At 70.7% G+C, this 57,671-nt stretch carries 43 protein-coding genes (1 of these 43 running past the window's edge); 16 read left to right on the forward strand and 27 right to left on the reverse strand.

Annotated elements, in window-relative coordinates; all coding sequences use genetic code 11:
* Together ABTY62_RS44535 and ABTY62_RS44540 are read left to right on the forward strand one after the other, a co-directional pair.
* The coding region (locus tag ABTY62_RS44535) for a putative adhesin (RefSeq protein WP_352135101.1) at positions 1-3,762 on the forward strand (3,762 nt) is incomplete at its 5' end.
* A gap of 19 nt (positions 3,763-3,781) precedes the next feature.
* Entirely contained in the window at positions 3,782-4,204 is a 423-nt protein-coding gene (locus ABTY62_RS44540; RefSeq protein ID WP_352135102.1) for a DUF7919 family protein, read from the forward strand.
* Positions 4,205-4,268: 64 nt separating this feature from the next.
* On the opposite strand, the gene dacB is transcribed toward ABTY62_RS44540, so the two are convergent.
* From dacB to ABTY62_RS44555, 3 genes are all read right to left on the reverse strand, one after another.
* Entirely contained in the window at positions 4,269-5,870 is a 1,602-nt protein-coding gene (dacB, locus tag ABTY62_RS44545; RefSeq protein ID WP_352135103.1) for a D-alanyl-D-alanine carboxypeptidase/D-alanyl-D-alanine endopeptidase, read from the reverse strand.
* 78 nt (positions 5,871-5,948) lie between these two features.
* Entirely contained in the window at positions 5,949-6,968 is a 1,020-nt protein-coding gene (locus ABTY62_RS44550) for an extracellular catalytic domain type 1 short-chain-length polyhydroxyalkanoate depolymerase (RefSeq protein ID WP_352135104.1), read from the reverse strand.
* Between the two features lie 103 nt (positions 6,969-7,071).
* Positions 7,072-7,902 (reverse strand): helix-turn-helix transcriptional regulator, encoded by an 831-nt coding sequence (locus tag ABTY62_RS44555; protein ID WP_352135105.1) that lies wholly within the window; start codon positions 7,900-7,902, stop codon positions 7,072-7,074.
* A gap of 128 nt (positions 7,903-8,030) precedes the next feature.
* On the opposite strand from ABTY62_RS44555, the gene ABTY62_RS44560 reads away from it, so the two are divergent.
* Entirely contained in the window at positions 8,031-8,948 is a 918-nt protein-coding gene (locus ABTY62_RS44560) for an AraC family transcriptional regulator (RefSeq protein WP_352135106.1), read from the forward strand.
* 9 nt (positions 8,949-8,957) lie between these two features.
* Here ABTY62_RS44560 and ABTY62_RS44565 read toward each other — a convergent pair whose 3' ends face one another.
* The 4 genes from ABTY62_RS44565 to ABTY62_RS44580 form a co-directional block, all read right to left on the reverse strand.
* Complete coding sequence (locus ABTY62_RS44565; protein WP_352135107.1) at positions 8,958-10,181, reverse strand: cytochrome P450; 1,224 nt, start codon at positions 10,179-10,181, stop codon at positions 8,958-8,960.
* A gap of 28 nt (positions 10,182-10,209) precedes the next feature.
* Positions 10,210-10,410 (reverse strand): ferredoxin, encoded by a 201-nt coding sequence (locus ABTY62_RS44570; protein ID WP_352135108.1) that lies wholly within the window; start codon positions 10,408-10,410, stop codon positions 10,210-10,212.
* Positions 10,411-10,471: 61 nt separating this feature from the next.
* A complete protein-coding gene (locus ABTY62_RS44575) occupies positions 10,472-11,686 on the reverse strand; it encodes a cytochrome P450 (RefSeq protein WP_352135109.1) in 1,215 nt (404 codons plus the stop codon).
* Positions 11,687-11,818: 132 nt separating this feature from the next.
* On the reverse strand, positions 11,819-12,715 hold the full coding sequence (locus ABTY62_RS44580; RefSeq protein ID WP_352135110.1) for an MBL fold metallo-hydrolase: 897 nt from the start codon (positions 12,713-12,715) through the stop codon (positions 11,819-11,821).
* 101 nt (positions 12,716-12,816) lie between these two features.
* On the opposite strand from ABTY62_RS44580, the gene ABTY62_RS44585 reads away from it, so the two are divergent.
* Positions 12,817-13,740 carry a LysR family transcriptional regulator gene (locus ABTY62_RS44585; RefSeq protein WP_352135111.1) on the forward strand — a complete coding sequence of 308 codons (924 nt, stop codon included), beginning with the start codon at positions 12,817-12,819 and terminating at the stop codon, positions 13,738-13,740.
* Here ABTY62_RS44585 and ABTY62_RS44590 read toward each other — a convergent pair.
* The 4 genes from ABTY62_RS44590 to ABTY62_RS44605 all read right to left on the reverse strand — a co-directional run bounded on the left by ABTY62_RS44590 (position 13,718) and on the right by ABTY62_RS44605 (position 19,102).
* Positions 13,718-15,355 (reverse strand): flavin monoamine oxidase family protein, encoded by a 1,638-nt coding sequence (locus ABTY62_RS44590; protein WP_352135146.1) that lies wholly within the window; start codon positions 15,353-15,355, stop codon positions 13,718-13,720. The genes ABTY62_RS44585 and ABTY62_RS44590 overlap by 23 nt on opposite strands.
* 87 nt (positions 15,356-15,442) lie before the next feature.
* Positions 15,443-16,273, reverse strand: a complete 831-nt coding sequence (locus tag ABTY62_RS44595; protein ID WP_352135112.1) for a nitrilase-related carbon-nitrogen hydrolase — start codon at positions 16,271-16,273, stop codon at positions 15,443-15,445.
* Entirely contained in the window at positions 16,260-17,567 is a 1,308-nt protein-coding gene (locus tag ABTY62_RS44600) for a M20 family metallo-hydrolase (RefSeq protein WP_352135113.1), read from the reverse strand. The genes ABTY62_RS44595 and ABTY62_RS44600 overlap by 14 nt, the downstream gene beginning before the upstream one ends.
* Before the next feature lie 53 nt (positions 17,568-17,620).
* Positions 17,621-19,102 (reverse strand): amino acid permease, encoded by a 1,482-nt coding sequence (locus tag ABTY62_RS44605; protein WP_352135114.1) that lies wholly within the window; start codon positions 19,100-19,102, stop codon positions 17,621-17,623.
* Positions 19,103-19,353: 251 nt separating this feature from the next.
* Here ABTY62_RS44605 and ABTY62_RS44610 point away from each other — a divergent pair, with 251 nt between their 5' ends.
* Entirely contained in the window at positions 19,354-20,499 is a 1,146-nt protein-coding gene (locus ABTY62_RS44610) for a helix-turn-helix domain-containing protein (RefSeq protein WP_352135115.1), read from the forward strand.
* A 28-nt stretch (positions 20,500-20,527) separates the two neighbouring features.
* On the opposite strand, the gene ABTY62_RS44615 is transcribed toward ABTY62_RS44610, so the two are convergent.
* The 5 genes from ABTY62_RS44615 to ABTY62_RS44635 are packed head-to-tail and all read right to left on the reverse strand — an operon-like array spanning position 20,528 to position 25,460.
* Positions 20,528-21,256: a GntR family transcriptional regulator gene (locus ABTY62_RS44615; protein WP_352135116.1), complete on the reverse strand. Its 729-nt coding sequence runs from the start codon at positions 21,254-21,256 to the stop codon at positions 20,528-20,530.
* A 48-nt stretch (positions 21,257-21,304) separates the two neighbouring features.
* Positions 21,305-22,306, reverse strand: a complete 1,002-nt coding sequence (locus ABTY62_RS44620; RefSeq protein ID WP_352135117.1) for a C-terminal binding protein — start codon at positions 22,304-22,306, stop codon at positions 21,305-21,307.
* An 8-nt stretch (positions 22,307-22,314) separates the two neighbouring features.
* Positions 22,315-23,175, reverse strand: a complete 861-nt coding sequence (locus ABTY62_RS44625) for an isocitrate lyase/PEP mutase family protein (protein ID WP_352135118.1) — start codon at positions 23,173-23,175, stop codon at positions 22,315-22,317.
* A 49-nt stretch (positions 23,176-23,224) separates the two neighbouring features.
* Positions 23,225-24,616, reverse strand: coding sequence for an MFS transporter (locus ABTY62_RS44630; protein ID WP_352135119.1), 1,392 nt, complete (start codon positions 24,614-24,616; stop codon positions 23,225-23,227).
* Positions 24,617-24,650: 34 nt separating this feature from the next.
* Complete coding sequence (locus ABTY62_RS44635) at positions 24,651-25,460, reverse strand: SDR family NAD(P)-dependent oxidoreductase (RefSeq protein ID WP_352135120.1); 810 nt, start codon at positions 25,458-25,460, stop codon at positions 24,651-24,653.
* A 365-nt stretch (positions 25,461-25,825) separates the two neighbouring features.
* On the opposite strand from ABTY62_RS44635, the gene ABTY62_RS44640 reads away from it, so the two are divergent.
* Positions 25,826-26,203 carry a DUF2255 family protein gene (locus ABTY62_RS44640; RefSeq protein ID WP_311730499.1) on the forward strand — a complete coding sequence of 126 codons (378 nt, stop codon included), beginning with the start codon at positions 25,826-25,828 and terminating at the stop codon, positions 26,201-26,203.
* A gap of 21 nt (positions 26,204-26,224) precedes the next feature.
* On the opposite strand, the gene ABTY62_RS44645 is transcribed toward ABTY62_RS44640, so the two are convergent.
* Entirely contained in the window at positions 26,225-27,271 is a 1,047-nt protein-coding gene (locus ABTY62_RS44645; RefSeq protein WP_352135121.1) for a LacI family DNA-binding transcriptional regulator, read from the reverse strand.
* Between the two features lie 502 nt (positions 27,272-27,773).
* On the opposite strand from ABTY62_RS44645, the gene ABTY62_RS44650 reads away from it, so the two are divergent.
* Positions 27,774-30,572 carry a helix-turn-helix transcriptional regulator gene (locus ABTY62_RS44650; RefSeq protein ID WP_352135122.1) on the forward strand — a complete coding sequence of 933 codons (2,799 nt, stop codon included), beginning with the start codon at positions 27,774-27,776 and terminating at the stop codon, positions 30,570-30,572.
* Between the two features lie 37 nt (positions 30,573-30,609).
* Here ABTY62_RS44650 and ABTY62_RS44655 read toward each other — a convergent pair whose 3' ends face one another.
* Genes ABTY62_RS44655 through ABTY62_RS44685 form a run of 7 tightly spaced genes read right to left on the reverse strand, consistent with a single transcriptional unit; the run spans position 30,610 to position 42,855 of the window.
* Positions 30,610-31,443, reverse strand: a complete 834-nt coding sequence (locus tag ABTY62_RS44655; RefSeq protein WP_352135123.1) for a methyltransferase domain-containing protein — start codon at positions 31,441-31,443, stop codon at positions 30,610-30,612.
* Positions 31,436-32,806, reverse strand: a complete 1,371-nt coding sequence (locus tag ABTY62_RS44660; protein ID WP_352135124.1) for a cytochrome P450 — start codon at positions 32,804-32,806, stop codon at positions 31,436-31,438. Before ABTY62_RS44660 ends, ABTY62_RS44655 begins: the two co-directional genes overlap by 8 nt.
* Before the next feature lie 44 nt (positions 32,807-32,850).
* Positions 32,851-35,958 carry an NHLP bacteriocin export ABC transporter permease/ATPase subunit gene (locus ABTY62_RS44665; RefSeq protein ID WP_352135125.1) on the reverse strand — a complete coding sequence of 1,036 codons (3,108 nt, stop codon included), beginning with the start codon at positions 35,956-35,958 and terminating at the stop codon, positions 32,851-32,853.
* Between the two features lie 4 nt (positions 35,959-35,962).
* Positions 35,963-38,263 carry an NHLP family bacteriocin export ABC transporter peptidase/permease/ATPase subunit gene (locus ABTY62_RS44670; protein WP_502997646.1) on the reverse strand — a complete coding sequence of 767 codons (2,301 nt, stop codon included), beginning with the start codon at positions 38,261-38,263 and terminating at the stop codon, positions 35,963-35,965.
* Positions 38,260-39,075: a biotin/lipoyl-containing protein gene (locus ABTY62_RS44675; RefSeq protein WP_352135127.1), complete on the reverse strand. Its 816-nt coding sequence runs from the start codon at positions 39,073-39,075 to the stop codon at positions 38,260-38,262. The genes ABTY62_RS44670 and ABTY62_RS44675 overlap by 4 nt, the downstream gene beginning before the upstream one ends.
* Entirely contained in the window at positions 39,059-40,525 is a 1,467-nt protein-coding gene (locus ABTY62_RS44680) for a SagB family peptide dehydrogenase (RefSeq protein WP_352135128.1), read from the reverse strand. Before ABTY62_RS44680 ends, ABTY62_RS44675 begins: the two co-directional genes overlap by 17 nt.
* Positions 40,526-40,581: 56 nt before the next feature.
* Positions 40,582-42,855, reverse strand: a complete 2,274-nt coding sequence (locus tag ABTY62_RS44685; RefSeq protein WP_352135129.1) for a TOMM precursor leader peptide-binding protein — start codon at positions 42,853-42,855, stop codon at positions 40,582-40,584.
* Between the two features lie 438 nt (positions 42,856-43,293).
* Between ABTY62_RS44685 and ABTY62_RS44690 the strand changes: the two genes are divergently transcribed.
* The 7 genes from ABTY62_RS44690 to ABTY62_RS44720 all read left to right on the forward strand — a co-directional run bounded on the left by ABTY62_RS44690 (position 43,294) and on the right by ABTY62_RS44720 (position 50,092).
* Complete coding sequence (locus ABTY62_RS44690; protein ID WP_352135130.1) at positions 43,294-43,578, forward strand: hypothetical protein; 285 nt, start codon at positions 43,294-43,296, stop codon at positions 43,576-43,578.
* 68 nt (positions 43,579-43,646) lie between these two features.
* Positions 43,647-44,615: an ABC transporter ATP-binding protein gene (locus ABTY62_RS44695; protein ID WP_352135131.1), complete on the forward strand. Its 969-nt coding sequence runs from the start codon at positions 43,647-43,649 to the stop codon at positions 44,613-44,615.
* Positions 44,612-45,472, forward strand: a complete 861-nt coding sequence (locus tag ABTY62_RS44700; protein WP_352135132.1) for an ABC transporter permease — start codon at positions 44,612-44,614, stop codon at positions 45,470-45,472. The genes ABTY62_RS44695 and ABTY62_RS44700 overlap by 4 nt, the downstream gene beginning before the upstream one ends.
* 55 nt (positions 45,473-45,527) lie before the next feature.
* Positions 45,528-45,887, forward strand: a complete 360-nt coding sequence (locus tag ABTY62_RS44705) for a hypothetical protein (protein ID WP_352135133.1) — start codon at positions 45,528-45,530, stop codon at positions 45,885-45,887.
* 115 nt (positions 45,888-46,002) lie between these two features.
* Positions 46,003-48,099 carry a radical SAM protein gene (locus tag ABTY62_RS44710; RefSeq protein ID WP_352135134.1) on the forward strand — a complete coding sequence of 699 codons (2,097 nt, stop codon included), beginning with the start codon at positions 46,003-46,005 and terminating at the stop codon, positions 48,097-48,099.
* 55 nt (positions 48,100-48,154) lie between these two features.
* On the forward strand, positions 48,155-48,355 hold the full coding sequence (locus ABTY62_RS44715) for a hypothetical protein (protein WP_352135135.1): 201 nt from the start codon (positions 48,155-48,157) through the stop codon (positions 48,353-48,355).
* Between the two features lie 75 nt (positions 48,356-48,430).
* Positions 48,431-50,092 (forward strand): nucleotide-binding protein, encoded by a 1,662-nt coding sequence (locus tag ABTY62_RS44720; RefSeq protein WP_352135136.1) that lies wholly within the window; start codon positions 48,431-48,433, stop codon positions 50,090-50,092.
* 60 nt (positions 50,093-50,152) lie between these two features.
* Here the strand turns inward: ABTY62_RS44720 and ABTY62_RS44725 are convergent, their stop codons facing one another.
* Positions 50,153-51,265: a LacI family DNA-binding transcriptional regulator gene (locus ABTY62_RS44725; protein WP_352135137.1), complete on the reverse strand. Its 1,113-nt coding sequence runs from the start codon at positions 51,263-51,265 to the stop codon at positions 50,153-50,155.
* Positions 51,266-51,362: 97 nt separating this feature from the next.
* Between ABTY62_RS44725 and ABTY62_RS44730 the strand changes: the two genes are divergently transcribed.
* Positions 51,363-53,564, forward strand: a complete 2,202-nt coding sequence (locus ABTY62_RS44730; RefSeq protein WP_352135138.1) for a glycoside hydrolase family 36 protein — start codon at positions 51,363-51,365, stop codon at positions 53,562-53,564.
* Positions 53,565-53,606: 42 nt separating this feature from the next.
* Here the strand turns inward: ABTY62_RS44730 and ABTY62_RS44735 are convergent, their stop codons facing one another.
* Together ABTY62_RS44735 and ABTY62_RS44740 are read right to left on the reverse strand one after the other, a co-directional pair.
* On the reverse strand, positions 53,607-55,595 hold the full coding sequence (locus ABTY62_RS44735; protein WP_352135147.1) for a glycoside hydrolase family 127 protein: 1,989 nt from the start codon (positions 55,593-55,595) through the stop codon (positions 53,607-53,609).
* Between the two features lie 103 nt (positions 55,596-55,698).
* On the reverse strand, positions 55,699-56,712 hold the full coding sequence (locus ABTY62_RS44740) for a hydroxyacid dehydrogenase (RefSeq protein ID WP_352135139.1): 1,014 nt from the start codon (positions 56,710-56,712) through the stop codon (positions 55,699-55,701).
* Between the two features lie 354 nt (positions 56,713-57,066).
* Here ABTY62_RS44740 and ABTY62_RS44745 point away from each other — a divergent pair, with 354 nt between their 5' ends.
* Positions 57,067-57,671: the start of an ABC transporter substrate-binding protein gene (locus tag ABTY62_RS44745; RefSeq protein ID WP_352135140.1), read on the forward strand. Its footprint extends 727 nt past the window's final position; 605 of the gene's 1,332 nt are visible here — the first part of the coding sequence; it begins with the start codon at positions 57,067-57,069; the stop codon falls past the right edge of the window.

Below are 57,671 nucleotides of genomic sequence, written 5' to 3' on the forward strand. Positions count from 1 at the left end.
GCCGCTGGTCTGCTGCGGATGGCCAATGACCCGGGCACGGCTCTCAAGGGCATGTGGGATGCGTTCCAGAAGGACCCGTCGGAGGGTCTTGGCCGTTTGGTGCCGGAGTTGATCGGCACGAAGGGCCTGGGCGGGGCGAAGGCTGCCGTCACCGCTGCGGAGCGGCTGCCCGCCACCGTCGCGAGGACCGAGCGGTCGGGGTTGCAGACGCTGGCCAAGGACGGCCCGGCACCGCACGCCACGCCCGACGTTGCGAAGACCGCCGGGGGGACCGACCCGGTGGACCTGGCGTCGGGGCGGATGTATCTGCCGCAGCGGGATGTGCTGCTGCCGGGGGCGCTGCCGCTGGTGTTCGTACGCCGGGTGGAGTCGGGGTACCGGGCGGGCCGGTGGTTCGGCCCGTCATGGTCGAGCACCGCCGACCAACGACTGGAGATCGGCGCACGGGGCGTGGTCTTCGTCTCCGAAGACGGACTGCTGCTGTCGTACCCTCACCCCGCCCCCGGCCTGCCGACCCTGCCCGAACTAGGCCCCAGGTGGCCGCTTGAGCGCACGGCAGAAGGCGACTACACACTCACCGACCCGGACACCGGCCACACCCGCTACTTCACCGGCCCGCAAGGCGGAGGCGACGGCGAGGCCCCGCTCGCAGAGATCAGCGACCGCAACGGCCACCGCCTGACCTTCGAATACGACACCGACGGCGCCCCGACCAGCATCGTCCACAGCGGCGGCTACCACCTCAACATCACCACCGAAGACGGCCGCATCACCGCCCTCCACCTCGCAGGCGCCGACCAGCAGCTCATCCGCTACGCCTACACCGACGGCAACCTCACCGAAGTCACCAACTCCTCCGGGCTGCCGCTGCGGTTCGAGTACGACGCCGAGCGCCGGATCATCGCGTGGATCGACACCAACGACCGCCGCTACGACTACCTCTACGACAACCGGGACCGCTGCATCGCCGAGGGCGGCACCGAGGGCCACATAGCGCTGCGCATCGACTACGGGCCCACGGATGAACGGACCGGTCATCGGGTCACCACGGTCACCACCGCAGAGGGCCACGCGACTCGTTATCTGGTGAACGACCGCTGCCAGGTCATCGCCGTGACCGACCCCCTCGGCCACACCACCCGCACCCATCGCGACCGCCACGGCCGCATCCTGACCCACACCGACGCCCTCGGCCGGACCACCAGCTACCGCTACGACGCGGCCAACCGGCCGGTCTCGGTCACCGCCCCCGACGATTCCGAACGGACCGCCTCGTACAACGGCCTCGGCCTTCCGGTGGAATCCACCGAAGCCGACGGGACCACCTGGCGGTACGCGTATGACGACCGGGGCAACCCCACCGCCGCTACCGACCCGTTGGGCAACGCCACCCAGTACACCTACGACGACCACGGCCACCTGGCGACGGTCACCAACGCACTCGGCGACACCACCCACATCCGCTGCGACCCGGCCGGACTCCCCGTCGAGATCACCGACCCCCTGGGCGCGGCCACCACCTACCACCGCGACGCCTTCGGCCGCCCCACCACCATCACCGACCCCCTCGGCGCACCCACCCGCCTGGAATGGACCACCGAGGGCAAACTGTCCCGCCGCACCGCCCCCGACGGCACCCAGCAGACCTGGACCTACGACGGCGAAGGCAACCTCACCACCCACATGGACGCGGGCGGCGGCCTGACCCGTTACGAGTACACCCACTTCGACCTGCTGGCCGCCCAGACCACCCCCGACGGCGTCCGCCACGAGTTCACACACGACACCCAGCTGCGCCTCACCCAGGTCACCAACCCCCAGGGCCTGACCTGGACCTACACCTACGACCCGGTCGGCCACCCGCTCAGCGAGACGGACTTCGACGGCCGCACCCTCACCTACGAGTACGACCCGGCCGGTCAACTCATCTCCCGCACCAACCCGCTGGGCCAGACCGTCTCCTTCGGCCGCGACGCCCGCGGCCGGATCGTACGCAAGGACGCCGACGGCCAGGTCACCACCTTCACCTACGACCCCGCCGGGCGGCTGACGGAGGCCGTAGGCCCGGACGCGGCGCTGACCTACCGCCGGGACCGGATGGGCCGGGTGACGGCCGAGGTGGTCGACGACCGGGTGACGACCCATGCCTACGACGCCCTGGGCCGCCCCGTGCGCCGCACCACCCCCTCCGGCGCGAAATCCACGTTCGCCTACGACGCGGCGGGCCGCCGCACCGAGCTAACCACCTGCGGCCACACCCTGGACTTCACGTATGACGCGCTAGGCCGGGAAACCACCCGCCAACTTGGGCCCACCGCCACCCTCGCGCAGATCTGGGACCCGGCCGGACGGCTGGCCGAACAGACCCTGACCGACCCAGAGGGCTCAACCCTCCAGCACCGCGCCTACACCTACCGCCCCGACGGCCACCTCACCGCCATCGACGACCAACTCCGCGGCCCCCGCACCTTCGACCTCGACGACGCCGGCCGGGTCACCACCGTCCGCGCCGAAGGCTGGACGGAGACCTACGCCTACGACGAGGCGGGCAACCAGACCCACGCCACCTGGCCGGACAAGCACCCCGGGGCCGACACCACCGGCCCTCGCTCGTACACCGGCACCCGCATCACCCGCGCCGGACGCGTCCGCTACGAACACGACACCGCCGGCCGCCTCACCCTCCGCCAGAAGACCCGCCTGTCGAAGAAACGCGACACCTGGCACTACACCTGGGACGCGGAGAACCACCTCACCACCATCACCACCCCCGACGGCACGATCTGGCGCTACCTCTACGACCCCCTCGGCCGCCGCACCGCCAAACAACGCCTCGCCGACGACGGCGAAACCGTCGTGGAACGAGTGGACTTCACCTGGAGTGGCCGCACCCTCGTCGAGCAGACCACCATCGCACCTGACCTCCCTGATCCGGTGACCCTGACCTGGCACCACGACGGTGTACGGCCGGTGGCACAGACCGAGCGCATCGCCGAGGCCACCAGCCAGCGCGAGATCGACCGCCGCTTCTTCGCCATCGTCACCGACCTCGTGGGCACCCCCACCGAACTCATCGACGAGACCGGTGACATCGCCTGGCGCACCCGTACCACCCTCTGGGGCACCACCACGTGGGGCCGCGGCAGCACCACGTACACGCCGCTGCGCTTCCCCGGGCAGTACTACGACCCCGAAAGCGGCCTCCACTACAACCACCATCGCTACTACGACCCCACCACCGCCCGCTACACCACCCCCGACCCCCACGGCCTCACCCCCGCCCCCAACCCCGCCGCCTACGTCCCCAACCCTCATCTCTTCATCGACCCGCTGGGGCTCTCGCCGTACAACTCCAGTTCCGGGTGGAATGACGTGAGTTCAGCTGACGACGTGGGTGATATCCCACAGGACTTCAATGTCTTCGGCCGCCCCGACAACGAAACAGTGTTCGCCGGTCATGGCGGCATCCGAGAGGGCGACACCAGCATGGTGAAGGTCCCCGAAGGTACAGAGGTCGCCGTATACACCGAGCACGGTGGATATGTCACAGGCCCCAAGGCGTACGACATTGAAGCAGCAAATCCCAAGCCAACGACCACCTTCAAGCCGGGCCAGTACATCGAGGACTATTCGCTTTTCCCGCCGGACAGCATTTCTCCCTCCGGCAGTGCCATAGTGGTCGCCGAGGAGACCCGTCTCAGTGAGCTGCTGAAGCCCCACATGGGCCGGGTACACTGGGCCGCTTGTCGCTCGGTCCTCTGAGCTCCAGGAGTGCACTGCGATGACCCACTACGCGGACTTTTCCCCCTACGCCTACACAACAGGATCGGTCCCCGACGGAACCCCGGCGGTCAATATCGGGTGGCTGGAGCCGGACGAGGAATTCCCCCGGGGCGCGGTTCCGGAGGAATTCGTGCGAACCCTCGCGCTGCTGTGCCGCGACGACCGCCACATGGTGATGCGCGGATGGCACCGCTGTCGCCTCCCGCACCCAGGTGGAGAGATCCCATATCCGGCGGCCATCCACGTAGGCCAGGACCGCGTTTCCCTCGGCAGCGCCGAGGTCCGGGTGGTGGGCCGCGACGGCGGGTGGCTGGTCGCGCCCAATCTCGTCCACCACTACATCACCGCGCACTCCTACCTCCCGCCGGAGGAGTTCATCGAGGCGGTCATGGCACGGAGGACCGCCCTACCGCGGGCGTGACGCGCCGGGGCGGACAACGGCCCGCCCCGGCGCCCAATCCTCCCGCCCCGGCTCCCGGCGCGGTTCAGCAGCGCCGGGGCTTGGTCCAGGAGCACTCCAGGTCGGCGGCCCCGCCTCGCTCTGTCACAGCGGGTGGCCGGACGGCGGTGGTGGCCCGATCCGCCCCGGACTTGGCGAGCGTCACCACGATCGCGTCCTCCACGCTCTTCACGGACGACGCGAGGTAGTTGTTGAGGACCACGCTGTAGGCCAGCTCCCGGCCGTCCGCGTCGGTGACGTATCCGGAGAGCGCGGAGGCGCCGGTCAACGAGCCGGTCTTGCCGCGCGCGTTGCCCGCCGCCGGGGTGCCGCACATCCGCGAGCGCAGGGTGCCGCCCACGAACCGGTCCGGGGCGCAGGCCACGGGCAGCGAGGCGTACCAGTCGGCGTACCAGGGCTCGTCGCGGACCGACAGCAGCAGTTCGACGAGGCGGCCGGCCGCGACGTTGTCCATCCGGGACAGCCCGGAGCCGTCGACCTGGCGCACCGCGCCGACATCCACGCCCTGCTTCTTCAACCAGTCGGAGATGGCGGCGAGGCCCGCGCTCCAGGTGCCGCGGCCCGCCGTCTCGTAGCCGATGGTCTTGGTGAGCACCTCGGCGTGGATGTTGTTGGACAGCTTCATGAACGGGATCAGCAGTCGCTTGAGCGGCATCGACTGGTGTGAGGCGAGCTGCCGCGCGTCGGCCGGGGTGGCCCGGCCGAGGCGGGTGGCCCCGGCGACCTTGACGCCGTGGTCGGCGAGCGCGTCGGCGAACACCGAGGCGGCGTAGCCGGTGGGCTCCCAGACGCTGACCCACTCCTTGGCCGGGCCGCTTCCCGCGCGGATGGCGCCGCTGACGGTGATGGTGTTGGAGCCGTGCTGCCGTTCCACGGAGAGGGTGGAACCACTTCCGGTGGCGGCGGTAGTGGCGCGGTTGTCGATCCGGAGGTAACCGGTCTTCGGGTTGAGCGCGACCTTCGGGCGGTCTCCCGGCGTCGCGCCGGGGGTGGTCTCGACGATGACGCTGCCCGCGTCGTAGTCGGTGTCGGGGGCGAGGTTCAGCGGGGAGATCTGGGCCGCGTAGTAGGAGGACTCGTCGTCGGCGGCCCAGGAGCGGCCGACACGCTGGGTGTCGAACCGGGTGTCGTCGGCGATCAGCCGCCCGGTGACCCGCTTGATGCCCGACTCGGCGAGCCGCGCGGCGAGTTGCTGGTAGTCCGCGGCGAGCATCGTCGGGTCGCCGGTGCCGCGCAGGTACAGGTCGCCCTTCAGTACCTTCCCCCGGCGGCTGCCGTCCGTCAGCACCTCGGTCCGGTACGTGTAGTCGGGGCCGAGCAGCCCCATGGCGGCGGCCGAGGTGAGGAGCTTGGTGTTGGAGGCGGGCATCAGCCGGTCGTCCGGCCGGTGCCGGTAGACGGTGGCGCCGGAGTCGGCGTCGGCGACCACCACCCCCGCCGCGCCGCCCTTCAGCAGGGGGTCGGCGAGGATGGTGTCGAGGGCGGTCCCGAGGTCGGCTCCCGGGTCGGCGCGGGAGGTGTCCGCGCCGGCCGGTGAGCTCCAGGTGAGGGTGGCGACGAGGCCGATGACGAGGGGCCAGATCCAGCCTCTCGTACGGCGGTTCAGGTGATCCGCGGCTCTGCTCATGCCACCGGAGCATCCCCTACGGCGGCGCGTCGCGACAGGGCGCGCGCACGGGACGCCGCCGCCGGGCGCGCCCGCGGTTCAGCCGAGTCCCCAGGCTCGTCCCATCCGGTAGGCGGCGCAGAGGTCGACGTCCAGGACGTACGCGGCGGCCGTGCCGCACTGGGCGGCGCCGGTGCCGGGGTCGACCGGCTGGCCGTGGCCCATGCCGGTGATGCTGTACGTCTCGGCCACCGTTGCCCCGGAGGCATCGGTGTACACCTGGTGCGGATAGCCGCCGACCGTGTCCTCGGCGTCGGGGGTCCGGTCGGCGCCCTGGACGTTCGTCCACTGCGCCACCAGGTCGGTCATGTTGACGGGCTTCACGGTGTAGTCGGCGGTGCCCTGGAACACGGTCAGCCGGGGCCACGGCCCGGTGTATCCGGCGGGCGCCGCCGCGCGCACCCGGTCGCCCCACTGCCCGGCGGTCTGGCTCGCGCCCACGTACATGCAGAGGTACGGCGATCCGGCGGCCTGCGCGCAGCCGTACGGCAGCCCGGCGACGACCCCGCCCGCGGCGAACCGGTCCGGGTAGCCGGCCATCATCGCCGAGGTCATTCCGCCCCCGGCGGACAGCCCGGTGACGTACACCCGCGCGCGGTCGGCGCCGGTGTCGGCGAGCTGCCGGTCGACCATCTGCCTGATCGACTCGGCTTCTCCCTGGCCGCGGGTGATGTCCCCGGTCTGGAACCAGTTGAAGCAGGAGCTGATGTTGTTGGCGGTGGTCTGTCCGGGCAGCACGACGGAGAAGCCCCAGCGGTCGGCCAGTTCGGTCCAGCCGCTCTGCGTTCCGTAGCCGGGCGCGGTCTGCGTGCAGCCGTGCAGCGCGACGACCACGGGGCGCCCGGCGGGCAGCCCGTCCGGCACATAGCGGTACATCCTCAGCGCGCCCGGGTTGGACCCGAAGCCGGTGACCTCCTGGACGGCGGCCTGGACGGGCCGGGCGGTGGCCGCCTGCGCGGCGGGGGCGGGCAGCAGGACTGCGGCGAGGGCGGCCAGAAGGGTCAGTAGCCTCAGTGGCGTTGCGGCCGTCAGGGCCACGGCGACTCTTGTCTCGGTCATGCCAACAGAACGTAGAAGCGGGGCCGCCACCCCGATATGGCGCGGGACCCCACAACGGCAATGGCCCCGCCGGTTCGCGGCCCCAGGGCAGCCGGCTCCGGGCCTACCCGCCCGCGGCCCCGTCCAGGCGCCGCATGGCGGCCTCCAGGGCCGAGCCGGGCTCGACGATGTACGCCACGAGCAGCTGGTCCGGCTCCTCGGGCAGGCGTAACGCGCGGAAGTCCATGGAGAAGGGGCCGATGCTCTCGTGGTACAGGCGGTAGCCGCCGTGGGTCTTGTCCACCACGTCCTGGTCCTCCCATAACCGGCGGAAGTCGGGGCTCTCGTCCGACAGTTCGGTCACGAGCCCGGTCAGTTCCGTGTCATCGGGATGCAGACCGATCTCCAGCCGCAGCCGCGCGATGACGTCGCGGGCCTTCGCCTCCCAGTCGCGGTACAACCCGCGGGAGGCCGGGTCCAGGAACACCAGCCGGGCCATGCTGCGGTCCCGTACCGGCACCGCGCCGAAGTCGCCGAACACCGAGGCGGCCAGCCGGTTCCACGCCAGCACGCGTGTCCTGCGGCCGACGACGTACGCCGGGGCCTGTGTCATGGAGTCCAGCAGCCGCTGGAGACCGGGCGCGGCCCGCTCCTCGCAGCGGTGTCCGTTGCGCCGGGCGGGACGGGCGAGGTTGTGCAGATGGGCGCGTTCCACCTCGTCCAGGCGCAGCGCGCGGGCGATGGCGTCCAGCAGTTCGCCGGAGATCTTCTCGTTGCGCCCCTGCTCCAGCCGTACGTAGTAGTCGACCCCGACGCCGGCGAGCCGCGCCAGCTCCTCGCGTCGCAGCCCGGGCACCCGGCGCCGGTCCCCGTAGGTCGGCAGGCCGACGTCCGAGGGGCGTATCCGCGCGCGACGAGAACGGAGGAATGCCTTCAGTTCTGCCTGTCGGTCCACCTTCTCAGTGTCGGTCAAGGCGCCGTAGCACGGGAAGACGGCGACAACAAGGGGTCCACGGGCGTCCTCCCTCCGGGGCGCCGCCGCGGGTGACGCTCACGTGGACCGCGACAAGAACGGGGGACACGGTGTTCAAGCCCGTATTCCGGAGTCGGCACACCACGGACTTCGCCTCGTACGAGCGTGCACTCAGGCTCGGTGCCCTGCTGGTGAGGACGGTGGAGCTGCCGCCCCACCGGACGTGGCGGCTCCCCGGGAGGGAGGGCCTGCCGCGCCCCGACATGCACCAGCTGCTGGTGCCCCTGCGCGGGACGCGGCTGCGGGCGGCGTGGGACGGCTCTGCGAGCGTGTCGGTGGCGGGTGATCTGTATGTCCACGGCGTGTCGCCACCGCAGTCGGCCGCCTTCGAGGCGGTCGACGGGCGGGGCCGGTGCGAGGCGGTGTCCGTCGCCTTCCCCGGCGCCCTGCCACGGCTGCCCGTGGGCGGGATCGACGGGTTTCCGGGGCGGCGGATCGCGGGCGACAGGGGCGTCGGGCCACTGCTGACGGGGTTTCTCACCCAGGTCGTCGGGCATGCCGAGGAACTCCGGCCGTCCGATGCTCCCCGGCTGGGGAACGTACTGGTGGATCTGTTGTCGGCGTTCTTCGCGCAACTGCTGGAGTCCGAGGCGGCCCCCGAACCGGAGAGCGCCCGCCGATCCCTGACGCTGCGCATCGGCGCCTTCATCCAACAGCATCTGCACGACCCGGGCCTGAGCCCGGTCACCATCGCGGCCGGACACCACATCTCCGTCAGCCACCTGCACCGGCTCTTCCAGGAACATGGCGGCACGACCGTCTCCTCCTGGATCCGCCGGCAACGCCTGGAGGCCGCCCGCCGCGACCTCACCGATCCCCTGCTGCACACCACCCCCATCCATCGCATCGCCGCGCGCCGGGGATTCACCCATGCCGCCGTGTTCAGCCGCGCCTTCCGCGCCGCGTACGGGCTGCCGCCCAAGGACTACCGGCACCAGGCGCTCGCCGCGCCGGCCCCGGCGCCCTAGTCCCGGCGATTACCAGGTGACGGGCAGTTCGTGGACGCCGTAGATGAAGCCGTCGTGTTTGAAGGGGATGCGGTCCACGTCCGTCGCGAGCCGCAGGGTGGGGATGCGCCGGTAGAGCGTGCCGTAGACGACCTGGAGTTCGAGGCGGGCGAGTGGCTGGCCCAGGCAGTGGTGGACTCCGGTGCCGAAGGCCACATGGCGCCGGGCGTCGCGGGCGATGTCCAGCCGGTCGGGGTCCGGGAAGACGGTGGCGTCGCGGTTGCCGAGATCGCTGGCGATGATCACGCCCTCGCCGGCCCGGATGACCTGGCCGCCGATCTCGATGTCGGCCAGCGCCACGCGCCGGCGCCCGTTGTGCGCGATGGTGAGGTAGCGCAGCAGTTCCTCGACCGAGGAGGCGATCAGCTTGGGGTCGTCGGTCTCGCGGAGGCGGGCGAGCTGTTCGGGGTGCTGGAGCAGAGTGAAGGTGCCGAGGCCGATCATGTTGGCGGTGGTCTCGTGGCCACCGAGCAGCAGGAGCACGCCCATCAGGGCGGCGTCCTCGCGGGACAGCTCGCCCGCCTTGACGCGCGCGGCCACGGCGGACAGCAGGTCGTCCCCCGCGGTGTCCATCTTCCTGCCCACCAGGTCGTCCAGATACCGGAAGAGCCTCTGGTGGGCCTCCAGGCGCTCATCGGGGGTGGCCGCCCGGCTGATCAGAGTCTTGCTGTTGGACTGGAAGAACGCGTGGTCCTCGTACGGCACGTCCAGCAGCTTGCAGATCACCAGGGAGGGCACCGGCAGCGCGAAGGCCTCGACCAGATCGACGGGGTTGGGGCCGGCCAGCAGATCGTCGATGAAGCCGTCCACCATGTCCTGGACGAGGGGGCGCATCGCCTCGATCCGCTTGACGGTGAAGGCGCCGCTGACCATCCGGCGCAGCCGGGCGTGTTCGGGGTCGTCCATCGTGACGAAGCTGAGCTTGCCGCCCTTGCTCTCGGTGGCGTGCGGGAAGCCGGGGCTGCTCGGGTCGGCGCTGAGCCGGGGGTCGGTGGACAGCGCCTTCTGTTCGGCGTGGCGCGTCACCAGCCACGGTGTGCTGCCGTTCCACAGCCGCACCCTTGTCAGCGGGCCGTCGTCCTGGAGGGCGCGCAGCCCCTCCGGAGGGTCGAGGGGGCAGCGGGGCGGCCTGGCCATGGGGAACTCGGGGAGGTCGGCCGAGGCGTCTTGGGCCGTGTTCACCGGGGTGGACATGTCTCTCCGTCCTGAGAAGTCATCGTGCTCACTCGGTCCCGCTGAGCGAGATCGCGGCGGCGGGGCACACACTGGCCGCTTCCTTTACGGCGGTGTGCAGTTCGGCCGGGGGCTCCGCGTCGAGGAGGACGACGATGCCGTCCTCGTCGCGCTGGTCGAACACCTCCGGCGCGAGCAGCACACACTGGCCCGCGCCGCAGCACTTCACATCGTCAACAGTGATCTTCATTGCCGTGTCTCCTCGACCTGGCGGTGGCGGTGGTGGGGGGATCGGAGGGCGGCCGGTCGCGTCACCACCGCACCGGGACCTCGCGCAGCCGGCCGACGACCAGCCCCTCGACCCGGCGCAGCTCATCCGCGCCGGACGCCAGGTCGAGGGTGGGCAGGCGGCGCAGCAGTACGTCGAGCACGGCCTGGAGTTCGGTGCGGGCCAGGGGCTGCCCAAGGCAGGAGTGGGCGCCGGCGCCGAAGGCGAGGTGGGGGTTGGGGCTGCGGCCGGGGTCGAGCTCACCGGCGCCCGCGAACGCGCTCTCGTCGCGGTTGGCCGCGGCCATGCTACAGATCACGGTGGTGCCGGAGGGGACCACTCCGCCGGCGATCTCGGCGTCCTCGTGGAGGTATCGGGGGATCCCGAAGCCGCCGTTGGGGTCGTAGCGGAGCACCTCTTCCACGGCCGTGCGGACCAGCGACCGGTCGGCGAGCAGCCGCTCCCAGTGGCGCCGGTCGGCCAGCAGCATGGCCACCATCTTCGCGATCATGCCCGCGGTGGTCTCGTGTCCGGCGACCAGCAGCGCCTGGGCGGTGGCCACGAGGGCGGCGTCGGACATCGGTGTGCCCTCGGCGTCGGTGGCGGCGATCAGCTCGCTGAGCAGGTCGTCACCGGGGTGTGTGCGCTTGCCGTCGACGAGCTGGGTGAGATACGCGGTGAACGCCGCCTGGGCGGCGTCGATCTCGGCCTCGGTGTACTCGGTGAGACTGAGGGTGACATCGGACCAGTGGGCGAACGAGTCGCGCTCGCCCTCCGGGACGCCGAGCATGTCGCAGATCACCCACACCGGCAGCGGGAAGGCCAGGTGTGTGACGAGGTCCGCGGGTTGGCCGTGGGCCAGCATCTCGTCGATGAGCCGGTCGGCCATCGTCTCGATCGCGGGCCGCAGCGCGGCCATGCGCCTGGCCGTGAACCACTTGCCGACCATCCGCCGCCACCGCTGGTGGCCCTCGGCGGCGAGGATGTTCGCCACCGGGCTGTTGAACAGCCCGCCCGACTCGGTGTCGATGATCCGGGCCGCGCCGGGCGCGTTCAGCTCCCGGGTGAACCTCGGGTCGGCCAGCACGCTTCTGACGTCCTCGTACCGTGTGACCAGCGAGGCCCCGTCCCCGCTTGGCAGGGTCACCGGCGCGACCGGGCACCGCTCCCGCAGCTCGGTCCACTCCGGGGGCGGCTCCAGGGCCGCGGGGGCGGGGATGGGGTAGTTCAGGGTCCGTTCGCCGCGCACATCACTCACAACGGCCTCCTGCGTCAAGGGGCTTGGTGGCTCGGTACGTCCAGCCAACCGGAACGCCAACATTCAAGTCAAGCGCATGACTTAAAAACCGGCCGTTCCCGAGACCGCTTCGAGACCGCCCCGAACACGCCGTCAGACGGCGGCGTGTTCGGAGCACAGGCAGCCGACGCCCTTGTCGATCCACTCCCGACCGGCCCACTCCGGGTGCCGCTCGATCATCAGCGCCCTGACCTCCTCGACGATCGTCTCCTCGCTCATGGCCGAGTCCCGGCGTACCCAGGTCTCGTCCCGCAGCAGTTCGAGGTAGCCGCGGACATCCGCCAGCAGCCGCGGGCCGCCGATGTCACCGTGGCCGGGAACCACCACCCGCGGGCCGGCGGCGGCCAGGCGTCGTATCACCTCGATCCAGCGGATGCCGGACACATCGGTGTCGTGCGGCGGGAACCAGGGGAAGATCGCGAACTGCCCGGTCTCCGCCAGGTCGCCGGTGAACATCACCTCCGCGTCGGGGACCGTGACCACCTGGTCGCCCTTGCTGTGCGCCCGGCCCGTGGCGCGCAGCCGGACCACCCGGCCGCCGAGGTCGAGGTCGTACGAGGTGTCGTAGACGAGGTCCGGGACGGCCAGTTCGACACCCTCCAGCTGCCGGGCCACCGGTTCGCCCAGCCCCCGGAACATGCCGAGGTAGCCGGGGCCCTTGGTGGCCAGATCCTCGGCCTGCGCCTTGTTGACCAGGAATGTCGCCGCCCCGGTGAACGTCTGCGCGCCGAAGGCGTGCTCGGGATGGAAATGGGTCGTGGTCAGATACAGCTTGCGGCCGCCCGCGTAGTCGGCCGCGAATCTCAGCACGGTGCCGGCGTTGCCCGGGCCCATCCCGGTCTCGACGACCAGCACGGAGTGCGTACCGCCGATGACGCCGATGTTGGGCACCAGCTGTACGCCACGGTTCGGGATCACCACCAGATCGCGGGCGAGCTCCCGCGCGCCTTCGGTCTGCACCACGGGATCGGGCAGCGTGTATTCGGTCATGACACGGACTCCTTTCAGGTCCGTCCAGTCCAGCGCGGTGCGCCCGGGCGGTCCAAGACCCGTTCCGCACGCCCGATACCGTGCGGGTATCGTGGCCGGTGATGGACCTTCGCTCGCTGCGCTACTTCGTGGCCGTCGCCGAGGAACGCCACTTCGGGCGCGCCGCGATCCGTCTGCACATGACCCAGCCGCCCCTGAGCCGGGCCGTCAAGCAGCTGGAGAGCGAGCTGGGCACGCCCCTGCTGCACCGCTCCGCCACGGGAGTCACCCTCACCTCGGCCGGAAGCGCGCTCTACGACGAGGCGCGCACCCTGCTGGACCGGGCGGAGCAGGCGCGCGCCCGGGTCGCCGCCGCGGCGGGCGCCGCCACCATGACCATCGGCACGCTCGCCGACAGCGCCGAGCAGGCCGGAAACCGCCTGGTCGCGGCCTTCCGCCGGCGTCACCCCGATGTCCAGGTCGGCATCCGCGAAGCCGACTTCACCGACCCGACCACGGGCCTTCGGGCCGGTCTCGTCGATGTCGCGCTCACCCGGGCGCCGTTCGACGACACCGGGATCAGCACCCATGTGCTGCGCTCCGACCCGGTCGGGGTGGTGCTGCGCGCCGGGGACCCGCTCGCCCGCCACGCCACGGTGCGGCTGCGCGATCTCGCCGAGCGCCGGTGGTTCCGGCTGCCCGACGGCACCGACCCCCTCTGGTCCGCCTATTGGACCGCCACCTCCCCCGGTGAGCGCCGGGACGGGCCCGTGGTCCGCACGGCCCAGGAGTGTCTCCAGGCCGTCGCCTGGAACGGCACGGTCGGGGTGATGCCCCTCGGGCACACCCTGCCCGAGGGGCTCATCGCCGTGCCGCTGGCCGACATGGCGCCCAGCCGTCTCGTGGTCGCCTGGAACACCGAGGGCGCCGATCCGCTCGTCCGCTCGTTCGTCCGCATCGCCGTGGCCCTCTACCGCCCGGCGGGGCCGGACCGCCCGGCGGCTCCGGCGGCGGGCGCGGCGCCTACGGCAGACGTATCGGCCTGAGCTCCTCGAAGCGGTCGCCCGGCCCCGGGTTGGCGGCGGTGGTCTTTCCGCCCAGCTGGCTCATCAGGCCCCAGACGGCGTTCAGCCCGGTGGTCACGGCGCCCTCGGCCCAGCCGCCGGTCCAGGAGACGTCGTCCCCGCACAGATAGATCCCGCGGTGCCCGGGGTCGAAGCCGTCCTGCATGAAGTGGCTGTACAGCCGCTCCTGATAGCGGTAGTGGCCGGGCAGGTTGTCGCTGAACGCGCCCATGAAATCGGGGTCGTCCTCCCATGAGACGGTGATGGGGTCACCGATGATGTGCGAGGCGATGTCGACGTCCGGGTAGATCTGCTTCAGCGAGTGCAGCATCAGCCGCACCCGTTCGTCGGCGTCCAGGGTCAGCCACTTCAGGGCGTCGTCGTTCCAGGCGTAGGACAGGCAGATGAGGGCCGGCTTGTCCGGGCCGTCGTCCAGCAGATAGGTCCCCCGGGTAAGCCGGTCGGTCAGCGTCGTGCTCATGATGTGCCGGCCGGTGGCGGGGTCGATGTCCTTCCAGAAGGGCCGGTCGACCACCACGAAGGTCTTCGACGCCTGCATGTAGTGGCTGCGCTCGATCGCGGTCCACAGTTTGTGGCTGAACAGCGACTCGTCGGTGTCGATCCGGGCGGACAGCAGCCAGGACTGACAGCTGGCGATGACGGCCGGATAGGTGGCCGTCCGGCCCCACCGGTCCGTCACCTCGATGCCGCCCGCCGGTTCGGCTGACCGCCAGATCCGCTTGACCGCCCCCCGGTGTCCGCCCGGGTGCAGCGCGGCCAGGCTGGTCCCGGCGGGCCAGTGCGCGAGCCGGTCCGGCGTGTGCCGCCACAGCTGTTGCGGCAGCCGCTGTGCGCCGCCGACGATGCGGTGCTGGTCGTCCTCGGCGCCCACGTACACCACGCGCAGGATCTCGAGGAACGAGTCGGGGAAGTTGGTGTCCCAGCCGCCCGTGCCGAAGCCCACCAGGCCGAAGGCCTCCCGGTATTCGAAGGGCAGCGAGGAGAACGCCTTCGAGGTGGCCAGGTAGTGGGAGAAGGACATGTCGTCGAAGAGCGGGACGAGTTCGTTCCACAGCTTCTTGACGGTGGCGTAGTCCCGGATCTCGATGGCCCGCCGCATGGCGGCGAAGTGCGCGCGCTCCTCCAGACAGGCGTGCCAGGCGTCGGCGACCTCGTGGAAGAAGCGCGGCAGGTCGCCGGGGGACTCCGCGTAGTGTTTCCGTCCGCCGATCTCGATGACCGTGCTGTCCGAGGCAGGGGTGAGCGGATTGGGGAAGGGCCGTGTCTCCAGGCCCAGCAGATCGACGTAGTGGTAGAAGGCCCGGCCCGACCGGGGGAACCGCATGCCGCCGAGGTCGGCGACCGGGTGGTCGGTGCCCGGCTGGCGCACGCCGCGCAGCCGGCCGCCGAGTTCGGACGACTCGTAGACGACGGGCTTCAGCCCGAGCCGCATCAGCTCGTACGCGGCCACCAGGCCGGACAGCCCGGCCCCGACGACGGCCACCTCGGTGCCGTGGTGCTCGGGCGGGATCGAGCCGAGGCCATCCGGGTGGGCCAGGTACTCGTCGTAGGGGAAGGGGAAGTCGGGGATCAGCATGGTGACCCCGCTGGAGGGCGTGTTCACGTGAGGCTTCCTGAAGGCGCTGGTGCCGGCCGCCGAACGGGCGCGGAACGGGTCGGTCGGTCAGTCGGACGAGGTGAGGTAGTCGGTCGCGCGGCGCGCCTCGCCGAGGGTCCGCAGGTCGACATCGCCGACCACGAGCCCGGTGCCGGATTCGCCGGCCGCGACACGCCGGCCGTAGGGGTCGCTGAGGCAGCTCAGCCCGGCGAACCGGGGGCCGGTGTGGTTGGCGTAGGCGATGTAGAGCTGGCTCTCCAGCGCCCGGGTGGGCACGACCATGCCGGGGATGAGCCGGGTGTCGAAGGGGTTCGCCTCCGCGCCGTGCGACGGCCTGAGCGGAACGGCGGTGGGGACGCAGAGCAACTCCGCGCCGGAGCGCGCCACCGCGCGGGTGAACTCGGGGAACTCGATGTCGAAGCAGACCCCGAGTGCGATGTTGACGCCGTGGAGCGGAACCACCGCCGGGGGCCGGCGGCCGGGCGTGAAGACGGCCTTCTCCGCCGCGCCGAAGAGGTGTTGCTTGTGATACCTGGTCAGCTCCGCTCCCCCGCTGTCGAAGAGGGACGCGCTGATGAAGCGCCCGCCGTCCGCGCGATCGACCGTCGAGGCCACCACGGCCAGCCGGTGCGAGCGCGCGATCGCGGCGATCTCGCGCCGGTGTGCCGCGCCGTCATCGTCGGCGACCGCCTCGGGGTCGTATCCGCTGACGAAGAGCTCCGGGGTGACCAGGAGCGCGGCTCCCCGGGCCCGGGCGCGGCGGGCGGCGTCGGCCAGCGCCGCGAGGTTGCGCTCCCGCTCCCCCACCAGGCCGGTGTGCTGCGCCACCGCCACCTTCAGGCGCGCGGCCCGAGGGGCGGTGGCCCCCGTGGCCCCCGTGGTCTCAGCGGGCGCCATCGAGCTCCCCCCGGCACAGCTGCCGGACCACCTCGGTGAGCACATCGACGCCCGCGCACAGGTCGGCGTCGTCGGTGTGCTCGCCCTCGTGGTGGCTGATGCCCTCCCGGCTCGGCACGAAGAGCATCACCGTCGGAACGGCGTCGTTCATGTTGATCGAGTCGTGTCCGGCCAGGGTCTGCACGGGCCGGCTGCTCAGCCCGAGCCCGTCGGCGCAGTCCCGGGCGAGCTCCACCCCCGCGGCGCTGTACGGGCGCACACCCCAGGCGTGGGACTCCCTGACCTCGACGGTGACCGCGGCGTCCTGCTCGATCTGCTTGACGCCCTGCTCCAGCAGCCGCTTGGCCTCCGCCAGAACACTCTCGTCGGCGGAGCGCAGATCCAGGGTCAGATCGACTCTGCGGGGGACGACGACCGGGGAGTTCGGCACCACCGTCAGCTGTCCGACCGAGGTGTGCAGCACACCGCCGGGGAAGCGGTCGGCGAGCTCGCGGGCCAGCACCACCAGCCGCGCGGCGCCGAGCAGCGCGTCATGGCGGTCGGCGATGACGGTGGACCCGGTGTGCGCCTGCTCGCCGTGCACGACGACGGTGAACTTCTCGGCGGCCCAGCACGATTCGACCAGCCCGATGGTGGCGCCCGTGTCCTCCAGGGACCTGCCCTGCTCGATGTGGATCTCGGCGGCCGCGGCGGGCGTGGGGCCCGTCCACGATCCGACCGGGTGGCCGATGGCCGCCAGGGCCTCGGCGACCGTCACCCCGTCGGTGTCCCGGATGGCCAGGGCCTCCGGGGCCGGGAGCTTGGCGGTGTAGACGGAGCTGCCCATCATGGACGGGGCGAACCGCGAGCCCTCCTCGTTGAACCAGTCCACCACCGCGAGGTTGTACTTCGGCCGCGCGGCCGGGTCGCCGTCGGCCGGGTCCTCGTCGGCCCGGCCGCCGTCGGCCCTGCCGTGCTCGGCGGCCAGCCGCCGGCCGGCGTGCAGCGCCGCCGCCACCCCGTAGGCGCCGTCGAACTTCCCGGCCAGCGGCTGGCTGTCGAGGTGGGAGCCGACCACCACATAGGGCGCGCCCGGGTGCCACTCCATCAGCCCGAAGATGTTGCCGATGGCATCCGTCCGCACCGTGAACCCGTACTGGCTCAGCAGCGTGGTGAACCAGGTCCGCGACTGGGCGTCGGCGACGCTCGCGGCCTGGCGGTCCACGCCGCCGCCCGGGGTGGCCCCGATCCGGCTCAGGGACCGGAAGTCGCGGAGGAACAGCTCGGCGTCGGTGTGGGTCGGCTTGGTGGTCATGGGGTTCTCTCCTGGGAAGACGTGGGGAACGCTGATAGGCGCGGGGAAGTGGGTCACGGGGTTCCGGGGGTGTCCCCCCGGTCCCCCAGGTCCTCCCGGTCCGGCCGGTGGCGGGCGGCCGCCAGGGCGAGGACGCGGCCGCGCACCCCGTACCAGCCGATGACCAGCCCGGGGGCGATGACGGCGAGCGTGCCGACGGTGTAGGTGCCGACGGGGTAGTCGAAGAGCATGAGCAGCAGGACCCCGCCGAGGAACGCCAGGGTGAGGTAGGAGGTCCAGGGGGACCCGGGCATCCGGAACGGCGGCCGGGCCACCCGGCCCTGCCGCGCCCAGCGGTGCAGCCTCAGCTGGCAGAGGACGATGGTCCCCCAGGTGCACAGGATGGCCAGCGCCGTCGCGTTCAGCGTGATCTCGAACGCCATCTTGGGGACCACGGCGTTCAGGCCCACGCCGAGGAGCGCGAGCGCGGCCGTGAACAGCACACCGCCGTACGGCACTCCGTGGCGGCTCAGGCGCGCCATGAACCGGGGGGCGGTGCCGCCCAGGGACATGGACCGGTAGATGCGGCCGGTGGAGTAGAGCCCGGCGTTCAGGCTGGAGAGCGCCGCGGTCAGCACCACCAGGTTCATCACGTCCCCGGCGCCGGGAATGCCGATGGCGGAGAAGAACGTGACGAACGGGGACTCGCCGGACGAGTACGAGGTGTAGGGCAGCAGCAGGGCGAGCAGCGCGGTGGAGCCCACGTAGAAGATCCCGATGCGCAGGACGACGTTGTTCACCGCCCGGGGCATCACCTCGGCGGGGCGGTCGGTCTCGCCCGCCGCCACCCCGATCAGGTCGATGCCGGCATAGGCGAACACGATGCCCTGCATGATGACCACCATCGGCAGCAGGCCGTGCGGCAGCAGACCTCCGTGGCCGGCGATCAGCGACGGACCGGTGTCATGGCCGCTCACGGGGAACCCCGCGGCCAGCACGAAGCCGCCGATCAGCAGAAAGAGGACCAGGGCGGCGACCTTGATCAGGGCGAACCAGAATTCGAGCTCCCCGAACAGCCGGACGGACATCAGATTCGCGCCGGTCACCACCAGCAGCGCGGCGAGGGCCAGCGCCCACTGGGGAACGCTGCTCAGGGCCGACCAGTAATGGACGTACACCGCGACCGCCGTGATGTCGACGATCGCGGTGAGCGCCCAGGACAGCGAGTACACCCACCCCGACACGAACGCGGCTTTCTCGCCGAAGAATTCACGGGCATAGGAGACGAACGAGCCGGACGTCGGCCGGTACAGCACCAGCTCGCCCAGGGCCCGGAGAATCAGAAAGGCGAAGAGGCCGCAGAACGCGTAGGCGAGCGCCAGTCCGGGGCCCGCGGAGGCGAGCCGCCCGCCGGTCCCGAGGAAAAGTCCGGTGCCGATGGCGCCGCCGATCCCGATCATCTGGATCTGCCGGTTGGAAAGGAGCTTCCGATGGCCCTGCTTTTCTCCATGGGAATCGGGTACTTCTGCGGGTGCGAGGCTCGTTTCACTGGCCACGGTCTTCCCCTTTCCGGCACGGCTGGATTCTGGCGTACGGATCCTCGGCGAGAAGGGTGGCAGCGGCACGCGGGCCGGACAATGAGAAATCGCACCGCCGGCGGCGGCAAAAATTGGGCGGATGCACAGCGGCTTCCCCGGTGCCCGCCGCGGGTGGCCCGGGGCGGCGGCCGCGGACGTACGCTGTGCCGGAATCCCCGGCCATGGGGACCGGGGCGCCAGAAGGGACGACCGTGTTCGCGGAGGATCGCGTGAGCGAGGACGGCGGGGGCTGGGACGGCCTGATCGCCCGGGCGCGCGGCCGGCTGCCCAGCATGGTGGAGCGGTTCCTGTCGAAGGTCATGGCGGAGCCCGCCTACGCCGCCTCCTCGCTGACCGCCGAGGATCTGCGGCAGCGCAGCGTCCAGACCTTCACGGCCATGCTCGACGCCCTGCGGACGGACGGGGACACGACCGCGCTGACCTCGCTCGCCGAGTCGCTGGGCACCCTGCGCGCCCGGCAGGCCATACCGCTGGACAGCCTGGTCCGGGTCATCAGGCTCGACTTCACGGTCCTGTGGGACACCCTCTCCGACCCGTCCCTGGACGCCGAACCTGCCCTGCTGGTGCGCCACGCGGGCCGCGTCTGGAGCACGGTGGACACCTTCGTCACCCAGGTCCAGGAGCACTACCTCACGGAGCGGAGCGCCATCCAGCTGGCCAACGCCGATCTTCAGCGCCACTATCTGTCGCAGCTGTTCGCTCCGGTGCGGCCGACCGAGGCTGTTCTGGACCGGATAGCCGGTGCGCTCCGCGTGCCCCGGTCGGGGAATTTCTGTGTCGCGGCCACCGCGAAGGACGACGGAATGACCGTCCAGCGGCGGATTCGGAGCTCCACCCGGCGCGGCGATGTCGTCTTCACCTATGACATGGGCCACCACACGCTTTTCATCTGGCCCACGGCGGAGGTCGCTCTCGGGAAACTCCCCCCGGGGATCAGCGCGTTGTTCGACGGAATGGCGGCCGCCGTCGCCCCCGTGGCCAGGGGGTTGGTGGACGTCCGGGAAGCGGCCGCGGCCGCGCGGGAGATCATGACCGATCTGCCGATGGACAGCTCAGGAATCACGACCCTGCTGGAGCGCTGGAAGACGGTGGCCCGGCACCAGTTGAGTCTGACCGGATGCGACCTGGGGCAACTCGTCTTCCCTTACCTGCACATGTGCACGGAGCTCGAGCGGGAGAAGATCCTGAAGACGGTGACCACCTATCTGGAGACCGGAAGTCTCGGCGATACGAGCCGGGCCCTGGACTGTCATCGCAATACGGTCCTGAACCGGCTCAACGCCTTTCAGAAATACACGGGGCTGGATGTGCAGCGTCCCCATGACGCGGCCGCCGTCATTCTCGCCCTGCCCTGAGCACCCAGCGGGCGGAACTCAGCGGAACTCAGGTGGACAGGCCCAGTTTGCGGCGCAGGCCCTGCGTCTTGGACTCGGCGCCACGGGCGGCGCGGGCGCGCAGGGCCTTCAGATAGTTCTCGCGCGTCCGCATGATGTGCGACTTCAGGATCTCCTCGAGCTCGTCCGTCCGGCCCGCGGCGAAGATCTCGACGATCCGCTGGTGCTCGTCGAAGGAGCGGGTGGGTTCCGTGGCGGCGAGGAAGGTGAGGTGGACGCGGAGGGCCGAGACACGGGCCAGGCTCATCTGGTAGGCGTCGCTCAGATAGCGGTTGCCGCACTGGGCGAAGAACGCCTCGTGGAAGGCCGTGTCGGCGGTGTTGTAGGCCTTGGTGTTGTTGTCCGCCAGGGCCTCGGTCATGGTGGCGACGGCCGTGCGCATGGTGGCGAGGGCGGCCCCGGGGTTGCGTTCGAGGGCCAGCTGGGCGGCGCGGACCTCCAGGGTGGTGCGGTATTCGCACAGCTCGAAGATCTCGTCCTCGGTGGGCTGGAAGACATACGTGCCCGACTTCGGCACGACCTCGACCAGCCCCTGGAGCTGGAGCATCCGCAGCGCCTCGCGCACCGGGGTGCGGCTCACTCCGAGGGCGGAGGCGAGTCCGTCCTCGGAGAGTGCCTCGCCCAGGTCGAAGTCGCCGTCCACGATCGCCGCGCGGAGACGCCGGGCCACGTCGGAGGCCAGCGACGAGGACCTTCTGCCGCTCGTCGTGTGTGCCATGCCCCTCCCAGCGCTCACCGCAACTCCGTCCCGCAGATCTCCCAAACGCTACCGTATCGCCGGATCCGGCCCGGCCAGTGGCGTGGCGGGGCTGACCTCGTGGTTGACGAGATAGGTGGGCAGCCGACCCTGGGCGACGTCCACCACGTTGCGGGCCGCCTTCGTCCGTATCTCGATCTCCGAGTCCTCCGAGTACCAGGCGGTGTGCGGGGAGAGGACCACGTTCTCGCAGCGGGCCAACGGGTGGTCGGGGCCGAGGGGTTCATGGGCGAACACGTCCAGCCCGGCGCCCGCGATCCGCCCGGTCTCCAGGGCCTCGACGAGCGCGTCCTGGTCCACGACCGGTCCGCGTGCCGTGTTCACCAGGCAGGCGGTGGGCTTCATGGCGGCGAACTGCGCGCGCCCGATCATCCCTTCGGTCTCCGCGGTCAGCGGGGCGTGCACGGACACCACGTCGGACTCGCGGCACAGGGTGTCCAGATCCACCAGCCGGACGCCGAGCGCCGCCGCGTGGGAGGGGTCGGCGAACGGGTCGTGGGCGAGGACCGCCATCCCGAAGCCGGCCAGCTTCTCGGCGAGCAGCCGTGGGATGCGGCCGAACCCGACCAGCCCGAGCGTGCGCCCCCGCAGCCGCCTCAGTGGCCCCGCCACGGTGTAGTCCCAGGTGCCCCGGCGGATCGCGGCGTCGTAGCGGTGCAGCCCCCTGGCGAGGGTGAGGATCTGGGCCGCGGCGTGGTCGGACACCTCCTCCAGGGAGCCGTCCGGCACATTGGCGACGGCGATGCCCGCCTCGGTGGCGGCCGGGACGTCGATGGTGTTGAGCCCGATGCCGTAGCGGGAGATCACCCGGCAGCGGGTGAGGCTCCCGATCACCTTGGCCGTGACGGGGGCGTACTGGTTGATGACGGCGTCGGCGTCGGCGCAGACCTCGATCAGCTCGTCCTCGGTGGTGGCCTGGGCCGGGACGAGGGTGAGCCCCGCCGCCTCCAGGACCTGCCGCTCGGGCTCCAGGTCGGCGAATTCGTAGTCGGTGACGACCACTGTGAACATGGCGGCGATCAGCTCCCGTAGCGATGGTCGAGGTCCTGGTGGAAGCCGAGGTCGACGATGTCGCTGAACTCGGCGTAGGTGTGCTGGGCCGGGCCGCCCGCGGGGGTCCCGGCCGCCCGCAGGTGGTCCAGGGCGTCGGCGACCGCGCGGGTGGCGGTGAACAGCGCCGTGACCGCGTAGAACACCATCGAGAAGCCCATGTCGGCCAGGTCGGAGGCGGTCAGCCGGGTGGTCTCGTTGCCGTCCACGATGGACACCACCTTGGGGCCCTCGATGGCCTTGGCGACCGCCTCCACCTCCTCGATCCGCTTGATGCCGTCGACGAACACCAGGTCGGCGCCGGCGTCCTGGTAGCGGCGGGCGCGGCGTACCGCCTCCCCGACCCCGGCGGCGGGCAGCGCGTCGGTGCGTCCGATGACGAGCAGGTCGTCCGCGCCGCGGGCCTCGACGGCGCAGGCGAGCCGTGCGGCGCTCTCGTCCTCGGGCATCAGCCGGATGCCGCTCATCTGGCCGCACCGCTTGGGGGCCACCTGGTCCTCGAGGTGGATGGCCGCCACCCCGGCCTGGATGTACTCCCGTACGGTGCGGTGGATGTTGGACGGGCCGCCGTATCCGGTGTCGGCGTCCGCGATGACCGGGATGGACACCGCGCGGGTCATGTTGCGGGCGTGTTCGGTCATCTCGGTCTGGCTGAGCAGCCCGATGTCGGGCGTGCCCAGGCGGCTGGCCGTGGCTCCGAAGCCCGTCATGTAGACGGCCGGGAACCCGGCGGCCTGGACGAGGCGGGCCGTGACGGAGTCGGGCGCGCCCGGGGCCAGGACGATGCCGGGGCCGTCCAGGAGGGACGCGAGCGACGTGGCGGCTGACAACGGTCGGCTCCTTGCGTTGCGGGACGTTGCGGGTGGGTGGCGGGGGGTGTCAGCGGGTGGTGGCGGGCGCTTCGGCCGCGGGCGCCGGCTCGGCTCCCGGTTCGGCTCCCGCCTCGGTTGCGGCGCCCGGCTGCCGGGCCGGGCTGCGCCACAGGAGGATCAGCACGGTCGAGACCACCAGGGACACGACGGGGATCAGGAGGCCCGCGGTGACGGTGGAGCCGTCGGTCTCCTTGCCGACGAGGTACGGGCCGATGAACCCGCCGAGGTTGCCGATGGAGTTGATGGTGGCGATGCCGACGGCGACATGGGTCTTGGAGATGCTGTCGGTGGTCAGCGACCAGAACGGCGGGAGCCAGGCGAAGGCCCCGACCCCGGTCACCGCGAGCGCGACCACCGCGGGCCCGGGGTGGTCGCGCAGCGCGATCACGCCGGCGAGGCCCACCGCCGCGAGGGCGAGCGGCACGGCGACCAGGTACTTGCGCTCGCGGACCCGCTTCGACAGCCGCGCGTTGATCAACAGCGCGATCGCGGCGCAGATATAGGGGATGGCCGCGACGAAGCCGATGTTCGTGGCCGAGTAGTCGGGGTTGATCTGCTTGATGATCAGCGGCAGGAAGAGGTTGAACCCGTAGGTGCCGATGGCGAGCGCCAGATGGGTGGCGGCCAGGTGCAGCACCCGTCGGTTCTTCAGGGCGGTGAGCTGGGCCCGTACGCCCTCGTCGTGGCCGGTGCCCTGCTCGCTCTCCAGCGAGGTGTTCAGCCAGTCGCGGTCGGCGGGGTCGAGCCAGCGGGCGGTCGCCGGGGAGTTGGGGAGGAAGACGAAGGTCACGACGGCCATCAGGATCGCGGGCACGCCGGTCAGGATGAACAGCCAGCGCCAGCCGGGCAGCCCGAGCCAGCCGGTGTGGTCCAGGATCAGGCCGCCGAGGAGACCGCCGAAGATGAACGAGATGGGCTGGGCCAGCACCAGCCAGCCGAGCGCGACGGCCCGGTCGCCGGAGCGGAACCAGGTGGTCAGGTAGACGATGATGCCGGGGAAGAAACCGGCCTCCGCGACGCCGAGCAGAAAGCGCATCACGTACAGCATCTGCACGTTGGTGGTGAACCCGGTGATCACCGTGATGATCCCCCAGGTCGCCATGATGCGGGCGAGCCAGACGCGGGCGCCGAAGCGGCGCAGCAGCAGATTGCTGGGCACCTCGAAGAAGAAGTAGGCGATGAAGAAGATCGAGGCGGCGAAGCCGTATGCCGCGGCCTTGATGCCCAGATCCTCGCCCATGCCCAGCTGGGCGAAGCCGATGTTGGTGCGGTCGATGTACGCGATGACGTAGCCGACGGCGATGAGCGGAAGGATCCGCCACGAGATGCGCGAGACGGCTGCCCGTGCCCCGGCCTCGTCCAGCGTCGTGGTGGTGGTCCCGCTTGGTGCGTGTGTCATGTGCTTCCTCGATCTGGCGGGGATGAGGGGCGGCTCAGCTCATGATCAGTCCGCCGTCGATATTGACGGCCTGGCCGGTCATGTAGTCGGAATCGGGTGAGCAGAGGTAGAGGGCGAGGCCCGCGACGTCATCCGGCGACTGCGGGCGGCCCAGCGGGACGGCGGCGGTACGGCGCTTCCACGCCTCGCCCTCGCTCCAGCCCTCGGCGGCGGCCCACTCCTGGTCGATCTGGCGCCACATGTCGGTCTCGACGAGGCCGGGGCAGATGGCGTTGACGGTGATGTCCGGGGCCAGCGCGTAGGCCGCGGTCTGGGTGAGGCTGATGACCGACGCCTTGCTGGCGCGGTAGTGGGGGGTGAGGGGGGCCATCGGGCCGGCGCCGTACCGTCCGGCGATCGACGACATGGTGATGATCTTGCCGCGGGGGCGGTTGGCGGCCAGGGGTTCCTGGGCGCGCATGTGTGCGGCGGCGGCCTGCATGGTCAGGAACGTCCCCTTCACATTGACCGCGAAGGTGGCGTCCCAGTCCTCCTCGGTGATCTCCGGGAAGGGCTTGACCTGCACGATTCCCGCGTTGCAGACCATGACGTCGAGCCGCCCGAGCCCGTCGGCGGTGCGCCGGACCATCTCGGCGCAGTCGGCGGCGCGGGTCACATCGCCGGGTACGGCGAGCGCGGGCCGGCCGAGCGCGGCCACTTCGGCGCGTACGGCTTCGGCGCGGGCGGCGTCGCGGTCGATGACGGCCAGGTGCGCGCCCGCCGCGGCGAGCCGCAGGGCGATCGACCGTCCGATGCCGCGCCCGGCACCGGTGACCGCGATACAGAGACCACTGAGGTCTGCCACTCTCGTCCCTTTCGTCGAGGTGTCCGGCCGCGTCAGCCGGGCCGTTCGAGCTGGGACACTAGAGAAACAAGAACTGGGATACAAGACTTGTGTACTAGATAATTTCGGAGTCGTCCCCGGTCAGGCGGGGGGCTCAGCGGCCCATGGGACGTCCGGAACGGCCCGGTGAAGGCTCAAACCCGTGGCACCGGAGGTGTTCTGACGTCCACTCAGCAAGCGGCGTCCGGGGCGGCCCGGCCCGATGAGAAACCCGACGAGAAAGACACGACGAAAGAACGCATGATGGAACTGCCGAAGCAGCCGCCGACCACCACTGCCCGCCGCATCACTCGTACCGCGAAGCGCACCCCGAAGGAGACGAGCCGATGACGACATGGACGAACGACGAGCTCAGCAGGATCGAGACGTCGGACGAACTCCAGATGGCACCGCTCCGGGGCGACGGAACGGCGCGCCCGGCGGTGCCGATCTGGGTCGTCCGTGACGGTGACGACCTCTACGTCCGCTCCTACCGGGGCAGCGGCGGCACCTGGTACCGCGCCGCCCAGTCCAGCCACGCGGGCCACATCCGCTCCGGCGGCGTCGACAAGGACGTCACCCTCACCGAGGAGACCGACCCCGGCCTCAACGACCGCATCGACGCCGCGTACCGCTCCAAGTACAGCCGCTACAGCGCCACCTATGTCACCCCCATGGTGGCGGACACGGCGCGCGCCACGACGCTCAAGCTCATGCCACGCTGAACACACCCCGCCGTCGGTGTGTCAGTGGTCGCGCGGCGCGGCGACGCTGTCGCGTACCACGATGTGGGTGCCGAGCAGATGGTGTGCGCCCGCGGCGTGTTCGGGGTCGCGCAGGGCGATGCGCACGGCGGCGCGGCCGAGTTCCTCAGCGGGGGTGCGGACGGTGGTCAGCGGGGGGTTGAAGTCCTCGGCGAGCGGGATGTCGTTGTAGCCGACGACGGAGATGTCGCCGGGGACCCGCAACCCCGCCTCGGCGATGGCGCGCAGCGCCCCCGCGGCCACCATGTCGTCCCCGGCGAACACGGCCGTGAACCCGGATCCGTCATGGAGGAGTTCGGCCATCGCGCGGTGTCCGGCGGCGCGGCCCAGGCCGCAGTCGACGACGTGCGCGGCCTCGGGCGGCAGCCCGTGCTGTGCGAGGGCGGCCCGGTAGCCGGCGACCCGTGCGTCCAGGGCCGTGTTGCCGGGCAGCCCGCCGAGGAACACGATCCGGCGGTGGCCCGCGGAGAGCAGATGTCCGGTGATGGCATGGGCGCCGGCCTCGTTGTCGAACTCCACGACGAGCGCGGGGATGTCCGGGTCGGGCGCGGGCCGGCCGCACAGCACCAGCCGGGCCCCCGCGGCGTCGAGGGCCTGCGCGTAGTGGGTCACCCGCTCGCGGTAGGCGTCGTCCTCGACCACCCCGCCCACCAGGATCACCAGCCGGGCGCCCTCCTCCCGCATCAGCTGGACGAACTCCAGCTCGCGCTCCGGGTCACCGCCCGTGGTGCCCACCAGGCACAGCCACCCGCGCCCGGCCGCCTCCGCCTCCACGCCCTCGGCGACCTGTGCGTAGAACGGGCTGGTGACCTGGCGCAGCACGACGGCCACCATCTTGCGGCCGCCGCCCACCAGGGCCCGGGCGTGGGCGTTGGCGACATAGTCCAGGGCCCGTGCCGCGCGCAGCACCCGGGTGCGGGTGGCCGGCGGGACCGGGTAGTTCCCGCTCAGCACGCGCGAGACCGTGGCCACGGACACGCCCGCCCGCTCCGCCACCTCGCGGATCGTGACCCGCCCCTTCGCCGCCATCCCGCTCCCCGCTCTCTTCGCCTCGTACGTGTGCGGCCATTCTGTCTCGCCGATCGGCCGAACGGCCCACCGGACGGCACCGGCCCAGGGTCCGGCCACCGCATGGCGACGAGCCGGGGTGGACCGCCGGACACCGTCCTCCCACGAATCACGGGAAAAGACGACGATTACCCCATCCACCTCACAACCGAAATGGCCTATTTCGCGCTTCTTGACGTGAAGGGTCACCAATACGATGGCGCAGATCATCAATCGGGGGGCAAGTGTGTTGCGTAAGCGATCGTCATACGAGCTGCTCCATCCCGGTGAAACGACCGGTGATGATGGAGCCATCTGCCAGACCGCGACCGTGAATGGCCACCGCTGCTAGAGCGTGCCACAGGAGACCGTGGTCAGGAAATTTCCCGCGACGTATGCGTGGGGTACCGGGCGGCCGTGGTGCGGGGCAAAGGCCGCGCCGGACATTTTCTTGATGTGAAAGGAACAGAAGCGAGGAGGGCGCGTGCAGCCTGAACGTGTGTCGGAACTCGCGGATCTGTTATCGCGCGCACGCAGTGCCAGGGCGGGCATGGGCAATGCCGTCCTGGTCCGGTCCGTCTCGGGAATGCACTGTTCCGCACTGCTCGGTGAGGTGGCCGAACGCGTGCGGCGCTTGGGCAGCATCATCCTGAGGCTGTCGTGTTCTCCTTCGGACGCTCACCGCCAGTTCGCTGTCGTCCGCCGGCTCAGGGCGGCCTCGCTCAAGGTCGCGGGCAGGGATGAAAGCATCGAGGGCGGGGAACCGCTCAGCGGGATACCCGAAGGCACCGGCTCGTTCGACCATCAGCTCTTCGAAGCCCTGTGGGAAGGGTTCACGCAGGGCGCCCGCCGGCATCCGCTGGTCGTCATCGTCGATCACATCCAGTGGATGGACGAAACCTCGCTGCGCTGTTTCGGATTTCTGATGCGCCATCTGAACAACCTGCCGGTCCTGCTGATCCTGGCTTACCGTACGGACGAAACCCCGGTCGACCGCACGCTGATCGACGACATGACCAAGTGCGACCGATGCCAATCCCTCACCCTCAGCCCGCTCTCCTCGCACAGCGTGCGCGACGTGGTCGAGACCGCGTATTCCGGGCAGGGGTGCGATGACGAGTTCGTGCAGGCCTGTGCCGAGGCCACCCACGGACATCCCTCCCGCCTGGAAAAGCTGCTGGCGTTCCTGACCGCCGACTTCGTGCCCCCTCGGGCGTCACAGGTCGAGCGAGTGCGGCGATGCGGTGAACGGCTCCAGGCCGAGGCCGCCGCCGACCGACTGCTGCGCCAGCCCGCCAACCTCCGGGAGGTCGCCGAGGTCGCCGCGGTGCTCGGCGAAGAAGGCGATTGCGCGGTGATCGCGGACATGCTCAACCTGTACGGGGACACGATCTGGGGACTCACCGCGGAGCTGACCCGGGTGGGGGTCTTTCGCGCGACGGGCACCCCCGAGCGGTACCGCTTCAGCAATGCCGAGCTCAGGAAGCTGATTCACCGGGACATGCCCGCCGATGCGCGGCGCGCGCTGCACATGCGGGCCGCCCGGCGGCTGAACGATCTGGGGGCGCCGCTGCCGCAGGTCGCCGAGCACCTGCTCCAGGCCGACGTGGCCGAGGACGCGTGGGCGTGCGGTGTCCTGAAGCATGCCGCGGATGACGCCCTGAAGGCAGGCGACCCCAAGACGTGTGCCGAGTACGCGTGGCGTGTGCTCCGGGACTGGATTCCGGAGGAGGAACGCGCGGAGGTGCTCTGGCTGCTGGGCCGCGCCGAGGTGCTCTTCGCGCCCGCGGCCGCCGACCGTCATCTGGACGAGGCGGTCCGCCTCTTCTCCGATCCGGAACGCCAGGCGGCGGCGATCGTGGAACGCGCCTACGCACGGGTCCTGCGGCAGGGCAGTGCCGAGTCGGCGCTGCGTCCGCCTCGCACCGTGCTCGCCCATGTCGACGAAAAGGCGTTCGCCGAGCTCGCCGATACGGAACTGAGTCTGGGCCTGGAGTCCCTGACCAGTACGGTCCCCGCCGAGGGAAGGGCGCCGGCCCTGGAGGCGCTCGACCGTCCCGCCCCGAGCCACACACTCGGGGTCACCCCCGGCGAGCGGGGGCTGCTGGCGGCCATCGCCGGCGATCTCGCCTGCAAGTCCGAGCCCCGCGACGTCCCGCTGGAGCTGGTGCAGCGGGCGCTGGCGGGCGAGCGGCCCGCCGACAGCGCTTCGATGGTGCTGCTGCTGCGATGTATCACCGTACTGACGTGGGCAGGACATCTGCGTGAGGCCCAGCGCTGGGCCGATCACATGCTGACCAGAGCGCTGGACCAGGACGCGCTCTTTCCCCGGGTGATCGCTCATTGCCGGCGCGCCGAGATCGCGGTGCGGATGGGAGATCTGCCCCTGGCGCTCACCGAGGCCAAGTGGGCGCTGACCCTCACCACTGCCCATCATGAGGTGAGGAGCTGCCATGCCGTCGCGGTGACCGAGGTCGCCAGGGTGCGCGGGGCCATGGGGCACTACGAGGAGTCCGTCGGCCTCCTGCAAGGACTCCACGACCTGCCCGCGAGCGCCCTGGGCATTCGGGGTGTGTTCCGCCTGCACTCGGGTGACCTCCGGGGCGCACTCGCCGACCTGATGGAGTGCGGGCACCGGCTGGAGGCCCTGGAGATCGTCAACCCCGCTCTGAGTGCCTGGCGCGGCTTCGCCGCGCTGGCGTGGAAGGGGCTTGGAAACGACGCGGAGGCCCGTCGGCTTGCGGAAACGGAGGTTGAACTGGCCCGGCGCTGGGGCAATCCCGCGGTCATCGGCCAGTCGTTGCGCTCGCTGGGGGAAGTGAGTTCGGGGGCGGCGGCGGAGCGCGCGCTCACCGAGTCCGTGTGCCTGCTGGAGCAGACCGACGCCCGGCTCCAGCTGGCGCTTTCACTCGTCGCGGCGGGCCAGGCGCAGGGGCGCAAGGGTTCTCTCGCACATGCCCGGCAAGCGCTGCACAGGGGGATGCTGCTCGCCGAGGAGTCGGGCGCGCAGTGGCTCACCGCCGAGGCGCACAAATCGCTGCTCGCCTCGGGGGGACGGCTTCGGCGCACCCCGGTGTCCGGGCTCCCGGCCCTCACCCCGGCCGAGCGTCGTATCGCCATACACGCTGCCCGGGGGAGAACCAACAAGAGCATCGCCGATCTGCTGCACATCACCCCGCGCACCGTTGAGGTCCATCTCACGCATGTCTACAGCAAATTGTCCATACCTGGACGGGACGCCCTGCCCAACGCCCTGGGCGCGGTGTTGCGCCACGAGTGCTGAGGCGTGCACCCGGTCCTGACGGCATGCGGTTACGGGCCTACCGGCGCCCCACCACGGCGAACCCCAGCAGCAGGACGAAGCCGTCACCGGCTACGAAGCTCTGCCAGGCGGTCATCGCCCGGAGATACGCCGTCATACTGACCGCGCCCCGCTCGACCAGCGGCAACAGCCGCTCCGGGGACAGTTGCGGCGCCAGCGCCGCGAGCCCCACTTCGTCGCTGGTGTAGGCGAACGGTCGCACGGTCACGTCCGTGTAGCCGGCGTCCCTGAGCACGCGGGGCAGTCGCCGGGCGATCAGCCGGTCCCCTCCGGCCGAGGACTGCGCCGCGCCGAGTGCACGGTACGCCTCTTGGGACAACCCCGACAGGTCGGGCTCCGCCGTGCCCCACAACCCGGCGTCGATGTCGATCACGGCAAGGTGTCCGCCCGGCCGCAGGACCCGGCGCAGCTCCCGTGCCGCGGCGACCGGCTCCCGCAGGTGCTGGAAGACGTACCTCGACAGCACCAGGTCGAACGTCGCGTCCGCGAACGGCGTGTCGCCGATGTCGCCAAGGAACAGCTCCGGTCCCGCTCCGGCTGCCCCGCGAGCGCGCGCCCGGTCCAGGAGTCCGGGGTGCACGTCAAGACCGACGACCCGGGATCCCGGCAGCGCGGCGCTCAGTTCCGCGGTCACCGCGCCGTTTCCACAGCCCGCGTCCAGCACCGCCCCACCGCCGGGGGGCGCCAGGGGCTCGAGGATGCGCCACTCGTGAGCCCAGGTCAGCGCGGCCTGGCGGTCCAGGCGCTCAGCCTCCTGCTCGAATCCGCCCAGTTCCCTTTCGGGGCGGTAGCTGCGAGCGCCCGGCGTCACCGGCTGTCCCGCCTCACCCATGGCGCCGCTCCACCCGCATCAGCAGACCGTCCCGCGGACGCAACGTGACCAGCGCCTCGGGGACGACCGTGGTGCCGGGTGCCCGGGTCAGCCGGAGCCGCTGGAGGACGACCGTGAGGACGAGCATCGCCTCCGTCGTGGCGAAGGCCTGCCCGATGCAGACCCGGGGGCCACCGCCGAATGGCAGGTACGAGTGGTCCGCTCGGCTGTGCCGGCGCTCGGGCCGGTACTCCTCGGGCGCCTCCCAGTGCTCCGGATGCCGGTGCAGCGTCCAGGGGCTGATGCACACCAGCGTGCCGGCGGGGATACGGAGCCCGCCGAGGAGGTCGTCGTGCACTGCGAGCCGGGAGATCAGCCACACCGGCGGGAACAGGCGGATGGCCTCGTCGAGACACTGCCTGGTGTAGACCAGATCGGGCAGGTCCGCGGCGGTCGGCAGCCGGGTGCCCACGACCCGGTCGATCTCGGTTCGGACCCGCCCTGCGTGCTCGGGGTACCGGTCGAGCAGGTGGAGCGTCCAGCTGAGGGCCTTCGCGGTGGTCTCGTGACCGGCCATGACCATGGTCAGGACCTGGTCGTGCAACTCCTGGTCGGAGAGGGCGTCGCCGTGCTCGTCCCGCGCGCCCAGCATCGCGTCCAGCAGGTCCCCGGGGTGCCCATGGGGGCCGGTCAGCCGCCGGGCCCCGATCATGGTGCCGACCACCCTGTCCAGGAAGCTCTTCGCGCCCGAGTACGCCCGGAGCCGGGCCCGGAAGTCCTCGTCCTCGGGCGGGGTCCCGTCGAAGTGCCCGATGAACCGGTTGATGTCGTCGACCGCCTGCCCGAAACCGCGGCCGCCCGCCGTCAGTTCGGAGCCGAGCAGCGCGGAGGCCACCACCCCCAGGGTGAGTGCCGTGAAGTCGTGGTCCACCCGGACGGCATCGCCCCGGTCGGCCGCCCCGCCCCAGGCAGTGGCCAGGTCGAGAGCCGCCTCGACCATCAGGCCGTCGAACGACTCGACCGCCACGCGGCGGAACGATGGCGCGCACAGTCGCCGCTGCCGTTCCCACTGCGCGCCGTTGCTGGTGAGCAGCCCCTTTCCGAGCAGCGGGGTCAGCATGAAGTCGTCCGGCGTCCCGGCCTTGGTGTAGTTGGTGTAGTTGTCCTTCAGGATGTGCCGGGCCAATTCCGGCGTATTGGCGAACCACACCGTCTGGCCGCGGGTGCGATGGCTACAGAGGTCGCCGTACTCGTTGACCAGGTCCTGAAGGAAGGTGAGCGGATCCGCGCGTATGCCGGCCAGTTCCAGGTCCTCCGCCGGCCCTGGGGGGCGGTCGTCGGAGCCGGCCGTCGGGATGGCGTCGGACGTGGAGGGGCGGGGCATGACGAGTCTCCTTCGGAACGGGCGGGCCGCGGGGCAGCAGTGGATCAGGACATCTGCCGCTGGACGAGGCGGTAGAACATGCCGCCCTTGTCCTTCAGCAGTTCGTCCGGGCTGCCGGCCTGCACCAGCCGGCCGGCAGCCAGAACCAGCACCCGGTCGGCCCGCATCACCGTCGACAGCCGGTGGGCGATCACGACGCGGCTCGCGTTCAGCCGCCGCATGCTCTGCGTGACGATCTCCTGGGTGCGGTTGTCCAGCGCGCTGGTGGCCTCGTCGAAGAAGAGGATGCGGGGCCGGCCGATCAGCGCACGGGCGATCATGAGCCGCTGTCGCTGGCCGGCCGACAGCGTCGTCGCCCCTTCGGAAAGGACGGTGTGCATGCCCATCGGCATCCGTCCGAGATCTTCGTCGAGTCCGGCCATCTCCGCGGCCTCCCACGCTTCGTCGAGCGAGTAGTTGCCCATGCCGCAGATGTTGGACAGGACGCTGCCGGCGAACAGGTTTCCGTTCTGGAGCACGACGCCGCACTGTCGGCGGACGGCCGTCACGTCGAGCGACGACAGGTCCATGCCGTCGTACAGGACCGCTCCGGTGGTGGGCTCGTCGAAACCGATGAGCAGCCTGAGCAGCGTCGACTTCCCGCACCCCGTCGGGCCCACGATGGCGACGAACTCCCCGGGCCGCGCCTGGAAGCTGACATCGTGCAGCACCGGCGGCTGGTCGTCGTGATAGCGGAAACTGACGTTGGCGACCTCGATCTCGCCGTACAGGTCGCCGGGCGACTCCTTGGTGGCCGACACCTCCGGCACCTCGGAGATCACCGGTTGCAGCCCGTCGAAGAGCGGTATCACGGCCGACGCCATGGTGACGCTCCCGGTGACCTGGACACAGGCCGCCAGCATCATGCCGTAGGCACTGTTGAACGTCAGGAAGTCGCTGACGGAGAGCTGGTGACTCGCCGGGCCACCGACGAGCCCGAACAGCAGCAGCGAACACACGATCAAGTAGCCGGAGTTGAAGACGGTGACCACGTTCTGCAAGCGGCGTGCGCGGGACGACAGCCTCCGGGACTGGGCGAATCCCAGGGCCCAGTGGGAGTACGCCCGGTCCTCCGCCACGGCGACGCGCAGCTTGGACAGACCGCCGAGCATCTGGAAGAGGGTTCCGGCCAGTTTGTGGTCATGCTCGGTCAGCCGCTGCTGCCATTTGGTCTGCTTGATTCCCACGGCCAGGCAGACCCCGCCACCGGCGAGTGCCAGGGCCAGCGCCATCAACGCCAGTGGGACGCTGTAGAAGAACAGCAGACTCAGGTTGGTGACGAACAGCAGGCAGCCCAGCACCACCTGGTTGGTGATGCCGGACAGCACATCCCGGATGGTGCTCACGCCCATCGCGGAATTGCTCAGCTCTCCGGTGGAGACCTTGGTGAAGAACGCGGTGGGAAGCCGCAGGAGCCGGTCCCACACCGCGGCTTGCGCCCGCCCCTCGAAGCGCCCTTCCAACCGCAGCAGCGACAGGTTCTGGACCGCCGACAAGACCGCCGAGAACAGCGCCGCGGTGAACAGAACCACGCACACCTGGGTCACGGGCCCCCGATCGGCACGGGGTACCAGGACGCCGAGCACTTTACCGGTGAGCACCGGAACCAGCAGTCCCAGCAGTGCCGCGGCCAGCCCGAGTCCGACCATCACCCCCGCGTCCCGCGCACTGCCGCGCAGACCGAAACGGACCAGGGCGCCCCGGCTCAGCGGTTCGTCCGGCAGCGGTGGGTAGAACATCCACGCGGTGTTCTCCAGCCGTGCGGCGTAGGCACGGCCGACCCTCACGCCATTGCCGCCGGCCTCCCGGGCCTCGTACCGGCCCCGCCGCCAGATCAGCGCCACCGGGGTGCGCTTGGTGACGGCGTCGTCCGACGGGCCCCGCGGTCCTTCGGTGGTGTCCGGACCGAGGTGGGCGAACAGCGGCCCCAGGTCCGTTCGCCACCATCTGCCGTCCAGACGGATCTGCCGGGTTCGGAAACGTGAGGACACCGCGATCCGCTCCACGGGGCCCAGCCGGGCGTCGGACGCCTCCGAAGTGGAGGCGCGGGTGATGTCGACGCCCGAGGCCTGCCCGACGATGCGGGCCACCGCCAGATAGGTGTCCTGGTCGGACGGGTCGAAGTCGCCGTCCCCCGACGAACCGAACGGGTCGAGCACAGCTGCCAGAGCGCGTGAGGAGCGCTGGAGCGTATCGGCGTCCAGTTTCCGGCGCTGCCTCATCTCGCGGCGGGCCGTGGACCGTCGGCTGATCATCCGATCGGTCAGCCGTCGCATGAGAAGTCGCTGCTGGGACAGGACTTCGTGGGCGAAGCCCGGGTCGGCCATGACCTCCGCGGTGCGCAGTACGCCCACCACCGCGCCCTGCGGGGAGCGCACCCAGTCCGCCTCGGTGACCAGGAACCGTTTCGTGATGCCCCGGCCGGGCCAGCCCAATGTGGCGAACGGGTCGGAGGCGGGCGGCGGGGATGGCGCGGGCGGTGGGGGCGGTGGCGGCGGTGGGGATGGCTTGGTGGAGGCGGGCCGGGAGTGTGCATCGGCCTCGTTGACGTCGGTCAGCGCCAGTCCGACGGACCCCTGGAGCACCTGGATCCAGACCGCGCCGTCCACCGAGCGTGCCATGGACCCGGCCGGCAGCCGGGTGCGGCGCGAAGATCCGGACACTCCGTCGGCGCTGTCCGTTTCCAGCGGGACGAATTCCCGCGGCGGCAACTCGGTCCGCACGGCGTCGGCCAGTGCCACGAACCCGGCGTCCAGTCCGGCCGCCAGTTGCGCCGCCAGCCGGCTTCCCGGCCTGCGCGCGGCGGAGAGCGCGTCGGCCAGCGTGCAGTCGCGCACGGCTCCGCCGGGCAGCGGCTTGCCGACCAGGATCGGCCCGTCCGACCGGCCGCCGCACAGTACGGTGCCGGTCCCGACGCGGCACAAGAACGTCCAGCGTCCGCTGTCCTCCTCGCTGACGGCGAAGAGGTCCAGCATGCCCTCGGTGACGAACGACAGGCGCCCGGGGTCGTCCAGCGCGAAGACGCCTTCTCTCCGAGCGCCGAGGATCCCGGCGAGCTCGGAAAAATCCATCGCTTCCGAGTCGGACCAGATCGGGAAGTGGGATGTGGTCACTGCCTCACTGCTCCCGGATCAAGTCGGCGTACAGTCCCTCTGCCCCGACAAGGGTGTGGTGTGTGCCGCGCTGCACGACCCGGCCGTGATCCAGTACGAGGATCTCGTCGCTGTCCCGGATCGTCGACAGCCGGTGGGCGATGATCACGCAAGCGCAGCCGAGCCGGCGCAGGTTGTCGTCGATGCGCTTCTCGGTCTCCGCGTCCAGCGCGCTCGTGGCCTCGTCGAGCACCATGACGCTGGGCCCGCGAACCAGTGCGCGGGCGATCTCCAGACGCTGCCGCTGACCTCCCGAGAAGTTGGAGCCGCCCTCGGCGACGAAGCTGCCGAGGGTGCCCGGCCGGGAGGCCACGACGTCGTAGACGGCCGCGGCGCGCAGAGCGGCGACGATCCTGTCGTCGGGGATGGAGGTGTCCCACAAGGTGACGTTCTCCCGGACCGTTCCCTCGAAGAGGAAGATGTCCTGGTCGACGAAGGACACCGCGCCGCCAAGGGTGTCGCGGGCGTAGTCCCGGCGTTCCCGGCCATCGAAGAGGATCTGGCCGGACCATGGCTCGTACAGGCCGGCGATGAGCCGACTCACCGTGGACTTTCCGCTCCCCGAGCCGCCCACCAGCGCCACGCGCTGTCCGGGCCTCACGGTCAGGTCGAAGTCGCGCAGCAGCGGATCCCCCAACGGGCTGTATCCGAAGGTGACACCGCGCAGTTCCACGCTCGCCACGCTGGTGGGCCGACGGGAGGCCGGAGCCGGCGGGGTGGGAGCGGGCGGCGCCGTGTCGCCGAAGGCGGTGGCCAGCGGGAACCGTTCGATGTCCTTGAGCCGGTTGATGTCGGCGGCCACGTCCTGCACCCGCGGCCCCAGGTTGGTCAACTGGGAGACCGGACGGGTGAAGTTCGTCACCAGCGTCTGGAAGGCGACCAGCAGACCGATGGAGATGGCCCCGTCGATCGCCTTGAGACCGCCGATCAGCAGAATGCAGCCGCTGTCCACCGCCGCCAGGAGCGGTGGTACGACGGCGAGCAGCGCGGTAGGAGCGCCGAGGACCTGCGATCCCGACACCACCTTGGCCTGGAAGCCCGCCCAGCGCCCGAAGTAGTCGTTCTCGGTACCTGACGCCTTCATCGTCTCGATGAGCTGGAGGCCGTTGAACGACGCCGCCGTCAGCCGCGCCCGGTCCGCCCGTAGTTTGGTCACCGCGTCGCTGCGGAGCCGTGACACCAGGCGCAGCACCACGATGTTCAGCAGCGCCACACCGACGCCGATCACGGTCAGCTCGGGATCGTAGGTCCACAGCAGGATCGCGTAGAAAACCACGAGCAGCGCGCTGACCGCCGCGGTCGCCACGTCCCGGGACAGGATCTCGGCGACTCTGTCGTTGGAGGTGACCCGCTGGGAGATCTCGGCCGGGTTGCGCTGCGTGAAGAAGACCACCGGCAGGCGCAGCAAGTGCCGGACGACGCGGGCCGAACTTCGGATCGCCGTCGACGACTCCACCCGCAGGAGATGTGCCTGCTGGAGCAGGGTCAGCACTACGGTCAGCGCCGCGACCACGCCCATCGCGCCGAGCAGCGGTGTGATGAAGGAGTGATCGCCGTTGTTCAGTACCCGGTCGATGAAGGCCCGGGTGAACGCGGGAACCGCCACGCCGGGGACGATCAGCAGGATGCTGGCCAGGAGCGCGAGCAGCAGTGCCCCACCGTTGCTGCTGTAGCGGGCGTACAGGTCCGAGAGGACGCGCGGGGGGCGTCCGCCGCGCTCGAAGTCCGGCCCGCGCTCGAAGGTGAGTACGACGCCGGTGAAGCTGTTGTCGAACTCCTCCATGGTGACCGTGCGCTTCCCGGAGGCCGGGTCGTTGAGGTGGACCACCGGCCGTCCGAGCCGTGTGCCCATCCCCTCGTAGACCACGAAGTGGTTGAAGTTCCAGAACAGGATCGTCGGCGGCCGCAGCTTGCGGAGTTTTTCCACCTCCATCTGCCGTCCGCCGGCCAGCAGACCGTAACTTCTGGCCGCTCGCAGCAGGTTTGAGGCCTTGGCCCCGTCACGGGAGACGCCGCAGGCGGTCCGCAGCTCTTCCAGCGGCACGAAACGCCCGAAATGACCCAGCACCATGCTCAGTGAGGCCGCGCCGCACTCGACCGCCTCCAGTTGGATCACGGTCGGGGTATTGACGCGCATCCGCTTTCTGGAGCGACCCTCGCGCCGGCGCCGGCCGCTTCGGTTTCCGCGGCGCGGCTGTCCGCCCGCCGCCTTCGGGTCGGCCTTCCGGCCCGGCGTGTGCTGTGGGGGAACGGATCGAGTCGTCATCGCGGCAGCAGCCAATCAATAGGACGCTCACCGGGCAGTCGGCCGATGCCCTTGACCTGGGTCCACGAGTTGATGCGGAACGGCGGTCCGGAATCTGTGGTCCAGCGGTATCCGCTGGGCCGGTGGGTGTCGCGATCCGGGTCGACGGTGATCCGGATGGGACCGCCCTGGTCCAGGAGTTGCGTGGCCAGCAGTTTGTTCCCACCCAGGAAGTCCTGCACCTGCTGCTCGGTCTGGGGGAACTGGTCCATGGCGGTGACCCGACCGCGCATCAGGCCGAACGCCTGCGCGGGAGCCGACGCCACGTCCATGTCCACCCTGTCGCCGATCTTCAGCATGCCCGCCTTGTCCGCGGGGGCGAACAGGACGGCCACCAGGCGGTCGTTCTCACCGTCGGTGCGCTCCACCGTCATGAACGTCGCGCCCGCGGCGACGTACTGCCCGTTGCCGACCAGCAAGGCGATCGCGCGGCCGGAGAAGGGGGCCCGGACGGTCTTGGTGGCTCCTTCGGCGTCGACCACGGTCAGCACCCGATCGCCCTTGGTCACCACCTTCCCGGTCTCGACGAGGACGTTCGACACCGTCCCGCTCTGCGGACTTTCGACCTTGGAAACCCCCAGAGGATGGGTGAGGATGCCCGGCACGTCCACGCTGCGGGCCAGTTCGCCCTTGAAGGACCACACCAGGCCGCCAGCGATGATCGCCCCCACGACCGCCAGCACCGCCCAGGCACGCGGCCGGGTCAGGCGCACGGGGCTGTCCAGGTCATCGGGTTGGCGCAGGTTCTCCAGTGCCTTACGCCGGAACTCCATCGCTGCCCTCCTTTCCACGGCTGCCGAGCAGGAACTCGCCGACGGTCGACTCGCTCTCCCAGGGCACCCCGGAGGCGTCGGCGAAGGCGTCGGAGTCGCCGCCGCCGAGCCCGCAGCCCGCGAGCCCCATTGCGGTGGCGACGCTGTACATCACCTGGTAGAGCACCCCCACGTGTTTGAGCACCAGGGCGTAGCCCATCGAGGAGTACTTCCACATCACCCTCCCGAAGCGCGCCGTGATCAGCAGCGTCACCTGCGGCGGTGAGGACATCTGCGCGGTCGCGCGGGACATGTCGGCAAGGCGGGTCAGCGTCGGCCCCGGCTCGGCGACCAGTTCCAGCCGGTGTCCCTCGGGGTCGTAGTGGTACAGGCCCGGTGCCACACCGTCCACCTGGTGGATCAGCGGATAGATCTCCAGTTCGTACGCCCGGCCGCCGGACGGGTAGGGCCGGTCGCCCAGTTCCTGCGATCCGTCGTCGTACGTGCCCCGGTTCCGTGCGCCGCGGTACAGGAACTCGCCCAGCTGCTCGGCCGTGAGCGGCGCCGAGCTGTCGTGCAGCCGTAGCGACTGCCGGTCCTCCAGTACCTCCGTGAGGGTCCGGTCGCTCGCGCGCAGCGCCTCCAGGTCCGCCCGGGGCAGCTCCACCGAGCGGCCGTCGAAGGGCGGCCGGACCGAGGGCAGCGGCTCGGCGAAGCCCTTGGCCCAGTACGTGCCGCCGTACGGCAGGTCGTGGCGTCCGACGCGAGTACGGCTGTGGAACCACAGCTCGTGCGGGGACCACTGCGCGAAGCGGAAGCTCTCCTCGGCGGCGCCGCTCCGCGGAACCAGAAAGCCGTGCCGGGCCAGGGCGCTCAGCAGCGCGGGGACCGCAGGGTCGTGGGGAGCCGGCCCCGGGCCCTGCTGTGTGGGCAGCGAGGCCAGCAGACCGACGAGCGCCGGATCGTGCAGTTCGGCGGCGACGTGCGCCAGCGGCGACTCCAGCACCATGCCCGTGCCGTCGGCGCGCAGCACGGCGAAGCGGGACATCCGCAGCTCGGCCGGGTCGCCGTCATGCCTGAGAACGGGCGGAACGGCGGGGCCGAGCGGACGGAAGGTCAGCACGGGCGACCCCGCGACCTCCAGGGTGACGGAGAGCCAGCCGCCCGCCCTCAGCCTCCGCAGCAGCTTGGGTATCTTGAGCATGCCGAGCTCGCCCTCGTGGCTCTGGACGACGTCCAGCAGCTCGTCACTGCCGGCCTGTCCGGCGGCGAGCAGTTCCATGACCGCCGCCAGTCCGGGTGTCAGAGCACCCAGCGAGGTACCGCGCTGCCCGATGAAGATCTGGGTCGCGCCGCTGGGGACGGTGACGATCCGAGCGTCTGGGTGAAGCCGCAGGAGTTCACCGACACGCACCGGACCGGGAGCGGGTGGGGGGTTGCTGATGGCGCCGTAGGGATCGGGACCAGTCATGTCATCTCCTGGGAGACTGCGGTGAGGAAAGCCCTGTCAGGGGCAAGGGCGGACGATCAGAAGAAGACGCTTCGCGGGTTCATCCGGTCCTCGGCGGTCGCCGCGGACAGCCAGCCCAGTTCCACCGGTACGGAGTAGAGCCGGCCCGGACCCAGCCGGCGCCAGAAGTGGCGCAGGCCCGGGACCATGACCTTGGCGACCTTCAGCTCCAGGTCGGGCAGGCTCTGGTCGAGGACGATCACTTCGAGGCCCGCCTTGCGCACCCGCTCGACACCGTGACGGATGTCCTTGGCCAGGTCACCGGAGAACAGGCCGGAGTAGCCGCCGGCCGAGGTGGTGGGGAGGTTCGCGGACGGAACGACCCAGGGGTCCTGGGCAACCGTCACCTGCTGGAGCCACTCGAGCGTGTCCGGGTCGTCCTCCCAGTAGTCGGTGGACCCGTCCGCCTTGCGGTTGATCACCGCCGGCAGGAACTGGTTGACCTCGGTCAGGGCCCGCAGCACGGCGATCCGCACGTCCAGGTGCGCCCCGAATCCCAGCAACACGTCCTCCACCGGATGGTCGACCCGGCGCGAGACCGCGGCGAAGGTGGGGATGCCCAGGTCGGTGGTGATGTCCACGACCTCCAGGCTGCGGTTCATGCCGGCGTAGAACTCGCGAAGGGTGTCGATGTACGGCTCGTGCAGGCTGTCGAGATCGAAGCCGGGCCGCAGCGCGCGGTTGTACCACCACAGGCCGACCGCGTCGCGCTCGCAGAGTTCACAGAACGCCTGGAGGATCGCCTCTTCGAGGGTGTTCCCGGCGGCGTTGCCGTTGCCGTCGCTGAAACAGTAGAAGTTGTCCTCCAGGTCGGGGTGGCCGAACCAGGCGTACGCTGCCGGCACCAGTCGCTCCCGGTCGTGCGTCAGCGACCACGCCGCCGTCCAGTCGATCTCGCGGCCGGCGTCGAACGGATCCGGCACGATGTGCAGCCGGCCCGCGCCGTTGTGGTTCCATTCCTCCCGGCCGGCGTACTGGGCCTCGGAGTACAGCAGCAGCTCGTTGGCGTGCACCGCCAGGTCGGAGCCGAGCGCCTCGAAGCTTGCCCGGCGGGTGGGGCGGTCGTTGCGCCATACTCCCGAGTACCGTTCGATGGCCTCGCACATTCCGCTGACCCGGGCCTGGATGTCGGTGCGGCCCTTGCCACCGCTCTGGCCGCGCAGGTTGCGGCGCAGCATGGCGAGGTTGTCGCCGGGCATCGCGAAGTTGTGGCCGGCCGAGTAGCTGTAGGTGACGCCGTTGTCGACGTCATTGAGCGGCCGCAGCGAGCTGACGGCGCCGGTCAGCCGGCTGACGTGCTTCTCCAGCCGCTTGTAGGTGTCGTCGGGGCGCATCGTCCGGTGCCCGCCGTCCGCGCTGAACCGCACGGCCTGCTCGGTCAGTTCGATCCGGGGGGCGACGTGCAGGACCGAGGGGTCTCCACAGCCGGGACACTGCGGCCGCCGGATCAGCTGGTGGCGTTCGGTCCGCATGGTCGGGACATACACCGAGGTCAGGACTCCCCGGTAGTCGGCCGCCTCCGCCCCGATGATGCCGGCCACGGCACCGACGACCATCTGCGCCGAAAGCCCCCCCGACCAGGGAGATGTCGCCAGAGAGGTGAGGAGCGGAGCTTCGTCGCCCCGCTTGCGCTTGAGATACGCCTCCACCTGCCGGTTGCCTTCCAGCCGTTGGGCCAGGCACTGCCAGCATCCGGTGACGTCCGGCACCAGGTAGGGGCCGGTCCAGACATCGGCGCCGTTGGGCTTGGCCAGCAGCCAGGGAATGCCGGCACCGCGCAGGCGGGCGTCGACGGCGGCGAGTTCGGGGTTGCCGTAGTCGTCGGCGAGCACGACGGCCAGGGTCGGAGCGGAGACACCGGCCGCCGCGGCGGTGACCGGCCGCACCTCGATGCCGGTCGTCCGCAGCGCGGCCACCACCTCCGCCTCGTCCACCGCACCCACCGAGGTGATCTCCACCTGGGCCTCGTCCAGCCGCCGGGTGGCCTCGGCGGCGTCCACGCCCTGGGCCTCCCAGAAGGCCACGGAGGCACGGTCGGTCCCGACAGGACCCTCGGCGAGGTGGTTGAAGCGCTGGAACTTGCTGATGGCGAAGACGACTTCGCCCAGTGTGAACCGGTCGGAGAGCTTCTGGGCTATCTCGGCGATCGCGTGCGTCCCGTCCAGGAAGGGCACCACCTCGGCGACCGCCTTTCCCTGGACCAGATAGTGGCCTTCCTCCGACACCAGGAAGACCCGATCCGGGCTGACGACCTGCGGGACAAGGTGTGCCTTGAAGCGAGGCAGATCCACTGCGCCCTCCAAAAACATCTCGATGTGGTCCGACACTTTATTACCCGCCGGGACAGGTAAAGCAAGGAATTCAGGGCCACCGTCGGCTATTCTTTCGGCGCTCCTGGACTGCACCTGCCGGGTGGCCTTCTTATCCATAAGGGGGCCTCCCCCTAGCCCTACGGGCCACTCGCTTCCGACCGCCCTGAGCTGCAACAACGGCATGGGGATGCAGGTTCTGCGGATACGGGCGAGGTCCCAAAAAAGATGGGACCACAATCGAAAAGATCGCAGTTGACTTATAGGTGGTCGGCTCTGAATGATTTCCGCATCCACCCGAAGCCGACTTGACTCGGAATCGACAAGAAATAAGGGGGACCCATGGAGCCCAGGGAGAGGTCGGCATTCGTCGGCTCTTACACCAAGGTGCTGACGGCTGCCTGGTCGAACGATGACTACGTGACGCAACTGGAGGGGAACCCGCGCGCCGCGCTGGCCGAGCAGGGCCTGGAACTGCCGGCGAACGCAACCGTGCGCATCATCCGGGACATCGGGGGTGATCCCGATCTGGAGGCTCAGGTGGCCCTCTGGGAAACCGGCAAGACGACTGGTGTCTACGAGCTGAGGGTGCCCAGCTCACCCCAGATCGAGGACCGCGAGCTGTCCGAGGCCGACCTGGAGGCCGTATCAGGCGGCGACAACACCTACTGCTGCTGCTGTTCCCCCTGCTGCTGCTGCACCTGACGGGTATGGCGTCGCGGCGCCCCCGGCCTTCAGCCCTCGATCACGCTCAGGACCCCAAGGTGGTACAGATGCCCGGACCGGAAGTCATCGGGGTGTCCGGACTGCGCAAGTCCTACGGAGCCGTACCCGTGCTGCACGGGGTCGACCTCCATGTGCAACGCGGCGAGATCTTCGCTCTGCTCGGCCCGAACGGCGCGGGGAAGACCACCACGCAGGAGATCCTCACGGGCTTCAGCAGCCGCAGCGCCGGGTCGGTCAGCGTCTTCGGCCAGGACCCCGTCGGCGCCGGGCCCCAGTGGCGCGCCCGCATCGGCATCGTCCCTCAGGACATGGGTTCTTTCGACGAGCTCACGGTCAAGGAGGTCGTCTCCCACTTCGCCTCCCTGTACCCCGACCCCCTGCCCGTCGACAGCGTGATCGAGCGGACGGGACTCGGCGAGAAGGCGAACGAACGCACTGTGCGGCTCTCCGGTGGCCAACAGCGCCGCCTGGACATCGCACTCGGCATCGTCGGACGCCCCGAACTGGTCTTTCTCGACGAACCCACCACGGGCCTCGATCCGCAGGCCCGGCGCGTCACCTGGGACCTGATTCGGGCGCTGGCGACGGACGGCACCACAGTGATGCTCACCACCCACTACCTGGACGAAGTCGAGGTGCTCTGCGACCGGGTCGCCATCCTGCTGCGCGGGAAGGTCGCCGCAGAGGGCGTGCCCAAGGACATCGGGGGGCGCGCCGACGGTGAGGCCGTCATCGAGTTCCACGCTCTCGGCGCGCTGCGCGGGGCGGAACTGCCGCCCGTCCAGCAGGCCGGGGCGCCTCCGCTCGGACGGGCGGATGGCCAGGTCCGGATCAGCACGAACGCACCGGCCGCGACGCTGCGCGTCCTGCTCGACTGGGCGGCCCGGCTCGGGAGCGACGACCTCCCGGGACTGACCGTCACCAGACCCACCCTGGAGGACGTCTACCTCCGGATGATCGCATCGGCCGATGCCGCGACCACGGCGCCCGAGTCCCGTCCGGAGGACGTCGCATGACTGATGGCATGGAAACCACGGCCGTGGGGGATCAGTCCGGGCTCCGCCCGCGCAGACAGCAGATGCCCTCGATCGGCAGGGTGGCGGTGGCCCGCGCCGGCATCGAGCTGAAGTGCTACTTCCGCAACCGGCAGGCGGTGATCTTCACCTTTGCCCTGCCGCTCGTGCTGCTGCTGATCTTCGGCGCGATCTACAGCGGCGACGCCCCCGGCACCCACACCCCCATGAAGCAGGTGCTGATCGCCGGAATCATCGCCTCCGGCATCATGAGCACCACCTTCTCCAGTCTCGCCGTCGCCATCGCGATCGAGCGCGACGACGGCACCCTGCGCCGGCTGGCCGCGACCCCCATGTCGCCGGCGTCGTACCTCCTGGCCAAAGTCGCACAGGCCTTCGTCACCGGAGTGCTCGAGACCGTGGTGCTGCTGACCGTCGGCGTCGGCCTGTTCGGCCTGCACCTCCCGGACACCGCGGCACGCTGGTTCACCTTCGCCTGGGTGGTCGCCCTGTCCATCGTCGCCTGCTCCTTCCTCGGCATCGCCTACAGCCGGGTGGCGCCCAACGCGCGCGCCGCGGCGCCAGTGGTGCAACTGCCGTACCTGACGCTTCAGCTCGTCTCGGGCGTGTTTTTCGTGTTCACCTCCCTCCCCGGCTTCATGCAGGTGGTGGCGGGGTGCTTCCCGCTCAAATGGATGGCTCAGGGGCTGCGGTCGGCGTTCTTGTCCGACTCCTTCCAGCAGTCCGAGGCGGCCGGCAGCTGGGAGCACGGGCGTACGGCTCTGATCCTCGGCGGGTGGTGTGTGGCCGGGCTCCTGCTGAGCCTGGCGACCTTCAAGTGGGGGCGAGCCAAGAAATGAACACGCTTTCCGGGCGTCGGCCGTGACGCCCGGAATACCTTCACGAAGGAGATCCATGGAACCCAGGGAAAGGTCGGCGTTCGTCAGCTCCTACACCAAGGTGCTGACGGCCGCCTGGTCGAACGATGACTACGTGACGCAACTGGAGGGGAACCCGCGCGCCGCGCTGGCCGAGCAGGGCCTGGAACTGCCGGCGAACGCAACCGTGCGCATCATCCGGGACATCGGGGGTGACCCCGACCTGGAGGCTCAGGTGACCCTCTGGGAAACCGGCAGGACGACCGGTGTCTACGAGCTGAGGGTGCCCAGCTCACCCCAGATCGAGGACCGTGAGCTGTCCGAGGCCGACCTGGAGGCCGTAGCAGGCGGCGACACCTACTGCTGCTGCTGCTCACCGTGCTGCTGCTGCACCTGATCCGACGGCGGACCGCCTGAACCCGTCGGCCGTAACGGACGAGGAGCTCGTTCGTTACGGCCGGCGGGCCCGGCAGAGCCGGACAACGCGACCGAGACGGGGAAGAGTTCGAGAGATGACGTCAGCCGACCTGTCTGCCGGGCTCAGCCCGCCCTCCGCCGAGGCTGGGCGGCGCCAAGTACACCTGGTCGAGATGACCGTGATGCCCGGCGTCCGCTACAGCACCGTGCTGGGCTACCTGCAAGCCGCCGCCGAGGCGGCCCCGGACCTCGCCGAAGCCTGTTCCTTCACCAAACACGTGTACATGCAGGGCGGGGACGCTTTCGAGGGCGCCTGCGCCAAACTGCTGGGCGCGCTGGAGGATCCCCTGGCGGTGGCCTTCACCGTCTACTTCTGGAACCGGCCCAGCACGCTCGAACTGGCCCGGCGGGTCAAGGAGCGCTGGCCCCGCTGCCGCATCGTGATCGGCGGAAACGATGTGACGCACCAGCAGGTGGTGTTCACCGAAGCGCCCTGGGTCGACGTCCTCGTCCACGGCGAGGGAGAGTTGCGCTTCCGCGACCTGCTGCGCGTATTCCTGCGCCATGAGGAGCCGACCACCGCCGACCACGAGTTGGCGGCCCTGCCCGGCATCAGCTACCTCTCCGCCGGTGGCGAGGTGGTCACCACCCCCGAAGCCCCCCGGATCGCGGACCTCGGCGAGCTGCCCTCACCGCTGCTCGGGAACACCTGGACCGACGAGGACATCGCGCGCTCCCGGATGCTGGTGTACGAAACCAACCGGGGCTGCCCCTACTCCTGTGCCTTCTGCTACTGGGGCGGGGCCACCAACTCCAAGATCCGCCAGTTCCCCATGGACCGCATCCAGGAGGAACTGGAGCGCATCGTCCGGATCGCCGCCAACGGCACCCAACTGTTCATAGCCGACGCCAACTTCGGCATCGTCGCGCGCGACGTGGACATCGCACGCCACATCGTGGAACTGTGCCGGCGCCACAACAAGCGGCTGCTGGTGATGACGAACTGGGCGAAGAACACCAACGGCCGCGTGGTGGAGATCGCGGGGATCCTGTACCGGGCCGGGCTGACCGGGGCCATCACTCTCTCGGCACAGTCCTTCGACGCCGAGGTGTTGCAGATCGCCAACCGCCGAAACATCCGGGTCGACAACTACCGTCGCATGCAGACCCAGTTCCGGGCCCAGAACATCCCCACCTACACCGACCTCATCTGGGGCCTGCCCGGCGAATCCCGCGCCACCCACCTGACCGGGATCGAGGAGGCAATCACGTCGGGCGGCTCGCCGGTCATCTACCCTCTGCTGCTGCTCAACAACACCGACTACACACACGACCGCTTCCGGGACGATCACGGTCTGCGCACCGGGTATCTGCCCTGCGACCCCGGGAACACGGACCTGATGGCCGACGTCGTGATCGAGCACTCCCGGATGACGTTCGAGGACTGGCTGAGCGGGATGGCTTTCCGGATCCCGCTGACGCTCTTCCACAAGTGCCTGCTCCGCTCGACGCTGAGGGTCCTCGCCGAGATCACCGGCGTGCGCACGGTGGACCTGGTGGAACTGCTCGGCCCGTTCCTGCGCGAGGGGGGTGGGGACGACCCGTTGATCTCCTTCCTGATGGCCGACTACGCCCGTGCCTGGCGGGAGCCCGCCAGCTTCAACCGTGACCTGTTGTACGGATACGTCGGGCGCCCCGTGATCCATGAAGAAGTCCACTACCAGGCAATTCTTCGGCGCATCGTGGGCGATGAGGGCCGTGCCGCCCACTACGCCCGGGCGGCCGTGGACTTCCTGTACGAAGCGCTCACCTCCCAAGGGCGCCCACTGCCGGACCGCGCCGACCTCGACATGGTCACCGACCTGGACCTGGCGGCGGCAGCCGTGTTCCGTGCGGGGATCCACGGGAAGGCGGAGGAACACGAACTCGCCCTGCCGGAAGCGCTGTTCGGCCTGTTGCGGTGTTACGGCGACGTGCCGGGCGGAGCGCCCTCGTCCGTTTCTGGCGAAAATCTGGTGCATGTCCGAATCGCGGTGCCCGAGTCGAGAACGCGGTACCCTTTCAGCGCGTACGCGCTCTCGGTCTGGCACGGCAGCGGACGACCACTCCACGATGTCGGCATGCGCCTCAATGTTCACGCCCCGCCGGACGGGGAGGCTGCCAAGACGATCGCGGTATCACCCAAAGCCTAGGAAGCCCCCCGGGCTCTCCGGCCGCCGAACCCACCCTTCGGGAAGGATCCCCGCCGTGAACCGAAACCTGCGCAATACGATCCCAGCCGTCTATGCGGCGCTCATCCTCTTGGGCTTTCTCATCAACACCACCGCCGGAATCGCCGTGATCATCGTCGGCGGCGTACTGATGAGCGTACTTTACACCGCCACCAGGGGCGGTCGTGCCGCGGACGCCACACCGCGCCGGGCCCGTCGGCAGCGCAACCGCCGCTGAGGCGGCACGGCCGGAGCCGATGCCGCCCAGCGCCCCGGAGCACTGGCGGGCGGCGCCCACGCAGCAGGAGGCATTGTGAGCAGCGATCGGGACTACAACCGCGCGGGCGGGGCCGGTCCTGACGACGACCCGTCAGCGGCCGACCTCACCGATGAGGGCACGTACGAGTTCACGTACGTCGGGCCGCGGCTGCAAACCTGGTACATGGTGGCCGCGGTGGAAACCGACGAGCCGGAGAACGGGGAGCCTCAGGACGAGGTGCCGGAGGCGTCGGTACCCGGTGCCGTACCGCAGACGCAGGAGCCGCCGGCCCAACACGAGCCCGGTCAAGCCGGTTACGGCTCCCCCCAGCCGAACCACCCCGGTCAGCCCGTGGCGCCCGGCCAGCCCATAGCGCCCGTCTGGCCCGTGCCGCCTGGTCAGCCCGTGCCGCCTAATCAGCCCGTGCCGCCTGGTCAGCCCGTGCCGCCGATGGCTGCCCCGCAGCCGGACGCCGCGCCGGGCGACCCGCGGGCCCGTCAGCCCGGAGTGCCGCAGGGCTATGGCACTCCCGCGGACCCGCGGGTCGGCGACTCGCCGACGGCCATGCCGGACCAGCGGCAGCGAACCGGTCCGGGCGGCACCCCGCTCGGCCACACCGCGGCGGTCGAGCTGAGTTCCGATCGCCTGCTGCGCAACCAGCCCAAGGCGAAGAAGCCGGGGGCCAACGCGCGGCCGAGCCGCTTCAAGCTCGGCGCCAAGAAGGAGGAGGCGGAGCGACAGCGCAAGCTGGACCTGATCCGCACCCCCGTCCTGTCCTGCTACCGCATGGCGGTGATCAGCCTCAAGGGCGGTGTCGGCAAGACCACGACGACCACTGCCCTGGGGGCGACACTCGCCAGCGAGCGGAAGGACAAAATCCTGGCGATCGACGCCAATCCGGACGCGGGCACGCTGGGCCGCCGGGTACGCCGTGAGACCGGTGCGACGATCCGCGAACTCGTGCAGGCGATCCCGTACCTGCGCAACTACATGGACATCCGCCGGTTCACCTCTCAGGCGCCCTCCGGTCTGGAGATCATCGCCAACGACGTGGACCCGGCGGTCTCCACGACGTTCAACGACGAGGACTACCGGCGCGTCATCGACGTCCTGGGCCGTCAGTACCCGGTGATCCTCACCGACTCGGGCACCGGCCTGCTCTACAGCGCCATGCGCGGAGTGCTGGACCTGGCCGACCAGTTGATCATCGTGTCGACGCCGTCGGTGGACGGCGCGTCGAGCGCGAGCACCACCCTGGACTGGCTGACCGCGAACGGCTACGCCGAGCTGGTCTCCCGCAGCATCACCGTGATCTCCGGGGTGCGCGAGACCGGCAGGATGATCAAGATCGAGGACATCGTGGCGCACTTCCGGACCCGTTGCCGCGGGGTGCAGGTGGTGCCGTTCGACGAGCACCTGGCGGTCGGCGCCGAGGTGGACCTGGACATGATGCGGCCCAAGACACGGGAGGCGTACTTCAACCTCGCGGCGATGGTGGCCGAGGACTTCGCGCGGGCGCAGCAGGCGCAGGGCCTGTGGCCCGGCGCCGGCGGCAACCAGCCGTCGGCACAGCCCCCGCCGATGCCGGGCCGGTACGCGGCACCCGGTCCCTACGGGGACGCCGCGGCCGGTTACCCGCAGCCGTACGGGCCCCCGCCGCAACAGGGCTACGGCTACCCGCCGCCCCCACCACCTCGGCCCGAATCCAACGGCTGATCTCGGAGTGGGGCTTCGCGGTCACGACGCACGGCACCCCGCCGCCCGCTTCGCCCTCCGTCACCGCATCAGGCGTACCGACTGACGGATCACCAGTTGCGTACTGAGGATCACGTAGTCGTCGCCGGCGATGCGTTCCTCCCGGTCCAGGGCCAGGCGGACCGCGGTGCGGCCGAGATCCTCGTACGGCACGCGGACCGTGGTGAGCGACGGGGCGAGGTCGGCGGCGAAGGGCACGTCGTCGAAGCCGACGAGCGAGACGTCCCGGGGAACGTCGAGGCCGGCGTCGCGCAGGGCTGCCAGGGCGCCGAGGGCCACCATGTCGGTGCCCGCGACGACCGCCGTGAAGTCCAGGCCGGCGTCGAGTGCGTCCCGGGTGCGCTGGTAGCCCGAGACACGGGTGTACGCACCGGGCATGTCGAGTTCCCCGTCGTACTCCACGCCGTGGGCCCGCAGGGCCCGCACATAGGCGTCGCGGCGCTGGTCGCTGGTGCTCAGCCCGGGGATGCCGCCCAGGAAGAGAAGGCGTCGGTGTCCGGAGGTGAGGAGATGGTCGGCGGCCTGGAAGGCGCCGCCGCGGTTGTCGTACTCCACGACCGTGACCGGCAGGTCGCCGGGCAGCGGGGGGCGGCCCACCAGCACCAGCCGGGAGCCGGCCGCGTCCAGCGCCCGGGCGTACTCGGCCATGCGCCGGTGGTAGGCCTCGTCCTGTGACGCGCCGCCGACGAGGACGACGGCCGCCGCGTGCTGCTCGCGCATCATCTGCACGAGGTCGTCCTCGCGCTGCTCGTCGCCGTGCGTGGCGCAGACCAGGCTCAGCCGCCCGCGGGCCGCGGCTTCCTGCTCCACTCCGGCGGCGACATGGGCCAGGGACGGGCCGGTGATGTCCTTCAGGACGAGGGCGATGGGCCCGGCGACGCGGCCGGAGAGCGCCTTGGCGTGGACGTTCACGACGTAGTGCAGGGACTCGACCGCTGCCATGACCCGGTCCCGGGTGGCCGCTGAGACCGGGTAGTTGCCGGCGAGCGTTCGGGAAACGGTTGCTACGGAGACTCCGGCCCGCTCGGCGACATCACGAATCGTGCTCGGCCGGTCGTCGTTGTTGCGGCCCCGGCGACGCCTTGCCGTCTTGGGGCCGGGGCCCGCTCCGGAGCCGTTTCCATTCACCGTCACGCTCCGACGTTACTGCATCGGAGGCCTCTTGCGGGTGGCGAGAAGCAGAAACTACTGTCCCTCATCTAGTAATCGTTTACCATCGGAGTCTGTCATCGTGTCCGTCACCCATCTGCGCTGGGGCACCGACGAGCTGTCCCTGCTCCTTTCGTACGCCCCGGAGGGACCGGTGCGACTGCTGGCGGCCGGGGAGGCCGCCGGTCTGCCGGACCCCGCCCTCCAGCCCGAACTGTGCGACCGGCTCGCGCACCGGGCCCTGCCCCTGGTCGAGATCCAGACCGCCGGCAGCGGACGCCTCGGCACCTCAGGCAAGCGTCATGTGGACGGCGCCGCCTCCCGGGCCCTGCGCCATGTCGGCCACGAGGAGCACGAGGAGGAGGACGAGGAGGGCGAGGAGGGCGCGAGCCTTCGGGTGCTTCGGGTCCGGATGGCCGACGAGGTCACCGGCCTGACGGTCACCGCCGTCTACCGGCTGCGCGCCGGTGTCCCCGCCCTCACCGCCGAGGCGTACGTCGAGAACGCCGGCGAGCAGCCGGTCACTCTGGAGTACGTCTCCTCCTTCGCCCTCTCCAACCTCGCGCGCGGCCTCGCCGACGGCAGCCGCTGGGAGGACGGACTGTCGCTCTGGCTGGCGGCCAATCCCTGGAGCGGCGAGTTCCGGTGGGCCCGGGCCACCCTGGCCCAGCGCGGTCTCCACGACGTCGGCATGGTGCCGTTCGGGCAGACCGGCTCCAAGAACCGTATCGCCGTCACCAGCACGGGTTCCTGGTCCTCCTCCGAGCACCTGCCTCTCGGCTGCGTCGAGGAGACCGCGACCGGCGCCGCACTGATGTGGCAGATCGAGCACAACGGCTCCTGGCACGCCGAGTTCGGCGACCGGTTCGAAGACGTGTACCTCGCGCTGTCCGGGCCGACCGACCGCGAACACCAGTGGCGCCATCGCCTGGAACCGGGCGAGTCGTTCCGCACGGTGCCCGTCTCCGTCGCCGTCGTCCCTTCCGGCGGATTCGAGGCCGCGGTGGACGCCATGACCCGGCACCGTCGCCTCACTCGGCGGCCGCACCCCGACCACCAGGGGCTGCCGGTGGTCTTCAACGACTTCATGAACAGCCTGATGGGCGAGCCGAGCACCCCGGCACTGCTGCCGCTCGTGGACGCGGCGGCCGCGGCCGGAGCCGAGGTGTTCTGCATCGACGCCGGCTGGTACGACGCGGAGCCGCCCGGCGCGGTGGGCCCCGGTGGGGTGCCGGGCTGGTGGGACGCCGTCGGCGAGTGGGTGGAGTCCGCCCCGCGGTTCCCCGGCGGGCTCGGCGAGGTCATCGAACGCATCCGGGCGCAGGGCATGGTCCCCGGGCTGTGGCTGGAGCCGGAGGTCGTGGGCGTCCGCAGCCCGATCGCCGCCGCCCTGCCCGACGAGGCGTTCTTCCGGCGGGACGGCGTACGGCTCGTGGAGTGGGGCCGCCATCAGCTGGACCTGCGTCATCCGGCCGCCCGCGGCCATCTGGACGCGGTCGTGGACCGGCTGGTGCGTGACTACGGCATCGGCTATCTCAAGCTCGACTACAACATCGACATCGGCCCCGGCACCGACGGCCCCCGCCCCGCCGACGGCCCCGGCCATGGTCTCCTCGGCCACAACCGCGCCTACCTGGACTGGCTGGACGGTGTGCTCGACCGCCATCCCGGCCTGGTGCTGGAGAGCTGCGCGGCCGGCGGCAGCCGCACCGACCACGCGATCCTCTCCCGGCTGCCCATCCACTCCGTCAGCGACCAGCAGGACTTCCGTCTCCTGCCGGCCATCGCGGCCGCCGCGCCCAGCGCGGTCACCCCCGAGCAGGGCGCCATCTGGGCGTATCCGCTGCCGGAGCACAGCGAGGCGGAGCTCGGCATGGTGATGGTCTCGGCGCTGCTCGGCCGCGTCCATCTGAGCGGGCGCCCTGACCTGCTCACCCCCGAACAGGCGGCGCTGGTGCGCCGGGCCGTCGACACGTACACGACCTACCGGCATCTGCTGCCGGGCGCCCGGCCCCGCTGGCCCCTGGGGCTCCCCCACTGGCGCGACGGGTGGACGGCCCTGGCCCTCACGGCCGAGGACGACACCACCCTGCTGGCGCTCTGGCGCCGCGACGGCGCCCCGCAGACGCTGCACGTCCCCCTGCCCTGGGTCCGCGAGGGCTCCCGGCCCCGGGTGCTGTTCGGGGCGGGGCCGAGCCCGGCGTACGAGTGGAACGGCCGGGATCTCAGGGTGACCCTCCCCGTCGAACGGTCCGCGGTGCTGCTGGGGTTCGGCACCGGCTGACGCAGGAGGGCGGTTGGGCACGATGCCCAACCGCCCTTCTTACTAGTCCCGGCCCGCCACCGGGATCCAGACCCGCATCGCGCCCGGCTCACGGTTGGCCCAGGCGTAGTACGGAATCGCCGTCAGCTCGACCGAGCCGTCCGGCCGCCGCGGGCGCGTCCCGTGCGGCGCATACGGCCATCCGCCGGCGTCCGGCGCCGGAAGCCGATCGCCGGAGGCGGCCACGGTGACGATCCCGCCCAGCAGGTCGGGACGGTCCTGCTCGGCCAGCGGCGCAAAGGGGTCGAGGGCGACGCCGTCGGGGTCCAGGCCGTCGGGCTGGTCGGTCTGCTCCAGGCAGTACACCAGCGGTCCGCGCTCGATGGCGACACAGCCGCGGACGGCGTCGACGCGAGGGGACGGGGCCGTCAGCCGGGGCGGCATCGCGAGGGCGAGCCGGACGGTGTCGCCGGGGGCGAAGGCGCGGGTGAGGCGCAGCCAGCCGTCCTCCACCCGGGCCTCTGCCGGGGTGCCGTCGACCGTGAGCGTGTGGTCCGTGCACCAGGCCGGCAGGCGCAGGGAGAGCGTGCGCTCGGCCTCCGGAGCCTCCTGGACGGTCACCGTCACGGTGCCGTGCCACGGGTACTCGGTGCTCACGCCCACGGTCAGGTCGCCGCCGCCGTAGGTGCCGGTGGCGTACTGGTGCAGTTGGAGGCCGTTCGCGTCGCTGCTGGCCACGTAGTGCGGCAGGCTCGCGAGCAGGCGCATGACATTGGGCGGGCAGCAGGCGCACCGGAACCACGGGGTGCGGTGGGCGGTCTGGTCACCGGGGCGCATCTGCGGGCGGGCCCGCAGATGGAGCGGGTTGATGTAGAGCCAGGTGTGGCCGTCGAGGCCGACGCCGCCGAGGAAGCCGTTGAAGAGAGTGCGTTCGACCAGGTCGGAGTAGCGGGCCTCGCCGGTGAGCAGGGCCATGCGCCAGGAGAAGTGCACGGAGGCGATGGCGGCGCAGGTCTCGGCGTAGGCGCGGTCGGCGGGCAGTTCGTGGGCGTCGTCGAAGGACTCCCAGTCGTGCCGGGAGCCCACCGCGCCGGTGAGGTAGGTCTTGGTGGCCACCATGTCCTGCCACAGCCGTTCCAGCGCGGCGCGCAGCCGCGGGTCGCCGGTCTCGGCGGCCAGGTCGGCGGCCCCGGCGAGCAGGTAGAGCTGGCGCACGGCATGGCCGGTCACCTCATCGGCCTCGCGGACCGGCAGATGGTCCTGCCAGTAGGCGGGCCCGGGGTCGCGGTCGTGGCCGCGGTCGGCGCCCGCCGCCAGGGTGCCGTGGCCGCGCCGGTCGAGGAAGTACCCGGCCAGGCTCAGATAGCGGGGCTCGCCGGTCGTGCGGTAGAGCTCGACGAGCGCGGTCTCCACCTCCGGGTGTCCGCAGACGCCGTCCCGCTCCTTGCCGGGGCCGAAGACGGAGTCGATGTGATCGGCGAACCGGCAGGCCACGTCGAGCAGCCGGCGCGATCCGGTGGCCCGGTGGTGGGCCACGGCGGCCTGCATCAGGTGTCCGGCGCAGTACAGCTCGTGTCCCCAGCCCAGCTCGGTCCAGGGTTCGCCGGCGCCGAGCTGGTAGTACGTCTGGAGGTAGCCGTCCTCGCGCTGGGCCGAGGCGACCAGTGCGACGACGGCCCGGACCTCGTCGGCGAGGGCCGGGTCGGGTGCGTCGGCGAGCTGCCAGGAGGCGGCCTCCAGCCACTTGTAGACGTCGGAGTCCTGGAACTGGAAGTCGCCGGAGAAGCCGGGCAGGCCGTCCCCGGTGGTGCGGAGCACCGCGGCGGCGCGGAAGTTGGCGAGGTTCTCGGCGGCCTCCAGCCGCTCGGGCCCGTCGGCGACGGACACGTCGGCGTTGACCCGGCGGCGTTCGGCCCAGAAGCCGCCCTCGATCCGGGCCAGGGTGGCGGGGTGCAGGGTGGTGACGGCGTCCGGGGTGGGGCGGACGGGCCCGGAGTGTGCGGGGCCGGAGCGTGCGGGGCCGGAGCGTGCGGGATTCAGTGGGGTCTCCAGGGCGACAGGGACGGGCACGGGCACGGGGGGCGGGCACAGGGGACAGGCACGGGGGGGGTGGGTCAGTTCTTGCGCGGCACGGTCGTGGTGCCGGGCGCGATGATCAGGCGCTGGTGGCGAGCTCGGCCCGCAGCACCTGGTACGCCGGGGAATCCCCCGTCGCGAGGCGCTCCAGCTCCTCCACGACCGTGCCGCCGAGGCGGGCGAGTTCGTTGCCGAGCGAGCCGGCGATGTGCGGGGTGAGGAAGACGTTGGGCAGGCGGTAGAGCGGGGAGTCGGCGGGCAGCGGCTCCGGCTCGGTGACGTCGAGGATCGCGCTGAGGCGCCCGCTGAGCAGTTCGCCGGCGAGGGCCTCGTGATCGACGAGGGCACCGCGCGAGGTGTTGATCAGCATGCTTCCGTCGGGCATGAGGGCGAGCCGTTCCCGGGAGAGCATGTGATGGGTCTCCGGGGTGTCCGGGGCGTGCACGCTGACGATGTCGCTGGTGCGGAGCAGCTCGTCCAAGGGCAGCGGCACGGCGCCGAGTCGGGATGCCTCGATGGTGTCGACGTACGGGTCGTACAGGCTCACCGAGAGATCGAAGGGGCGCAGCAGCTCCAGCAGCCGGCGGCCGACGCGCGAGGCGCCGATCAGGCCGACGCGCCGGCCGAGGTTGCCGAGCGCGTCGTGCTCCTGGGGGGCGGGGTAGACGTGTTCGGCACGGAAGCGTTCCCGCAGCGCGAAGGCGTCCTTCCCGGCGAGGAGGATCGCGGCGAGGGTGTACTCGGCGACGGGCAGCGCGTTGGCGCGGACGGAGCTGGAGATGGTGAGTCCGCGCTCCCAGAACGGTTCGCCGACCATGTGGCGGACGCTGCCACCGGTGTGCAGGACGGTCCGCAGGCGGGGGGCCGCGGCCAGCGCCCGCTCACCGATGTACGGACAGCCCCAGCCGGTGATGAGCACCTCGGCCCGGGCCAGCGCCGACGCGGCTGCCGGGTCGGCGAAGTCCTGCACGACGAGTCGGGGGTCGATCCGCACCAGGCAGCGCAGCCGCTCCATCAGGTGCGGCGGGAAGAGCTCGGGCAGATGCACCGGGTTCATCGCGAACACGGCGGAGGGCAGCGAGTGAGTGGGCATGGTGCTCCTGCTCGGGCACGGAGGCGGGCGCGGAGGCGGACATGAGGACGCCACGAAGGGGCCTCACCCGGGAGTAAACGTATTCTACGTTAGGATCCGTCGTCCCGCCGGTCAATGCCCCCGGCCGCGCGCGCCCATAAGACCTGATCAGCGAGGCCATCGCGGAAGGCGAGCGCGCGGATCAGAGCCACCACCACGTAACGTTCTTGAAAGTTCGACGAAACATTCCGGCCCTTTCCTCTTGTGATTCCGGCCCCTCCGGCCGTACGGTCCACAGCAGTCAAGACAGCAAACGATTACTGTTCCACGAGGTGCTCCTCCCTCGGACGGTAGTCATCCCTCCGTGGAGGACCGATGTCCAAGTTCCGCTTCCGCAACAGAGCCCTTGTCCCGGTGGCTGCCGCGGCGTCTCTCTCCCTGCTGCTGTCCGCCTGTTCCGGCTCCGACGACGGCGACGCCGCCGCCCCCGGCACGAAGGGGAACGTCACGCTCGAGTTCTGGAGCTGGACCGACGGCATCGAGGCCCAGACCGAGGTGTGGAACAAGGAGCACCCGGAGACCCAGGTCAAGTTCGTCAACGCGGCGGGCGAGACGGTCTACCAGAAGCTGCGCGCCGCGGTGAACGCCGGTACCGCCCCCTGCCTGTCCAAGATGGACGGAGCGAACCTGGCGAATTTCGCCGCCGATGGACTGCTCACCGACATCACCAAGGTCTCCGCCCCGTACAAGGCGGCGTACACCACCGCGGCGTGGAACGCGGTGAGCCCCGGCGGCACCACCTTCGGCATCCCCATGGGCTCCTCGCCGCTGTTCACCGCCTACCGCGCGGATCTGTTCCAGAAGTACGGGATCGAGGCCCCGAAGACCTGGGAGGACCTGATCGCCGCCGGCAAGAAGGTCCAGCGGAAGGACAAGAACGTAAAGATCTACAACATAGCGGGGGAAGACCCGAGCACTCT

The sequence above is a fragment of the Streptomyces sp. NPDC097640 genome (genome assembly GCF_040302705.1).
Classification (GTDB): Bacteria; Actinomycetota; Actinomycetes; order Streptomycetales; family Streptomycetaceae; genus Streptomyces.

What these genes read in the sequence shown, in the direction of transcription:
- ABTY62_RS44615 (WP_352135116.1), bottom strand. Translation starts at nt 21,256, where the DNA reads ATGGCACACACGACGAGCGGCAGAAGGTCCTCGTCGCTGGCCTCCGAC.
- ABTY62_RS44570 (WP_352135108.1), bottom strand. Translation starts at nt 10,410, where the DNA reads ATGAAGATCACTGTTGACGATGTGAAGTGCTGCGGCGCGGGCCAGTGT.
- ABTY62_RS44710 (WP_352135134.1), top strand. Translation starts at nt 46,003, where the DNA reads ATGACGTCAGCCGACCTGTCTGCCGGGCTCAGCCCGCCCTCCGCCGAG.
- ABTY62_RS44620 (WP_352135117.1), bottom strand. Translation starts at nt 22,306, where the DNA reads ATGTTCACAGTGGTCGTCACCGACTACGAATTCGCCGACCTGGAGCCC.
- ABTY62_RS44590 (WP_352135146.1), bottom strand. Translation starts at nt 15,355, where the DNA reads ATGCTGATCCCCGACTTCCCCTTCCCCTACGACGAGTACCTGGCCCAC.
- ABTY62_RS44680 (WP_352135128.1), bottom strand. Translation starts at nt 40,525, where the DNA reads ATGACTGGTCCCGATCCCTACGGCGCCATCAGCAACCCCCCACCCGCT.
- ABTY62_RS44655 (WP_352135123.1), bottom strand. Translation starts at nt 31,443, where the DNA reads ATGGGTGAGGCGGGACAGCCGGTGACGCCGGGCGCTCGCAGCTACCGC.
- ABTY62_RS44585 (WP_352135111.1), top strand. Translation starts at nt 12,817, where the DNA reads ATGGACCTTCGCTCGCTGCGCTACTTCGTGGCCGTCGCCGAGGAACGC.
- ABTY62_RS44630 (WP_352135119.1), bottom strand. Translation starts at nt 24,616, where the DNA reads ATGACACACGCACCAAGCGGGACCACCACCACGACGCTGGACGAGGCC.
- ABTY62_RS44540 (WP_352135102.1), top strand. Translation starts at nt 3,782, where the DNA reads ATGACCCACTACGCGGACTTTTCCCCCTACGCCTACACAACAGGATCG.
- ABTY62_RS44595 (WP_352135112.1), bottom strand. Translation starts at nt 16,273, where the DNA reads ATGGCGCCCGCTGAGACCACGGGGGCCACGGGGGCCACCGCCCCTCGG.
- ABTY62_RS44580 (WP_352135110.1), bottom strand. Translation starts at nt 12,715, where the DNA reads ATGACCGAATACACGCTGCCCGATCCCGTGGTGCAGACCGAAGGCGCG.
- ABTY62_RS44660 (WP_352135124.1), bottom strand. Translation starts at nt 32,806, where the DNA reads ATGCCCCGCCCCTCCACGTCCGACGCCATCCCGACGGCCGGCTCCGAC.
- ABTY62_RS44565 (WP_352135107.1), bottom strand. Translation starts at nt 10,181, where the DNA reads ATGTCCACCCCGGTGAACACGGCCCAAGACGCCTCGGCCGACCTCCCC.
- ABTY62_RS44700 (WP_352135132.1), top strand. Translation starts at nt 44,612, where the DNA reads ATGACTGATGGCATGGAAACCACGGCCGTGGGGGATCAGTCCGGGCTC.
- ABTY62_RS44695 (WP_352135131.1), top strand. Translation starts at nt 43,647, where the DNA reads ATGCCCGGACCGGAAGTCATCGGGGTGTCCGGACTGCGCAAGTCCTAC.
- ABTY62_RS44675 (WP_352135127.1), bottom strand. Translation starts at nt 39,075, where the DNA reads ATGGAGTTCCGGCGTAAGGCACTGGAGAACCTGCGCCAACCCGATGAC.
- ABTY62_RS44640 (WP_311730499.1), top strand. Translation starts at nt 25,826, where the DNA reads ATGACGACATGGACGAACGACGAGCTCAGCAGGATCGAGACGTCGGAC.
- ABTY62_RS44600 (WP_352135113.1), bottom strand. Translation starts at nt 17,567, where the DNA reads ATGACCACCAAGCCGACCCACACCGACGCCGAGCTGTTCCTCCGCGAC.
- ABTY62_RS44705 (WP_352135133.1), top strand. Translation starts at nt 45,528, where the DNA reads ATGGAACCCAGGGAAAGGTCGGCGTTCGTCAGCTCCTACACCAAGGTG.
- dacB (WP_352135103.1), bottom strand. Translation starts at nt 5,870, where the DNA reads ATGAGCAGAGCCGCGGATCACCTGAACCGCCGTACGAGAGGCTGGATC.
- ABTY62_RS44645 (WP_352135121.1), bottom strand. Translation starts at nt 27,271, where the DNA reads ATGGCGGCGAAGGGGCGGGTCACGATCCGCGAGGTGGCGGAGCGGGCG.
- ABTY62_RS44740 (WP_352135139.1), bottom strand. Translation starts at nt 56,712, where the DNA reads ATGCCCACTCACTCGCTGCCCTCCGCCGTGTTCGCGATGAACCCGGTG.
- ABTY62_RS44550 (WP_352135104.1), bottom strand. Translation starts at nt 6,968, where the DNA reads ATGACCGAGACAAGAGTCGCCGTGGCCCTGACGGCCGCAACGCCACTG.
- ABTY62_RS44670 (WP_502997646.1), bottom strand. Translation starts at nt 38,263, where the DNA reads ATGACGACTCGATCCGTTCCCCCACAGCACACGCCGGGCCGGAAGGCC.